The 54,150-nt window shown below is 66.0% G+C and carries 57 protein-coding genes and 2 tRNA genes (2 of these 59 running past the window's edge); 40 read left to right on the top strand and 19 right to left on the bottom strand.

The features are described 5' to 3' along the window. Window positions 1-1,600 carry the 5' portion of a diguanylate cyclase gene (locus ACFQ0E_RS18665; protein WP_386826445.1) on the bottom strand. 227 nt of this gene lie to the left of the window's left edge, so 1,600 of the gene's 1,827 nt are visible here — the first part of the coding sequence; the start codon lies at window positions 1,598-1,600; its stop codon lies off the left edge, out of view. Between the two features lie 176 nt (window positions 1,601-1,776). On the opposite strand from ACFQ0E_RS18665, the gene ACFQ0E_RS18660 reads away from it, so the two are divergent. Together ACFQ0E_RS18660 and ACFQ0E_RS18655 are read left to right on the top strand one after the other, a co-directional pair. Further along, complete coding sequence (locus ACFQ0E_RS18660; protein ID WP_386826443.1) at window positions 1,777-3,429, top strand: calcineurin-like phosphoesterase C-terminal domain-containing protein; 1,653 nt, start codon at window positions 1,777-1,779, stop codon at window positions 3,427-3,429. After that, window positions 3,426-4,010 carry a YdeI/OmpD-associated family protein gene (locus ACFQ0E_RS18655; RefSeq protein WP_386826441.1) on the top strand — a complete coding sequence of 195 codons (585 nt, stop codon included), beginning with the start codon at window positions 3,426-3,428 and terminating at the stop codon, window positions 4,008-4,010. Before ACFQ0E_RS18660 ends, ACFQ0E_RS18655 begins: the two co-directional genes overlap by 4 nt. Before the next feature lie 115 nt (window positions 4,011-4,125). Here the strand turns inward: ACFQ0E_RS18655 and ACFQ0E_RS18650 are convergent, their stop codons facing one another. The 6 genes from ACFQ0E_RS18650 to ACFQ0E_RS18625 form a co-directional block, all read right to left on the bottom strand. After that, entirely contained in the window at window positions 4,126-5,073 is a 948-nt protein-coding gene (locus ACFQ0E_RS18650) for a C13 family peptidase (RefSeq protein ID WP_386826439.1), read from the bottom strand. Between the two features lie 8 nt (window positions 5,074-5,081). Continuing rightward, entirely contained in the window at window positions 5,082-5,774 is a 693-nt protein-coding gene (mtnC, locus tag ACFQ0E_RS18645; RefSeq protein WP_386826438.1) for an acireductone synthase, read from the bottom strand. 24 nt (window positions 5,775-5,798) lie between these two features. Beyond that, complete coding sequence (locus ACFQ0E_RS18640; protein WP_386826436.1) at window positions 5,799-6,335, bottom strand: hypothetical protein; 537 nt, start codon at window positions 6,333-6,335, stop codon at window positions 5,799-5,801. Between the two features lie 134 nt (window positions 6,336-6,469). After that, window positions 6,470-7,027, bottom strand: a complete 558-nt coding sequence (locus ACFQ0E_RS18635) for a 1,2-dihydroxy-3-keto-5-methylthiopentene dioxygenase (RefSeq protein WP_386826434.1) — start codon at window positions 7,025-7,027, stop codon at window positions 6,470-6,472. A 187-nt stretch (window positions 7,028-7,214) separates the two neighbouring features. Continuing rightward, the gene (locus tag ACFQ0E_RS18630; protein ID WP_386826432.1) at window positions 7,215-7,862 is read right to left on the bottom strand and encodes a methylthioribulose 1-phosphate dehydratase; all 648 of its coding nucleotides are present in this window, start codon (window positions 7,860-7,862) and stop codon (window positions 7,215-7,217) included. A gap of 83 nt (window positions 7,863-7,945) precedes the next feature. After that, a complete protein-coding gene (locus ACFQ0E_RS18625) occupies window positions 7,946-8,605 on the bottom strand; it encodes a class II aldolase/adducin family protein (protein WP_386826430.1) in 660 nt (219 codons plus the stop codon). Between the two features lie 125 nt (window positions 8,606-8,730). On the opposite strand from ACFQ0E_RS18625, the gene ACFQ0E_RS18620 reads away from it, so the two are divergent. Continuing rightward, the gene (locus ACFQ0E_RS18620) at window positions 8,731-9,060 is read left to right on the top strand and encodes a high-potential iron-sulfur protein (protein ID WP_386826429.1); all 330 of its coding nucleotides are present in this window, start codon (window positions 8,731-8,733) and stop codon (window positions 9,058-9,060) included. A gap of 85 nt (window positions 9,061-9,145) precedes the next feature. On the opposite strand, the gene ACFQ0E_RS18615 is transcribed toward ACFQ0E_RS18620, so the two are convergent. Next, complete coding sequence (locus ACFQ0E_RS18615; protein ID WP_386826427.1) at window positions 9,146-10,621, bottom strand: amino acid permease; 1,476 nt, start codon at window positions 10,619-10,621, stop codon at window positions 9,146-9,148. Window positions 10,622-10,778: 157 nt separating this feature from the next. On the opposite strand from ACFQ0E_RS18615, the gene ACFQ0E_RS18610 reads away from it, so the two are divergent. Together ACFQ0E_RS18610 and ACFQ0E_RS18605 are read left to right on the top strand one after the other, a co-directional pair. After that, entirely contained in the window at window positions 10,779-11,339 is a 561-nt protein-coding gene (locus tag ACFQ0E_RS18610) for an NUDIX hydrolase (protein ID WP_386826426.1), read from the top strand. Between the two features lie 171 nt (window positions 11,340-11,510). Continuing rightward, window positions 11,511-11,834 carry a hypothetical protein gene (locus tag ACFQ0E_RS18605; protein WP_386826424.1) on the top strand — a complete coding sequence of 108 codons (324 nt, stop codon included), beginning with the start codon at window positions 11,511-11,513 and terminating at the stop codon, window positions 11,832-11,834. A 67-nt stretch (window positions 11,835-11,901) separates the two neighbouring features. On the opposite strand, the gene yeiP is transcribed toward ACFQ0E_RS18605, so the two are convergent. From yeiP to ACFQ0E_RS18590, 3 genes are read right to left on the bottom strand one after another with little or no spacing between them, the layout of a single operon-like run. After that, complete coding sequence (yeiP, locus tag ACFQ0E_RS18600) at window positions 11,902-12,468, bottom strand: elongation factor P-like protein YeiP (protein ID WP_386826422.1); 567 nt, start codon at window positions 12,466-12,468, stop codon at window positions 11,902-11,904. 57 nt (window positions 12,469-12,525) lie between these two features. Further along, a complete protein-coding gene (locus tag ACFQ0E_RS18595) occupies window positions 12,526-12,825 on the bottom strand; it encodes a hypothetical protein (RefSeq protein WP_386826420.1) in 300 nt (99 codons plus the stop codon). Then, entirely contained in the window at window positions 12,822-13,592 is a 771-nt protein-coding gene (locus ACFQ0E_RS18590; protein WP_386826418.1) for an SDR family NAD(P)-dependent oxidoreductase, read from the bottom strand. The genes ACFQ0E_RS18595 and ACFQ0E_RS18590 overlap by 4 nt, the downstream gene beginning before the upstream one ends. A 374-nt stretch (window positions 13,593-13,966) precedes the next feature. Here ACFQ0E_RS18590 and ACFQ0E_RS18585 point away from each other — a divergent pair, with 374 nt between their 5' ends. The 3 genes from ACFQ0E_RS18585 to ACFQ0E_RS18575 all read left to right on the top strand — a co-directional run bounded on the left by ACFQ0E_RS18585 (window position 13,967) and on the right by ACFQ0E_RS18575 (window position 18,501). After that, window positions 13,967-14,986 (top strand): XVIPCD domain-containing protein, encoded by a 1,020-nt coding sequence (locus tag ACFQ0E_RS18585; protein WP_386826416.1) that lies wholly within the window; start codon window positions 13,967-13,969, stop codon window positions 14,984-14,986. A gap of 51 nt (window positions 14,987-15,037) precedes the next feature. Further along, on the top strand, window positions 15,038-15,892 hold the full coding sequence (locus tag ACFQ0E_RS18580) for a hypothetical protein (RefSeq protein ID WP_386826414.1): 855 nt from the start codon (window positions 15,038-15,040) through the stop codon (window positions 15,890-15,892). A gap of 116 nt (window positions 15,893-16,008) precedes the next feature. Further along, window positions 16,009-18,501 carry a peptidoglycan-binding protein gene (locus tag ACFQ0E_RS18575; RefSeq protein ID WP_386826412.1) on the top strand — a complete coding sequence of 831 codons (2,493 nt, stop codon included), beginning with the start codon at window positions 16,009-16,011 and terminating at the stop codon, window positions 18,499-18,501. A gap of 77 nt (window positions 18,502-18,578) precedes the next feature. Here ACFQ0E_RS18575 and gmk read toward each other — a convergent pair whose 3' ends face one another. Continuing rightward, complete coding sequence (gene gmk / locus ACFQ0E_RS18570; protein ID WP_386826410.1) at window positions 18,579-19,190, bottom strand: guanylate kinase; 612 nt, start codon at window positions 19,188-19,190, stop codon at window positions 18,579-18,581. Between the two features lie 64 nt (window positions 19,191-19,254). Beyond that, the gene (locus ACFQ0E_RS18565; protein ID WP_386826409.1) at window positions 19,255-20,115 is read right to left on the bottom strand and encodes a YicC/YloC family endoribonuclease; all 861 of its coding nucleotides are present in this window, start codon (window positions 20,113-20,115) and stop codon (window positions 19,255-19,257) included. A 139-nt stretch (window positions 20,116-20,254) separates the two neighbouring features. Here ACFQ0E_RS18565 and rph point away from each other — a divergent pair, with 139 nt between their 5' ends. The 15 genes from rph (at window position 20,255) to ACFQ0E_RS18490 (ending at window position 33,261) form a co-directional block, all read left to right on the top strand. Further along, window positions 20,255-20,980 carry a ribonuclease PH gene (rph, locus tag ACFQ0E_RS18560; protein WP_386826407.1) on the top strand — a complete coding sequence of 242 codons (726 nt, stop codon included), beginning with the start codon at window positions 20,255-20,257 and terminating at the stop codon, window positions 20,978-20,980. Window positions 20,981-20,991: 11 nt separating this feature from the next. After that, a complete protein-coding gene (locus ACFQ0E_RS18555; RefSeq protein ID WP_386826405.1) occupies window positions 20,992-21,387 on the top strand; it encodes a VOC family protein in 396 nt (131 codons plus the stop codon). Next, window positions 21,384-21,980, top strand: a complete 597-nt coding sequence (rdgB, locus tag ACFQ0E_RS18550; protein WP_386826403.1) for an RdgB/HAM1 family non-canonical purine NTP pyrophosphatase — start codon at window positions 21,384-21,386, stop codon at window positions 21,978-21,980. The genes ACFQ0E_RS18555 and rdgB overlap by 4 nt, the downstream gene beginning before the upstream one ends. Before the next feature lie 240 nt (window positions 21,981-22,220). Further along, the gene (hemW, locus tag ACFQ0E_RS18545; protein WP_386826401.1) at window positions 22,221-23,420 is read left to right on the top strand and encodes a radical SAM family heme chaperone HemW; all 1,200 of its coding nucleotides are present in this window, start codon (window positions 22,221-22,223) and stop codon (window positions 23,418-23,420) included. Window positions 23,421-23,531: 111 nt separating this feature from the next. Next, window positions 23,532-26,252 (top strand): DUF1631 family protein, encoded by a 2,721-nt coding sequence (locus ACFQ0E_RS18540; protein WP_386826399.1) that lies wholly within the window; start codon window positions 23,532-23,534, stop codon window positions 26,250-26,252. Beyond that, the gene (locus ACFQ0E_RS18535) at window positions 26,249-26,596 is read left to right on the top strand and encodes a PilZ domain-containing protein (protein WP_386826397.1); all 348 of its coding nucleotides are present in this window, start codon (window positions 26,249-26,251) and stop codon (window positions 26,594-26,596) included. Before ACFQ0E_RS18540 ends, ACFQ0E_RS18535 begins: the two co-directional genes overlap by 4 nt. Before the next feature lie 80 nt (window positions 26,597-26,676). Then, window positions 26,677-28,008 carry a Xaa-Pro dipeptidase gene (pepQ, locus tag ACFQ0E_RS18530; RefSeq protein ID WP_386826396.1) on the top strand — a complete coding sequence of 444 codons (1,332 nt, stop codon included), beginning with the start codon at window positions 26,677-26,679 and terminating at the stop codon, window positions 28,006-28,008. A 144-nt stretch (window positions 28,009-28,152) separates the two neighbouring features. Further along, window positions 28,153-29,223 (top strand): hypothetical protein, encoded by a 1,071-nt coding sequence (locus ACFQ0E_RS18525; protein WP_386826394.1) that lies wholly within the window; start codon window positions 28,153-28,155, stop codon window positions 29,221-29,223. 589 nt (window positions 29,224-29,812) lie between these two features. Beyond that, window positions 29,813-30,004 (top strand): hypothetical protein, encoded by a 192-nt coding sequence (locus tag ACFQ0E_RS18520; protein ID WP_386826392.1) that lies wholly within the window; start codon window positions 29,813-29,815, stop codon window positions 30,002-30,004. 385 nt (window positions 30,005-30,389) lie between these two features. Further along, on the top strand, window positions 30,390-30,701 hold the full coding sequence (locus tag ACFQ0E_RS18515; RefSeq protein WP_386826390.1) for a hypothetical protein: 312 nt from the start codon (window positions 30,390-30,392) through the stop codon (window positions 30,699-30,701). A 92-nt stretch (window positions 30,702-30,793) separates the two neighbouring features. Continuing rightward, complete coding sequence (locus ACFQ0E_RS18510) at window positions 30,794-31,162, top strand: hypothetical protein (protein WP_386826389.1); 369 nt, start codon at window positions 30,794-30,796, stop codon at window positions 31,160-31,162. 238 nt (window positions 31,163-31,400) lie between these two features. Continuing rightward, entirely contained in the window at window positions 31,401-31,775 is a 375-nt protein-coding gene (locus ACFQ0E_RS18505; protein WP_386826387.1) for a GFA family protein, read from the top strand. 88 nt (window positions 31,776-31,863) lie between these two features. Further along, window positions 31,864-32,079: a hypothetical protein gene (locus tag ACFQ0E_RS18500; RefSeq protein WP_386826385.1), complete on the top strand. Its 216-nt coding sequence runs from the start codon at window positions 31,864-31,866 to the stop codon at window positions 32,077-32,079. Window positions 32,080-32,112: 33 nt separating this feature from the next. Beyond that, a complete protein-coding gene (locus ACFQ0E_RS18495) occupies window positions 32,113-32,535 on the top strand; it encodes a DUF7684 family protein (RefSeq protein ID WP_386826383.1) in 423 nt (140 codons plus the stop codon). Window positions 32,536-32,964: 429 nt separating this feature from the next. Beyond that, window positions 32,965-33,261, top strand: coding sequence for a hypothetical protein (locus tag ACFQ0E_RS18490; RefSeq protein WP_386826382.1), 297 nt, complete (start codon window positions 32,965-32,967; stop codon window positions 33,259-33,261). Between the two features lie 196 nt (window positions 33,262-33,457). Here ACFQ0E_RS18490 and ACFQ0E_RS18485 read toward each other — a convergent pair. Further along, window positions 33,458-33,534 (bottom strand) — tRNA-Asn (locus ACFQ0E_RS18485). A gap of 71 nt (window positions 33,535-33,605) precedes the next feature. Beyond that, window positions 33,606-34,172, bottom strand: coding sequence for a GspH/FimT family pseudopilin (locus ACFQ0E_RS18480; protein WP_386826380.1), 567 nt, complete (start codon window positions 34,170-34,172; stop codon window positions 33,606-33,608). A gap of 257 nt (window positions 34,173-34,429) precedes the next feature. Between ACFQ0E_RS18480 and uvrB the strand changes: the two genes are divergently transcribed. From uvrB to ACFQ0E_RS18465, 3 genes are all read left to right on the top strand, one after another. Next, entirely contained in the window at window positions 34,430-36,451 is a 2,022-nt protein-coding gene (gene uvrB / locus ACFQ0E_RS18475; protein ID WP_386826469.1) for an excinuclease ABC subunit UvrB, read from the top strand. Continuing rightward, entirely contained in the window at window positions 36,448-37,086 is a 639-nt protein-coding gene (locus tag ACFQ0E_RS18470) for a hypothetical protein (RefSeq protein ID WP_386826378.1), read from the top strand. Before uvrB ends, ACFQ0E_RS18470 begins: the two co-directional genes overlap by 4 nt. 41 nt (window positions 37,087-37,127) lie before the next feature. Beyond that, window positions 37,128-37,202 (top strand) — tRNA-Val (locus tag ACFQ0E_RS18465). A 257-nt stretch (window positions 37,203-37,459) separates the two neighbouring features. Here ACFQ0E_RS18465 and ACFQ0E_RS18460 read toward each other — a convergent pair. The 3 genes from ACFQ0E_RS18460 to ACFQ0E_RS18450 all read right to left on the bottom strand — a co-directional run bounded on the left by ACFQ0E_RS18460 (window position 37,460) and on the right by ACFQ0E_RS18450 (window position 39,605). Then, entirely contained in the window at window positions 37,460-37,981 is a 522-nt protein-coding gene (locus ACFQ0E_RS18460; RefSeq protein ID WP_386826376.1) for a hemerythrin domain-containing protein, read from the bottom strand. A 106-nt stretch (window positions 37,982-38,087) separates the two neighbouring features. Next, entirely contained in the window at window positions 38,088-38,573 is a 486-nt protein-coding gene (locus tag ACFQ0E_RS18455; protein ID WP_386826374.1) for a pyridoxamine 5'-phosphate oxidase family protein, read from the bottom strand. A gap of 837 nt (window positions 38,574-39,410) precedes the next feature. Beyond that, window positions 39,411-39,605 carry a hypothetical protein gene (locus ACFQ0E_RS18450; protein WP_386826372.1) on the bottom strand — a complete coding sequence of 65 codons (195 nt, stop codon included), beginning with the start codon at window positions 39,603-39,605 and terminating at the stop codon, window positions 39,411-39,413. Between ACFQ0E_RS18450 and ACFQ0E_RS18445 the strand changes: the two genes are divergently transcribed. From ACFQ0E_RS18445 to ACFQ0E_RS18390, 12 genes are all read left to right on the top strand, one after another. After that, window positions 39,604-40,380, top strand: a complete 777-nt coding sequence (locus ACFQ0E_RS18445) for a ferredoxin--NADP reductase (RefSeq protein ID WP_386826370.1) — start codon at window positions 39,604-39,606, stop codon at window positions 40,378-40,380. The two genes, ACFQ0E_RS18450 and ACFQ0E_RS18445, sit on opposite strands and share 2 nt — an antisense overlap. Before the next feature lie 258 nt (window positions 40,381-40,638). After that, window positions 40,639-41,901 carry a beta-ketoacyl-[acyl-carrier-protein] synthase family protein gene (locus tag ACFQ0E_RS18440; RefSeq protein WP_386826369.1) on the top strand — a complete coding sequence of 421 codons (1,263 nt, stop codon included), beginning with the start codon at window positions 40,639-40,641 and terminating at the stop codon, window positions 41,899-41,901. A 2-nt stretch (window positions 41,902-41,903) separates the two neighbouring features. Next, a complete protein-coding gene (locus tag ACFQ0E_RS18435; protein ID WP_386826368.1) occupies window positions 41,904-42,704 on the top strand; it encodes a MaoC/PaaZ C-terminal domain-containing protein in 801 nt (266 codons plus the stop codon). Then, window positions 42,701-42,967 carry a phosphopantetheine-binding protein gene (locus ACFQ0E_RS18430; protein WP_386826366.1) on the top strand — a complete coding sequence of 89 codons (267 nt, stop codon included), beginning with the start codon at window positions 42,701-42,703 and terminating at the stop codon, window positions 42,965-42,967. The genes ACFQ0E_RS18435 and ACFQ0E_RS18430 overlap by 4 nt, the downstream gene beginning before the upstream one ends. 52 nt (window positions 42,968-43,019) lie before the next feature. Further along, a complete protein-coding gene (locus tag ACFQ0E_RS18425; protein ID WP_386826365.1) occupies window positions 43,020-43,910 on the top strand; it encodes a diiron oxygenase in 891 nt (296 codons plus the stop codon). Beyond that, window positions 43,910-45,433 carry a phytoene desaturase family protein gene (locus tag ACFQ0E_RS18420; protein WP_386826363.1) on the top strand — a complete coding sequence of 508 codons (1,524 nt, stop codon included), beginning with the start codon at window positions 43,910-43,912 and terminating at the stop codon, window positions 45,431-45,433. Before ACFQ0E_RS18425 ends, ACFQ0E_RS18420 begins: the two co-directional genes overlap by 1 nt. Beyond that, window positions 45,430-46,275: an alpha/beta hydrolase gene (locus ACFQ0E_RS18415; protein WP_386826361.1), complete on the top strand. Its 846-nt coding sequence runs from the start codon at window positions 45,430-45,432 to the stop codon at window positions 46,273-46,275. Before ACFQ0E_RS18420 ends, ACFQ0E_RS18415 begins: the two co-directional genes overlap by 4 nt. Window positions 46,276-46,383: 108 nt before the next feature. Further along, on the top strand, window positions 46,384-47,121 hold the full coding sequence (gene fabG, locus ACFQ0E_RS18410; RefSeq protein ID WP_386826359.1) for a 3-oxoacyl-ACP reductase FabG: 738 nt from the start codon (window positions 46,384-46,386) through the stop codon (window positions 47,119-47,121). 38 nt (window positions 47,122-47,159) lie between these two features. Further along, window positions 47,160-48,665: a phytoene desaturase family protein gene (locus tag ACFQ0E_RS18405; protein ID WP_386826357.1), complete on the top strand. Its 1,506-nt coding sequence runs from the start codon at window positions 47,160-47,162 to the stop codon at window positions 48,663-48,665. Between the two features lie 57 nt (window positions 48,666-48,722). Beyond that, a complete protein-coding gene (gene fdxA / locus ACFQ0E_RS18400) occupies window positions 48,723-49,085 on the top strand; it encodes a ferredoxin FdxA (protein WP_386826355.1) in 363 nt (120 codons plus the stop codon). A 54-nt stretch (window positions 49,086-49,139) separates the two neighbouring features. Next, window positions 49,140-50,786, top strand: a complete 1,647-nt coding sequence (locus ACFQ0E_RS18395; RefSeq protein ID WP_386826353.1) for a phytoene desaturase family protein — start codon at window positions 49,140-49,142, stop codon at window positions 50,784-50,786. A gap of 8 nt (window positions 50,787-50,794) precedes the next feature. Beyond that, window positions 50,795-51,220: a hypothetical protein gene (locus ACFQ0E_RS18390; RefSeq protein ID WP_386826351.1), complete on the top strand. Its 426-nt coding sequence runs from the start codon at window positions 50,795-50,797 to the stop codon at window positions 51,218-51,220. A gap of 53 nt (window positions 51,221-51,273) precedes the next feature. On the opposite strand, the gene ACFQ0E_RS18385 is transcribed toward ACFQ0E_RS18390, so the two are convergent. After that, window positions 51,274-52,587 carry an MFS transporter gene (locus tag ACFQ0E_RS18385; RefSeq protein ID WP_137851969.1) on the bottom strand — a complete coding sequence of 438 codons (1,314 nt, stop codon included), beginning with the start codon at window positions 52,585-52,587 and terminating at the stop codon, window positions 51,274-51,276. 154 nt (window positions 52,588-52,741) lie between these two features. Here ACFQ0E_RS18385 and cyoA point away from each other — a divergent pair, with 154 nt between their 5' ends. After that, window positions 52,742-53,815 (top strand): ubiquinol oxidase subunit II, encoded by a 1,074-nt coding sequence (cyoA, locus tag ACFQ0E_RS18380; RefSeq protein ID WP_386826349.1) that lies wholly within the window; start codon window positions 52,742-52,744, stop codon window positions 53,813-53,815. A gap of 125 nt (window positions 53,816-53,940) precedes the next feature. Beyond that, window positions 53,941-54,150: the beginning of a cytochrome o ubiquinol oxidase subunit I gene (gene cyoB, locus ACFQ0E_RS18375; RefSeq protein WP_386826467.1), read on the top strand. Its footprint extends 1,770 nt past the window's final position; only the first 210 of its 1,980 coding nucleotides appear in the window; its start codon is at window positions 53,941-53,943; the stop codon falls past the right edge of the window.

The following is a 54,150-nucleotide window of genomic DNA, read 5'->3' as shown; positions in this document are numbered from 1 at the left end:
GGTCGTGGTCGGGCAGGACGACGACGAACTCCTCGCCGCCGAAGCGCGCCAGCAGCGAGGCTTCCTGTGCGCGCAGGCTCTGGCCGATGCGCTGCGCGGCCCAGCGCAGGCAGTCGTCGCCGACGAGGTGGCCGTACTTGTCGTTGATCGACTTGAAGTGGTCGAGATCGATCATCAGCAGCGACACCGGGCGGCGGTCGTTGCGGCCTTCCTCGAGCAGGCGCTCGAAGGTCTCGTGGAAATGCGTGCGGTTGTAGAGGCCGGTCAGGCCGTCGCGACGGCTGGAATCGCGCAGCCGGCGGTGCGCGTCCTCCAGCTGCAGCAGCGCGCTGCGCACTTCCTGCGTGCGCTGCGCGACCTTGCGTTCGAGCTGCATGTTGGCCTCGGCCGCGATCCGCTCGTTCTCGTTGCGCAGCGAGGCGTAGCGGTAGCTCAGCGCGATCGACAGCAGCAGCATTTCGAGCGCCGAACCGATCTGCACGCCGTATTCGGTGACCATGTTCTTCGGCACCAGGCCGAACGCGAGCGCGGCGATCGCGGCGGTGCCCGCCAGGAACAGCGACCAGGCCAGCAGGAACAGCCGCGCCGGGCCGTAGCCGGTGCGCAGCACGGCGATGCTGGAGATCGCCACCCACAGCACGCTCAGGATCACCGCGCTGGTCGCCCAGGGCGTGACGACACGATAGGGCAGCACCAGCGAGGCGATGCCAAGCGCGGAGAAGATCGCGATCAGCACCAGGCTGCCGCGATTGCCCAGCGGGAAGCGCCGGGGCAGTTCCAGGAAGATGCGCGTGAACTGCTGCATCGCGATCAGCGCCAGACAGATGGTCAGCGGCACCGCGACGTTCGCCATCCAGGTCCAGTTGGGCCAGAGGTATTCGAACGCGAAGCCGTTCATCGTGAACAGCACTAGGCCGAACGCGGTGATGTGCATCAGGTACCACGAATAGCTGGCGTCGCGCAGGCTCAGCCACAGCACGAGGTTGTAGACGAACAGCGCCAGCAGGATGCCGTAGTACACGCCCATCACGAACTGGTTGTCGCGCGACAGCGAGGTGAAGGCGGCCGGCGTGTACAGGTCCAGCGGCACCTGCATCGAACTCTGGCTCTGCACGCGGACCAGCAGGTCCACGGACTGGTCCACCGGCAGTTCCAGGCGGAAGTTCGGATGCCGGTAGGGAATGCTGCGCGAGGAGAAGGGCAGGTAGTCGCCGCTGGCCTGGTGCACGATGCGGCCGTCGGGATAGCGCGCGTAGACATCGATGCGATCGCTCAGCGCATAGCGCTGCACCAGCATCCAGCGCGGCTCCTCGCGGTTTTCGTTGAGCAGGCGGACATGGAACCAGTAGGCGCCGCGCTCGAAGCCGAAGTTCGACTTGCCGCCGGGCAAGGGCGCGAACTGGCCGTCCTGCACGCGGCGGAAGGCATCCTGCGGCGTGTCGCTGCCGGTGCTGTCGTTGCGATAGCGGGTATGCGCTGCGAGCGAGGTTTCGGACAGCCCCGGTGCGAGGAGCACCGTGTCCCGGGCCAGCGCGACGGGCGCGATCAGGGCGCCCAGCAGCCAGGCAACGGCGCACAGCCAGATGCATCGGAACTGCATGCGTCTCCCCTGACCCCGAATCTCGGCCGATGGTAGTCCCTGCCATGGGATTTAGCATCATCCGTGCCATGCCGGGCGTCGGATTCCGTGTCGTCGTCACCGTTCCGGCATGCGCATGGGCCCTGCGACGGCTCGGCATACTATGGTCCGGTCGTCGGACGGGTAGAGGAGATCGCATGAGGGGTGTCGCAGGCTGGAAGCGGTCGGTGCTGTCGGTGGGCATGCCCGCCTGCCTGTTCGCTGCGGCCCTGTTCGCTGCGGTCGCCGTGGCGGCCCCGCCGACAGGGCCGGAGGCAGGCGGTTTCGTGGCCGGCATGGTCTACGAGGACCGCGACGGCGACGGCCGCCGGGATCGCGGCGAACCCGGCCTCCCCGGCGTCGCGGTGTCGAACGGCCGGGCGCTGGTCCTCAGCAGGCCCGACGGCGGCTACCGGATCGCCGTCGAGCCCGGGCAGACGGTCTTCGCGATCAAGCCCGCCGGCTGGGGCCACGCGACGGGCGACCCGGCCGCGCCGGGCGCGTGGCGGCATGTACCGCAGGCCGCCGCACCGGCGTTGCGCTACGGCGGTATCCGTTCCGCGGCCGACGGCCCGTTCGACATCGGCCTGCGCCGCGAGCCGCGCGGCGATGGGCGGCTGGAAGTCCGGGTCTTCGCAGATCCGCAGGTCAAATCCCGCGCCGACGTGGGCTACTACGCGCGCGACATCGTCGACAGCGTGCTGGCCGAGCCGGCGCGGATGCCGCACCCTGAGCTGGGCCTGAGCCTAGGCGACATCGCCGACGACGCGCTCGACCTGTATCCCGCGCTCAACGCCGAGACCCGGCGCATCGGCATTCCCTGGCTACACGTCGCCGGCAACCACGACATGGACCTCGATGCCGCGCACGACGACGATGCGCTGCGCAGCTTCCGCGAGGTCTACGGCCCGGACACCTTCGCCTGGGAAGAGGACGAAGCCGTCTTCATCGGCCTCGACGACGTGATCCATCAACCCGGGAGCAAGTCGCCTTACATCGGCGGCTTCCGCGAGGACCAGTTCGCCTTCCTCGAAGCCTACCTGCCGCGCGTGCCGAAGGATCGCCTGCTGGTGATTGCGGTGCATATCCCGCTGTTCGAGCCCGAAGACAAGGACACCTTCCGCGATGCCGATCGCGCGCGCCTGTTCGCGCTGCTCCGCGATTTCCCGCACGTGCTGCTGCTCAGCGGCCACAACCACGGCCAGCGCCACTGGCGACACGAGGCGCGCACCGGCTGGCAGGGCGCGACGCCGCTGCACGAATACAACGTCGGCGCGGCCTGCGGCGCGTTCTGGACCGGCGCGCCCGACGCCGCCGGCATTCCCGACAGCACCATGGCCGACGGCACGCCCAACGGCTACGCCAGCCTGCGCATCGAACGCGGAGGCCGGTACGCGCTGGCCTGGCATGTCGCGCGCGCGCCCGACGACACCGGCATCGGCCTGTCCGCGCCGAAGGTGCTCCGGCGCGGCGCCTATCCGGCGTTCGGCGTGTTCGCGAACGTCTACATGGGCCAGGCCGACAGCCGCGTCGAGTTCCGCATCGACGACGGCGATTGGAAGCCGATGCGCCGGGTGAGCGCACCCGACCCGCGCCTGCTGCGCGAGAACGTGCTCGATGCCGAGGCCGAATCGCTGCGCGGCTACGATCGATCGCCGGAAGCGAAGCCCTCGCCACACCTGTGGCGCGCGGACTTGCCGACGGACCTCGCCGCCGGCACGCATCGCATCGAGGTACGCGCGTTCGATCCCTGGCGAGGCGAACTGCGCGCGCAGGGCGAATATCGCCTGCAGGAATGGACGGACGAATGAGTACGACCGATCTCCCCGACGATCTCCCGGTCATCGCCTTCGACGACGCCGAGGCCTGGGAAGGCTGGCTGGTCGCGCATGCCGACGCGAAGGGACTGTGGCTGAAGATCGCGAAGAAAGGCGCGGGCGTGACCACCGTGAACTACGCCGAGGCGCTGGATGTCGCGCTGTGCCACGGCTGGATCGACGGGCAGAAGCGCAGCTTCGACGACCGCTTCTTTCTCCAGCGCTTCACCCCGCGCCGCCCGAAAGGACTGTGGTCGAAGATCAACATCGGCCATGTCGAACGCCTGATCGCCGCCGGCCGCATGCGCGACGGCGGCCTGCGCGAGGTCGAAGCCGCGAAGGCCGATGGTCGCTGGGACGCCGCCTACGACGGCGCCCGCGCCATGGAAGTCCCGCCCGAACTCGCCGCCGCCCTTGCGAAGAACCGCAAGGCGAAGGCCTTCTTCGACACCTTGAATTCGACCAACCGCTACGCCGTGTGCTGGCGCGTGCAGACCGCGAAGAAACCAGAGACCAAGGCGAAGCGCGTCGAGACCCTGGTCGCGATGCTGGCACGGGGCGAAAAGTTGCATTGATGCAGGTGCGTGTTGCTTGCTGCATGTCATCCCGAGTGCAGCGAGGGACCTGTTTTTGCTCTTGCCGACAATCCCGACAGCAGGTCCCTCGCTGCGCTCGGGATGACAGGAAAGATCAGCGCTTCTCTTTCGGGTTCGCGATCGAGGCCGCTTCCGCCGGCACGCTGTTCGCGGCATCAACGGGCGCATTGAACGCATACGGTACCTTCGGCCCGGGCTGCAGCTGCGCCTGCCAGGCCTGCAGCACCGGCAGGATCTCCTCGCCGACCGCGATCTGCGGTTTCGACGGGCGATAGCCCTCGGCTTTCTCGCGTGCGGCGATGCTGCGCTTTGCCCTTTCGAAGGCTTCGACGAAATCGGTGGTCTCGTTCAGCGCGTCGATCATCCAGGCGCGGCCGAAGAAGGTCGCGTCGGAATCCGGGCCGCAGCCGAACGAGGGGCGGCTGCGGTGCGCGGCGGTGATGACCACGGTGCGCGGGCTTTCCAGCGCCGGGACGAAGCCACCGGAATAGCAGGCGGAGATCGCCAGCACGCGATTGCGAATGCCGGCGTCGTCCAGTGCCTCGCGCAGCTCGCGCGGATCGATCATGTCGAGAAAGGCGGGCGGCATCAGCGCGACCAGCCGGTGCTCCGGCGTGCCGTGCATGGTCATGAACAGCAGCAGCACGTCCTCGTCGCCCATCCTCGCCGCGACCCCGCGCAATGCCGCGCGCAGGCTTTCCAGGTTCGCCAGCGGGCGCGGCGTGCCGATCAGGCTGTCGCTGTGGTTGACCAGGGTCAGCACGCGGCCGCGCGCGCCGAAGCGCTGGGTCATCAGGCTGTCGAGATGCACGACTTCGTTGCGGAACACGTCCTCGGTGCTGTCGCCGCCGAAGCCGACCACGTACAGGTCCGGCACGCCCGGGCGGTGCGGCAGCAGCGCCTTCACCGCTTCGTCGAGCAGTCGCGCTTCGCGTGCGCGCAGCGCGGGATCGGTGATGACCTGGCGCTCCGTGCCCACGGCGCCGGCCGCGCCGCAGAGCAGCAGGCCGATCAGCAGCGAGAGGGCGTGGAGGGCGCGCATGGCTCGGTTCAGTCCAGTGCGACCTGATCGAAGCGCTCGACGCGCGCATGGCCGTGCGCGGCATCGCCGAGACGCGGCTGCGGATAGTCGTCCAGGCGATCGATCAGCACGGTGCGCAGCCCGGCCTCGCGCGCGGCGTCGAGTTCCTCGACCACGTCGGACAGGAACAGGATGTCGTCCGGCAGGCGGCCGAGGCGGCGCGCGATCTCGGTATAGCTGCCGGCCTCGCGCTTGTGCCCGACCTCGGTATCGAACCAGCCCTCGAACAGGCCGGTCAGGTCGCCGGCATCGGTGTGGCCGAAGAACAGCTTCTGCGCCGGCACCGAGCCCGAGGAATACACCGCCAGCGGCAGCCCCGCCGCGTGCCAGTCGCGCAGCTGCGCGGCGGCATCGGGATAGATGTGCGCGGTGAAGTCCGCGCCGCGATAGCCGTCGCTCCAGATCATGCCCTGCAGCGCCTTCAGTGCCGTGTGCTTGCGGTCCTCGTCGATCCAGCCCTGCAGGATCTCGACGATGGTGTCGTCGCTGCAGACGGCCCCGTGCTCGGTCGCGACGACATCCAGCCAGCGCCGCACCTCCGGCTCCTCTGCGTGCGCGCGCACGAACCCGGGCAGCGCGCGCCGCGCGTACGGGAACAGCACGTCCTTCACGAACGAGATGGAGGAGGTGGTGCCTTCGATGTCGGTGAGGATGAGGGGCATCTCTTTTTCCAGGTGAATAGAACTTTATGGACTTCCAGATTGGATTCCAATTCGCGCTTTCTCTGCTTCTACTGCTTTCTGAGCGGCAGAAAGTTGCTCTGGCGTGGCCCCGGCGATGCGTTCGGCGCCGATGAGTATCTGGTTTGCCAGAAAGTAGTCATAGTTCTCATAAGCCCTTAGGGCTCTCACTAAAGTTTTCTCAATGCCGTCGCGCTGTGCGCGAATATTGATGGATATTTGCTTTTCTTCAATGCGGAATTCAGAGGCGACGCTGATCGCTTCTTGTTCCGTTAGTCCGGCTGACATCCAAAACGTCTTGAGTCTTTCGCGTGCAGAATTTTCCATTCGCATAATTTCTGCTCGGGCTTGAGCTTGCATTACATTCGAAATTGCATTTTCTCGCTCAGCCGCTTGTCTTGCGCCTTCGTTGTATGCGTTACGTGCTCTCTCTTTTGATCCCGCGAGCGCCGCGCCCAGCTGATTCCAGCCGTCATTGTTGCTTTGCGCGAAACCGAATGCTGGGATCGTGAGTGCTGCGACAAACATCAGAAGGCGAATCATTTTGCTTTCCTTTGTTTGATGATTTTGTCTGAGGCTGTGAATGAAAATGCTTTTAGCCCGCAGGCTGGGTCATCGACCCAGCGTTTGCATGCATTCGGCTGGGTCGATGACCCAGCCTGCGAATTCGGCAAGCATCAAGCCGCCTGCCCGACCTCGTACCGCGGAAACCGCTGTGCGATGTCGGTGCCGGTGAAATGGCCGACCCAGCCGTCGGCCTGCTGGAAGAAGCGGATGGCGACGAAGCTCGGTTCCGGGCCCATGTCGAACCAGTGCGTGGTCTTGTCGGGCACCGAGATCAAGTCGCCGGCTTCGCACAGCACTTCGTAGACCTTGCCGTCGACGTGCAGGCTGAACAGGCCGGAGCCGGCGACGAAGAAGCGGACTTCGTCTTCGACGTGGTAGTGCTCGTCGAGGAACTTGGTGCGCATCGCCTCGCGGTTCGGGTTGTCCGGCGCGATGCTGACCACGTCGATCGTGGTGAAGCCGCGCGCGGCGCTGATGCGGTCGATGTCGGCCTGGTAGGCGGCGATGATGGTCTCCGGCGCGTCGCCGGGCTGGACCGGCTGCGCGGCCTGCCACTGCTCGAAGTCGACGCCGATGGTCTTCAGGCTGGCGGCGATGTCGGCATGGTCGTGGCTGACCGACAGCGGGGCGTCGGGGCGGTCGTCGGCGAAGATGCGCAGGCGGCTCATGGGCGGGCGTTCCGGAGTGACGTGGGCCTGCCGATCATGGGGCAGGGCAGGGGGTGGTTCAATGAATGAAACGCAGGGTTTCGCATTGTAGGAGGGCCTTCAGGCCCGAGCTCTTGATCTGGCTTTTTCCAACAATCAAAGAGCTCGGGCCTGAAGGCCCTTCTACGAAAAAGCCTGAAACGTGAGTTCAGCCCCGCAGCCGGCGCATTTCCAGCTCGCAGCCGAGCATGAATTCGAAGGCGTCGAGGTGACGGCGGGCTTCCGAGATGTCCTTGCCCCAGGCGTACAGGCCGTGGCCGGCGATCAGGTAGCCCCAGGTGTTCGGCTCGCTCAGCACGGCGTCGACGCTGGCGGTCAGCTCGTCCATGTCCTGCGAGTTCGGTACCACCGGCAGGTCGAAGGTCTTCTCGTGCGTGGTGTGGCCGCGCAGGGCCTTGAACAGCTCGTAGCCCTTCAGGCGCACCCGGCCCTCGGGCGCGTACAGCAGGCCGGCGATGGTCTGGGTGGGCGAGTGGGTGTGCAGGACGGCGCCGACGTCCGGGTAGCGGCGGTAAAGATGGGTGTGCAGGGCGGTTTCGGCCGAGGGCCGGTGGTGCGTGGCGACCGGTCGGTTGTCCATGTCGACGACCATGATGTCGGCTTCGCTGAGGCGACCCTTGTCCTTGCCGGAGATGGTGATCGCGGCCAGGTCGGCGCTCATCCGGATCGAGAAATTGCCGGCGGTGGCCGGCGTCCAGCCCTTGGCGGCGAGCTCGCGGGTGTGCGAGACGATCTGGGCGGCACAACCGGCGTACAGGTTGTGGTCGAAGGCGGGTGCGGAGGTGGGGGCGTTCATGGCGCGCAGTGTAGCGGACCCGTTCCCGGCGCAATATGGACCCTCGGGCGTGCCTTATTCCGCAATGGAATAAGGTGAATTGTTCAGTCGTCCGAGCGCTGCTGCCCGTAGGACCTGAACTTCTCGACCACCCTGGCCATTTCCTCGGCCGGCAGGTTGCGGGTCGGGCCGAGGCTGCGCGCGAGCATGTACTGGCGGGCGAGGTTCTCGACCTCCTGGGCCAGCGCGTAGGCATCGGCGAGGGTCTTGCCGATCGCGACCTGGCCGTGGTTCGCCATCAGGCAGGCCTTGAACTCGCCGTGGAGCACGCGCAGCACGTTGTCTGACAGCTCGGCGCTGCCGAAGGTGGCGTAGTCCGCGCAGGGGATTTCCGCGCCACCGGCCACCGCGACCATGTAGTGGAAGGCCGGGATGCCTTCGCCCAGGCAGGCGAGGGCGGTCGCGTAGGTCGAGTGGACATGGACGACCGCGTTCGCAGTCGGGTAGGCACGCAGGATGTCGCAGTGGAAGCGCCACTCGCTGGACGGGATCAGCTGGCCCGGGGCGCAGCCGCCATCGGCGTCGAGGAAGACGATGTCTTCGGGCTGCAGGCGGTCGTAGGCGCGGCCGGTGGGCGTGATCAGCAGGCCGTCGCCCCAGCGCAGGCTGGCGTTGCCGGACTTGCCGAGCGACAGGCCGCTGGCGTTCATCGCGCAGCAGTGGTCGATGAGGGATTGGCGGGCGGCCCGTTCGTGGTCCTGCATGCGGACTGCACCTGGTGTCGTTGCGAGGGGCGCAAGGATACCGCGCCCGGGTTTGATCAGGCTCAAGGTGGGGATGGGCGCCTCGGCTCAGACTGACCACAGTCTCCCCACAGGATCCCAGCCAGATGCGCCACGATGCCTCCCGCCGCCGTTTCCTGACCATCGCCCTGGTCACCGCCGCCACTGCCCCGATCGCGTTGCGCGCGGCCTCCGCCGAAGCCGCCGCCCCGGCCGCGCTGCCCAAGCTGCCGGCCACCGACGCGGCCGCCAAGGCGCTGGCCTACACCGAGAATGCCGCGGCCGTGAAGCACGCCGCGTTCAAGGCCGGCAGCAGCTGCACCAACTGCAACTTCTTCAAGGGCGCGAAGGGCCAGGCCTACGGTCCCTGCACCCTGTTCCCGAAGAACACCGTCGCCGCCAAGGGCTGGTGCAGTGCCTGGGCGAAGAAGCTCTGACCTCGCTTCGTCGCAGCGGATCGCACAAAGAAAAACGGCGCGGGTGACCGCGCCGTTTTCGTTGCTGCAGGCGTTGGTACGGCGATCAGGTGCCGTTCGCCAGATGGCTGCGGCGATAGCCGTAGGAGACGTACACGACCGCACCGATCGCAGCCCAGCCGAAGAACATGCCGATGGTGTACATCGACAGGTTCAGGAACAGCAGCAGGCAGCCAGCGATGGCGAGCGGGCAGACGACCCACACCATCGGTGTCTTGAACGGACGACGACGGTCCGGATCCTTCACGCGCAGGATCATCACCGCAGCGGCCACCGCGATGAAGGCGAACAGGGTGCCCGAGTTCGAGATATCGGCCAGGATGCCCACCGGGAACATCGCAGCGAACAGCGAGACGAACACGCCGGTGATCATGGTGATCACGTGCGGGGTGTGGAACTTCGGGTGCACCTTCGACAGCGATTCCGGCAGCAGGCCGTCACGCGACATGGTGAAGAAGATGCGGGTCTGGCCGTAGATCATCATCAGCACGACCGACGGCAGCGCCAGCGCAGCGGCCAGGCCGATCGCATTGCCCCAGCCGGCGAAGCCGAGCATCTTCAGCACGTGGGCCAGCGGTTCCTTGCTGCACACCAGGGCCTCGCTGCCGGCACAGGCCGCAGCCAGCTCAGGGGTACCCGGATGGAAGGCCACGCCATTGGCGTCGAACATCGGCTGCGCGCCGATCGAGCCGACCGCGCCGTAGCCGACCAGCATGTAGAAGATGGTGCAGACCGCGAGCGAGCCGATCAGGCCGATCGGGATGTTGCGGTTCGGGTTCTCGGTTTCCTCGGCGGCGGTGGAGACCGCGTCGAAGCCGACGTAGGCGAAGAAGATCGACGCCGCCGCACCCAGCACGCCGATGCCGCCGAGCGGGCTGCCCCAGCCGGTCGGGAAGAACGGTTCGAAGTTCACGTCCTTCGCTGCCGGCACCGCGATCACGATGAACGCGGCCAGCGCGACGACCTTGATCAGCACGAGGATGGCGTTGACCTTGGCCGACTTCGACGTGCCGATGACCAGCAGGGCGGTGACGGTCAGCGCGATGAGGAAAGCGAGCAGGTTGAAGGCGCCGCCATCCATCGGGCCTGTTCTCAGTGCAAGGGGCAATTCCATGCCCGCACTCGCGAGCAGGCCGTTCATGTACCCCGACCAGCCAACGGACACCGCGCCTGCGGCGACCGCGTACTCGAGCACGAGCGCCCAGCCGACGGTCCAGGCCATCGCCTCGCCCATCACGCCATAGGTATAGGTGTAGGCCGAGCCCGACACCGGCACCATCGATGCCAGTTCGGAGTAGGCCAGTGCGGCCAGCGCGCAGACGACGGCGGCGATCACGAATGCGATCATCATCGCGGGACCGGCCTTCTGCCCGGCTTCCGCGGTCAGCACGAAGATACCCGTGCCGATGATTGCACCGATGCCAAGCATGGTGAGCTGGAAAGCGCCGAGCTGGCGCTTGAGAGCTTTCTTTTCTGCCGTCTCGATAATCTTGTCGAGCGGTTTGACGCGCCAAAAGAGCATTGACCATCCCCTAGCAATGTTGAAGGCCGACGCACGTGGCGCCGGAACCCGGCGAACATACCCGGCCCGTGCACCGTGCACAAGAGCGCGGTTTTGGCGTGAAGCGGGTGCGCAAGGCGATAATGCAAGGCCGTTTTTGCTTATGGTGCACTGCAGCATGACCTCTCCGTTTATCGATCGCGCATCGCTTGTTGCAGATCTTGAACGCTACGCCGCCGTATGGCCGATGGAGGCCGATGTCGTCGCGCAGTTCCTCGCGCTGGCTGCCGATCCCGCGGATCCCTACGTTCGCGAACGTCTCGATGGACACTTCACCGGCTCCGCGTGGCTGGTGAACGCAGCGGGCACGCATCTGCTGATGACGCATCACCGCAAGCTGGATCGCTGGCTGCAGCTCGGCGGACATGCCGATGGCGATCGCGATCTCGCTGCGGTCGCGCTGAAGGAAGCGGAAGAAGAGTCAGGGTTGACCGACCTCGTCGTCGAGGGCGCGATCTTCGACCTGGATCGCCACTGGATTCCCGAGCGCAATGATGTGCCGGGTCACTGGCATTACGACGTGCGCTATGTGGTGCGCGCGACCGGCAGCGAGGATTTCGCGATCAGCGACGAATCGCACGCATTGGCCTGGCGCGAGATCGCGCCGATGCTGGACGATCCGCCGACCGATCCTTCGATCCTCCGCATGGCAGTGAAGTGGGTGAGCAAACACGCTTAGCCGATGCCCTATCGGCATCGACTGTGTCTGCGAATGCCAGAACCTGGTCGGCATGAACGCCTGCGGCTTTGCCGGATCTGGCCGCAGCGCGTGCGCGTCGCGTGTCCGCGACTTCGCCGGCTGCTAGGCTCGACCTGCGGCCAATCGGGCCGCCTCTTCAGGGAATGAAGCATGAAACTCCCCGCTGTCGCCGCACTCCTGCTCGCCGGCCTCGCCGCGTTCCCGGGCCAGGCCTATACGCCGGGCGTCTCGCTGGACTGTTCGGGCCAGAACTACTGCATGGTCTCGATCAGCGGTCTGTCGTACACCGGTATCTCATGGAGCATCGATTCCGGGTACACCGACGCGATCTACCCGATCAACTGCACCAACCTCGACTATTGCATCTTCCGCTGCCAGAACCAGCCCGGCTACGTCCAGGCCACCGTCTACGTGTGGAACGGCCAGACGCTGGTCGGATACGACAGCAAGCCCGCGCTCTGTTCGGAAATGTGAGGCGCCGAACATCCCGCGCCTTCCCGACACGCAGGGAAGGCGCGGGGGCTTGCGAGCTTTCGCGGGTTTATTCCGCACGGCCGGCGAACTCGCCGGTGACGGTGTTCACCCACACCTTCTCGCCGTTGCCGATGTATTCCGGCACCTGGATCTCGATGCCGGTGTTGAGCTTGGCCGGCTTCGGGCGCTTGGTCGCGGTGCCGCCCTTCAGTTCCGGCGGGGTCTCGATCACTTCGAGGATCACGCTCTGCGGCAGCTGCAGGCCGACCGGGGCGTCATCGATCACCTGCACGTAGCAGCCGGCCAGGCCGTCGGTGATGTAGCCGGCGGCATCGCCGATCGCGGCGGGGTCGAGCGTGTACGGCGTGAAATCCTCGTCGTCCATGAACACGAACGCGTCGCCGTCCTTGTACGAGAACGTCGCCTGGCGACGCGCCAGATCGACTTCCTTCAGGTCGTCGTCGCCGCCGACGCTGATGTCGAGCTTGGTGCCGCCGGGCACGCTGTACATGGTGAAGCGGTACTTCACGTTGCCGCCGCGACCCTGCGGCGAGCTGCGCTCGATGTCGCGGATCTGGTACGCGCCGCCGTTGTATTCGACGACGTTGCCTTTCTTGATGTCGTAAGCCTTCATGTCTTCAATCCGGGAGGACGGTGTGGGTATGTGTGTCGTTCGGTTATGCCGTTGAAATCAGGCGTCGCGCGAACCGTGCATGGTGCGGTAGAGGCGTTCGTTGATCCACCAGGTCGCCGCGCCCCAGAGCATGCCGCCGAAGGCGCAGAGCGCGGCGGCGATGCCGATCAGCATCGGCAGGCGCGGATGATCGGTGCCGAGCTTGTACGTGACCATGATCGTCATGGCCACGAACATCAGTCCGCCCCAGGTCGCGAGTCCGCGCAGCAGCAGGAAGCGGCTGAAGCCCTGTGCGCGGATCGCGGGCCAGCGCTGGAGGATCCAGCGCTGGGTGCGTTGCGAGTGTTCGAGGCTCACTTCGGCGCCAGGCGCGTCGCGCCGTCGAGGCGGATGGTTTCGCCGTTGAGGTAGGTGTTGCCGAGGATGTAGGCGACGAGGTCGGCGAACTCCTCCGGCTTGCCCAGGCGCGACGGGAACGGGATCGAGGCCGACAGCGACTGCTGCACGGATTCGGGCATGCCGTCGACCATCGGGGTCCAGAAGATGCCGGGGGCGATCGTCATCACGCGGATGCCGAAGCGGGCCAGTTCGCGCGCCATCGGCAGGGTCATGCCGACCACGCCGCCCTTCGAGGCAGAGTAGGCGGCCTGGCCGATCTGGCCTTCGTAGGCCGCGACCGAGGCGGTGTTGACGATCACGCCGCGCTCGCCGTCAACGCCGGCCTCGTTGGCCTGCATCAGCTGCGCGGCGGCCTTGGCGACGTTGAAGCTGCCGACCAGGTTGACCATGACCGTGGTCTGGAACTGCGACAGCGGCATCGGGCCGTCCTTGCCCAGCACGCGGCCGGCGCCGAGGATGCCTGCGCAGTTGATCGCGGCGTTGAGGCCGCCGAGGAAGTCCTTCGCGGCGGCGACATTGGCGGTGACGCCGGCTTCGTCGCTGACGTCGGTGCGGAAGTAGCGGGCGTTGGCCTCGCCCAGTTCGGCGACGGCGGCGGCGCCCTTGTCGTCGTTCACATCGAAGAGCGCGACCTTGCCGCCGTGGGCCACGAGGTGCCTGGCGACGGCGAAGCCGAGGCCGGAGACGCCGCCGGTGACGATGGCGCGAGCCGAAGAAAGTTGCATGGGGCTGTCCTGAGCGCGGAAAACGGCCATTTTAGCCCAGCCGGCGACGGGTCTCGGTCGGTGGGACGCCGCCCCGGCATGATGACCGTCCGTCCGGTGGCGCTCACGGCGGCCATGGACGCGTGGTATACAGCCCCATGCCGGTCGGCCTGCCGTCGGCATCACAATCCGAATACCCCAGTCGTATCCAATTCCAGGAACAGCGTTGTGGCTGATACGAGACTGACGGCAGTGGCCACTGCCGACATCGCCCACGGGCGGGCATGCCTTGCCCGCGCCGTGCGGCTCCTTCGACCTGCCGGGTTCTCCGGCAGGCGTTCCGCCCGTGATCTCGGGCGGATTCCCCATTCCATGCGTACTCCGGGCGCCTGACCATGGCCGACCCGCGCCAGCAGGCGGCCGCCGTCGCCCGTGCCTACGACCAGGGCGATATCGCCAGCCTCGACGACGCCACGACCCGCCGGCTGGTCGCTTCGACCGTGCTCACTGCGGGCGTGGGCGGCGATGCCGGGGCGATCGGCCGGTTCGGCCATGTCGGTCGTTACCAGGTCGGCGCGGTCTGGCTCGCCGAGGCGGGCTGCATCGATGGCGAACGCATGCGCGCGGCCATGACCGCCGACGGCGCGCCGGGCGAGAAGGCCTGGGCGCGGGCCGGCGGCATGCGTGCCTTCCTCCAGGAGTCCTCGAACTGGTCCGCCGGGCTCGACCTGCAGACGTTCCGCGACGCGCCTGCGCTGCAGGATCGCGCCTTCCGCGCGCAGAGCGAACGTTTCCACCAGCGCGCCGTCGACGAGCGCGTGCTGGGGAACGAAGACAGCCCGCTGCGCGTCGCCGGCTTCCTCAAGGCCTGCCATTTCTCAGGGTTCGGCCAGGCGCGTGCCGCCGCGACCGGCGGACGCGTGCATCGCGACGGCAACGGCCCGAGCAACTACGACCTGATGCACGACATCACCCGCAACCGTGATGGCCTGAACGCCGTGCTGGCGATCGCACCGGAGACACGGACGGTCGCGCCCTCGGCACGCGATGCCGCGCATCCCGACCATGCCTTGTTCCGCCAGGCCTTGGGTCATCTCGACAAGGCCGGTGCGTATCCCGATATGGCCGTGCGCGAACGCGCCGCCGTTGCGATGGCCGCGCATGCCCGCGCCTCCGGCCTGGACGAGATCGCCTATCTCGGCCGCAGCACTGCGCCGGATGGCCGCGTGTTCCTGGTCGCGGTGCAGGGCGATCCGGCCAATCCCGCATCGAAAAGCGCCTATCTGCCGGAAACGCATGCCGTCGATCCGGCGCGTGCGCCGGTCGCCGCGCCCACCGTGCCGGTGGCTGCCGACACGCAGGACCCGACCCAGACCCGCCAGGACCCGGCCCGTCCCCCATCGCCAGGCCGCTGATCCAGGCGTTTTCATTCCACCGGATTTCCATTCCACCAAGGACATCGCACCATGCGTCAACCGCTCCTCCCCTTGATGATCGCCGCCCTGCTCGCCACCGCGTGCAGTCCGCAGGATTCGGCCGCCGTCGCGCAGGCACCGGCCGCGCAGGCGCCGGGCGCCAGCGGGTCTGCGGCAACGCCCGCGCCCGAAGCGAAGCCGGCCATCGAAGCCGCGTTCCGCGAGGGCATGCCGTTCGCCGAACTGCGCAAGCAACTGCTCGCCGCCGGCTGGCTGCCGCTGCGCGATCCGATGTGCCGCGAGAACGTCGGCGGCACCGCCGAGGTCTGCTTCGCATTGCCCGAGGTCGAGAGCTGCAGCGGCGACGGCTACTGCAAGATGCATTACGCCAACGCTGCCGAAAACCGCCGCATTTCGGTGACGACCTATGGCCCGTACGGCAAGTGGAACGTCCCCGGCGAAGAGTCCGCGCTCGCGGTGCGCTCCTGGAAGGCGTCCGCGCTGCCCGCGCCCGAAGCCGCGGCGCCGGCCTGCCCATCGCCCGATTTCGACGCCTTCCTGAAAGCATTCGCATCGGACGAGAAGATCGAACGTGCGTTCACGGCGCCGCTGGTGAAGGTGGCGGACCTCGGTGGTGGCGTCGATGGCACGGACAGCGTGCTGCTCTATGCCGCCGGCAGCGACTACGCGGGCTTCAACGTCGCCTGGCGCGATGGTGCCTTCCACTTCGCCGGGCCGGACGGCCAGGTCGATCCGGCGCCGCTGCAGCTGCAGGTCGAGCCGCAGGGCGATGCCGCGCGGATCGTGCGTTACGGCTACGGGATGTCGGAAGGCAATTCGTATCGATTCGAACAGCGGAACGGCTGCTGGGCCCTCACCGAAGACCCGGAACCGCCGAGCCCGTGATGCAGGGCGCGGCCATGGGGCCGCGCCGATGATTCAACAGGGGGAGGCGTGCGGACGATGCAGGTCCGCCGCCTTCTGGAAACCGCAAGGAAATGCCAACAACGGAGCGTGTCGTCATGCCCAAGATCACCATCTACGAAAGCGTCGGCAGCAACAGCCAGCTCGTCACCAACTACCGCGACCTGGAAAACCACCATCCGAGCCAGCGCCTGCAGGAAAGCGGACGCGTCTATGCCCGCGTCGGCGGCGAAAGCGAGGAAATCCTCGGCAACTATCGCGGCACGGCCGTGCTCACGCCGGGCGGCAACTACATGGTCAGCAAGGACATGGTGCTCACTGCGCCGGGCCTGGCGAACAACCAGGTGACGATCCCGTCGCCGGCGGCGGGCGTGATCGGTCGCATCGATCGCGCCGACGGGGTGATCACGATCAACGACCCGACGACCGGCGACACGATGTTCCAGATCCGCCATGCCAACATCGACGCGAATCTCCAGCCCGGGCAGCGCGTCGAATACGGCCAGCCGCTCGGCCGCCAGGACGGCTACAACAACGGCAATCCGAACGCGTTCCCGGACCATGTGCACTTCGACGTCAACACGCGTTACATCGCGCAGGCCGACAAGTGGATACGCGACATGCACAGCGGCGCGCTGACCACCGATACCCGCCCGACGCAGGCGCAGAACACGGTCACCGACCGTCCGAGCTTCGTGCCGATCTCCGGCAACTTCCCGAGGCCGGCCGATCCGCCGCTGGCGGACGGCAAGCTCAGCTACGGCGAGAACGGGCCGGAGGTCGAACGCCTGCAGCGCGCGCTGAACGCCGCGAACGTCCGCGATGCGGCCGGGCAGCCGCTCAATCCCGATCAGGACTACGGGCGTCGCACCCGCGAAGCGGTCGAGAACTACCAGCGCCAGAACAACCTGCCGGTGACCGGTGAAGCCGACCGCCAGATGCTGACCGCGCTGGGTGTCATCCAGCCGACGCAGCAGCAGCCCGCGCCCCAGCAACCGGCGCAGCAGCAGCCCACGCCGCAGCAACCCGCTCCGCAGCAACCCACGCCGCAGCAGCCCGCACAGACCAATCCCTATGGCTTCGGGCCGAGCAACGAACTCGGCCGGCTGATCGGCAGCGGCGAGGGCGGTTACAACTCGTACAACCGTGGCGTGGCTGGCGATGCGCGCGGCGCGCAGATCGATTTCTCGCAGATGACCGTGGCCGAGATCATGCGTCGCCAGGATCTGCCTGCCGGCGATCCCAACCGCCTGTTCGCGGTCGGCAAGTACCAGTTCACGCCGGATACGCTGGAGGCCGCGATCAACCAGACCGGCGTCGACCGCAACGCGCGCTTCACCCCGCAGTTGCAGGAGAAACTGTTCGCCGATTACCTGATCGACGAGAAGCGGCCGTCGGTGCGCGCCTACATCACTGGCGAAGCCACCGGTCCGCAGGGCCTGGAGCGCGCGCAGCACGCGCTGGCGCTGGAGTTCGCCAGCGTCGGCACGCCGCGCAACGGTGGGCGTGGCGCCTACGACGGCGATTCCGCCGGCAACATGGCGTCGATCACCCCTGCGGAGACCGCGACCGCACTCAACAACATGCGTGAGCAGTACCAGCGCAACGTCCAGTCCGGCATGCCGGCGGAGCAGGCCTATCGCGCGCTCAGCGGCGACCCCAACAACTTCTCGCGCGATGCAGGCGCGGTCGCGCCGGGCCAGACCCAGGCGCAGAACGGGGGGCTCGACGATCGCCTGCTGATCCACGGCGAACGCGGCGAAGGCGTGCGTCGCCTGCAGGAAGCGCTGAACGCGGCCGGCATCCGCGACGCCGCGGGCCAGCCGCTGCCGACCACCGGCTATTTCGGCGACAAGACCGAAGCGGCGGTGCGGCAGTACCAGGAACGCCAGGGCCTGGAAGTCGATGGCAAGGCGGGTCGCGACACCCTGACGGCATTGGGCATCCATCCGGACCAGCGCCAGGCTCAGCAGGCTCCGACGCAACAGGCTCCGACGCAGCAGGCTCCGGCGCAGCAGGCTCCGACACAGCAGGCTCCGACGCAGCAAGCCCCCACGGAGCAAGCCCCGACACAGCAGGCCCCGACACAGCAGGCCCCGACGCAGCAGGCTCCGACGCAGCAGGCTCCGACGCAGCAAGCTCCGACGCAGCAAGCTCCGACGCAGCAGGCCCCCGCGCAGCCAAGTCAAACCGATCGGCCGCTGATCTCCAATCCGAACCATCCGGATCACCGGCTGTACCAGCAGGCGGTGTCGAACCTGGAGCAGCTCGGCCCGAGCGGCGGCTTCGCCTCCCGCGAAACGCTCGAAAAAGCCGCAGCGGCGTTGGCGGCCGATGCCAAGGCGTCCGGCCTCAGCGACATCACCCATGTCAGCCGCACGCAGGGACCGAACGGCCAGGGCTTCCTCGTGGCGGTGCAGGGCGATCCGACCAACCCGGCGTCGAAGAATTCGTACATCGACTACAACCAGGCGGTGAACCAGACCGTCGAGCAGAGCAGTCGCATGGCCGAAACCAACCGCCCGGTGCAGGAACAGCCGTCGCCAGCGCAGCAGCAGGAACAGAACCGCGTGGCGATGGGCGGTCGCTGACCGCTGCCGTCATCGAAGGAAACAGAAAAGGGCCGTCGCAAGACGGCCCTTTTTCGTGGTGTCGCGGCGCGAACCGATTACTTGAGCAACTGCTGGATCATCTCGTGGTGGCGCTGGATCTGCTGGTTCCGGCGCAGGCGGCTGGCGGTGAAGATCGCGCACATTTCGTCGACGGCGGTGTCGAACACTTCGTTGACGATGACGTAGTCGAATTCGCCGAAGTGCGACATCTCCTCGCGCGCTGCGGCGAGGCGACGCGCGATCACGTCCTCGCTGTCCTGGCCGCGCTTGCGCATGCGCTCCTCCAGCGCTTCGCGCGAGGGCGGCAGGATGAAGATGCCGACCGCGTCGGGCACCTTCGACCGCACCTGCTGCGCGCCCTGCCAGTCGATCTCCAGCAGCACGTCGCGCCCGGCGGCGAGCTGCGGCTCCACCGACTGCCGTGCGGTGCCCTTGAGGTCGCCGTGGACGTTCGCCCATTCGAAGAAGTCGCCGGCGTCGATCATCCGCTGGAATTCGTCTGCACCGACGAAGTGGTAGTGCTGCGCATGGCGCTCGCCCGGGCGCGGCGCGCGCGAGGTGAACGAGATCGACAGGGCGATGTTCGGGTCGCGCGCCAGGCAGGCGTTGACGATGCTGGATTTGCCTGCGCCGGAGGGCGCCGCGACGATGAAGAGGGTTCCGCGCATGGGCTGGGGTTCGGTTCGTGTGGCGTGAAGTGGCGGTTCGACGTCGATCGTGTTCGCGTCGGCCTTACTCGATGTTCTGCGCCTGTTCGCGGATCTGGTCGATCAGTACCTTCAGTTCTACGGCCAGTGCGGAGGTGCGCGCATCGACCGACTTCGAGCCGAAGGTATTGGCTTCGCGGTTGAACTCCTGCAGCAGGAAGTCCAAGCGACGGCCCACGGCGTCCTTCTGCTTGAGCACGCGGCGCAGCTCGGCGATGTGGCTGTCGAGGCGGTCCAGTTCCTCGTCCACGTCGAGCTTCTGCAGCGCGATCACCAGTTCCTGCTCGAACCGGCCCGGATCCAGCGGCTGCGGCAGGTCGGCAAGACGGTTCTCCAGCTTCTGCTTCTGCCCGGCGCGGATCGCCGGCATCAGCGCGCGCGCGTCTGCAGCGTGGCGGGCGATGGCGTCGACGCGTTCGAGGATGACCGCTGCGAGCTTGCCGCCTTCGCGCTCGCGGGCTTCGACGAATTGCGTCAGCACCTCGTCCAGCAGCGACAGCGCTTCGGCGTGAAGTGCGGCAGGATCGCCGGCCTGGCTCTGCAGCACGCCGGGGAACTGCAGCAGGTCGGTCATTTCCACGCGCATCGCCGGGAAGTGCTCCTGCAGGTTGCGGCCGATCGCCGCGAGCTGGGCGACGCGGGCCGGGTTGAGCTGCAGGCCGTTCTCGTCGCCGCCATGGCGCAGGCGCAGGTTCAGTTCGAGCTTGCCGCGCGAGATGCGGTTGGCGACCTTCTCGCGCAGCGCGGGCTCCACCGCGCGCAGGTCGTCGGCCAGGCGCACGCCCAGCTCCAGGAACCGGTGATTCACCGCGCGCAGTTCGCAGCCGAGGGTGCCCCAGGGGGTGTTGCGCTCGCCTGCGGCGAAAGCGGTCATGCTGCGGATCATGGGTGGTCCTCGAAGGCGCCGCCGGGAAGGCGGGGGGGCGGCCATTCTCCGGCATCCGGCCGGGTACGGCCAGCCAGCGCGGCGCGGCCGGCTCTGTGACAGGGTAAACTGCCGCGCTTTCCGACAGGCAGGCACCCGCATGAGCATCGTCCGACCCAGTGGCCGCGTGGCCGACCAGATGCGGCCGGTCCGCATCGAGCGCGGTTACACCCGCCATGCCGAGGGTTCGGTCCTCGTCAGCTTCGGCGAGACCCGGGTGCTGTGCACCGCCAGCGTCGACAACAAGGTGCCGGCCTTCCTGCGCGGCAAGGGCGAGGGCTGGGTCACCGCCGAATACGGCATGCTGCCGCGCGCCACCCATTCCCGCAGCGACCGCGAAGCCGCGCGCGGCAAGCAGGGCGGTCGCACCCTGGAGATCCAGCGCCTGATCGGCCGCGCCCTGCGCGCCTGTGTCGACCGCAACGCGCTGGGCGAACGCACCATCACCCTCGACTGCGACGTCCTGCAGGCCGACGGCGGCACGCGCACCGCCGCGATCACCGGCGCCTACGTCGCCCTGGTCGACGCCGTGCGCTGGCTGCAGGCGCGCAAGGAACTCACCCGCGATCCGATCCACGGTGCTGTCGCGGCGGTCTCGGTCGGCGTGTATCGCGGGGTGCCGGTGCTCGACCTCGACTACCCGGAAGACAGCGACTGCGACACCGACATGAACGTCGTCATGAACGACGGCGGCGGCTTCATCGAGCTGCAGGGCACCGCCGAAGGCCATGCGTTCCGTCGCGACGAGCTGGATGCACTGCTCGGCCTGGCAGAGAAGGGCATCCGCGAACTGTTCGACGCGCAGCGCGCGGCGCTGGGCGGTTGATCGCCCCTGTCATGCGTGCCCGTCGCATCGCCTTGTTCACCCTGGTGGTCGACGACTACGACGCCGCGATCGCGTTCTACGTCGGCACCCTCGGTTTCGAACTGCGCGAGGACGCCCCCCGTGGCGCAGGCAAACGTTGGGTGGTGGTCGCGCCGCCGGGCGCCGAAACCGGCATCCTGCTCGCGCGTGCCGATGGCGAGTCGCAGTGCGCCCGGATCGGCGACCAGGCCGGCGGGCGCGTCGGTTTCTTCCTGCAGACCGACGATTTCCATCGCGATCATGTCGCGATGACCGCCGCCGGCGTGCATTTCCTCGAATCTCCGCGCACGGAGGCCTACGGCATCGTCGCCGTGTTCGAGGACCCGTACGGCAACAAGTGGGACCTGCTGGAGCCAGCCGCGCCATGAAACTCGTCCTCGCCAGCAGCAACGCCGGCAAGCTCGCCGAACTGCGCGACCTGCTCGGCGACGCCGGCATCGACCTGCATGCGCAGTCGGAATTCGGTGTCGAGGATGTCGAGGAGACGGGTCTGACCTTCGTCGAGAACGCCATCCTCAAGGCCCGTCATGCGGCGCGCGCGACCGGGCTGCCGGCGCTCGCCGACGACTCCGGCCTGTGCGTCGACGCGCTCGGCGGTGCGCCGGGCCTGTACAGCGCGCGCTATGCCGGCGTGCACGGCGACAACGCGGCGAACATCGCCAAGCTGCTCGGCGCCATCCATGACGTGCCCGACGAACGCCGCACCGCGCGCTTCGTCAGCGTGCTCGCGCTGTTGCGCCACGCCGATGATCCGCAGCCGCTGGTCGCCGAAGGCACGTGGGAAGGCCGCATCCTGCACGCCCCGCGCGGCACCGGCGGTTTCGGCTACGACCCGGTGTTCTTCGATCCGTCGCGCAACATGGGCGCCGCCGAACTCGAGCCCGCGCTGAAGAACCGCCTCAGCCATCGTGGTGTCGCCCTCGCGCAGCTGCGCGCGCGGCTGCATGAAGTGCTGCGCTGACGTCATGGTGGATCGTGGCGTTCAAATCCCCCCCAGCCCCCCTTTTGCAAAGGGGGGGGCGTGTCGTCTTGGCATCGAGCTTCGTCGCCTTCTGACACGACATGAACGTGTGGTCGTTATCGCGATGCCGGATGGGCCCCGGCAGGCTGCTGCCGAAGTCGTCCAGCCCCCTTTGCAAAAGGGGGCGGCATGCGCGAAGCGGATGCGGGGGATTTTCGCGACCAGATCCGAGTGCGGGCCATGCTGAGCCTCCCGCCTTTGTCGCTGTACGTCCACATGCCCTGGTGCGTGCGCAAATGCCCGTACTGCGACTTCAACTCGCACGAGCATCGCGGCGGTCCGCCGCCGTTCGCGGCCTATGTCGACGCGCTGCTCGCGGATCTCGACCACGACCTGCCGCTGGTCTGGGGACGCACCGTGCACAGCGTGTTCTTCGGCGGCGGCACGCCCAGCCTGTTCCCGGCCGAGGCCATCGATCGCTTCCTGCAGGGCGCGGCTGCACGACTGCGCTTCGCGCCGGGCTGCGAGATCACCCTGGAAACCAACCCGGGTACCGCCGAGCACGGCCGTTTCGAGGACTACCGAAAGGCCGGGGTGAACCGCATCTCGTTCGGCATCCAGACCTTCGACGACGAGGTGCTCAAGCGCCTCGGCCGCATCCATGACAGCGGCCAGGCAGACGCGGCGGTGAAGCTGGCGCAGGACGCCGGCCTCGACAACCTCAACCTCGACCTGATGTACGCCCTGCCCGGGCAGACGCTGGCCATGGCCGAGCACGACCTGCAGCGCGCGTTCGCGCTGTCGCCCGCGCACATCAGCCATTACCAGCTCACGCTGGAGCCCAACACCGTGTTCGCCGCCCGCCCGCCGCAGGGCCTGCCCGACGAGGACGCGGCCTGGGACATCCAGGAGCGCGGCCAGGCCCTGCTGGCCGATGCCGGCTACGCGCAGTACGAGATCAGCGCCTATGCGCGACCGGGCCGGCAGTGCGCGCACAACCTCAACTACTGGCGCTTCGGCGACTACCTCGGCATCGGCGCGGGCGCGCACGGCAAGATCAGCCTGCCGCGCAGCGATGAGGCCGAGCTCGGCAGCCCGCATGCGTCCGATCGCATCCTGCGCCGCTGGAAGCTGAAACATCCGGCGGCGTATCTGGCCCAGGCCGGCACCCCGGCCGCGATCGGCGGCGACGAGGTGATCCCCGCAGCGCAGCTGCCGTTCGAGTTCATGCTGAACCAGCTGCGCCTGCGTGAAGCCTTCCCGCTGGACCGCTTCGAGGCGCGCACCGGCTTGTCCCGCGCGGCCATCGTGGCGCCGCTGGCCGAGGCCGAAGCGCGTGGCTGGCTGCGGATCGACGGCGCGCGGGTGTCCCCGACCGATGCCGGCCAACGTTTCGCCAATGACGCGATCTCGTTGTTCCTTCCCACCGACGATGCCTGATTTCCCGCATGCCGGATCCGTTGCCCGATCCACCGTTCCGCTGCGAACGGTTGGCGCGCGCGGCCCGGCATGTTAAGAAATGCGGATAACGTCGCACTTCGACAGGCCCCGATGGCTTCGCCCAACGATCCCCAGGATTTCGTCGTGCCAAGGACTCTGGCCTCCGCCGGGTTGCCGCGCCGCGTGCGCCGCATCCTCGAGCGCACGCTCGCGCTGTACAGCGAAGAGCTGGAGCGCAACCTCGTCGCGACGGTGACCGAATTCGAGGAAGAACTCTTTCGCCTCGCCGAACGCTCCGGCACCACCCGTGGCGGTTCGATGTTCGACCACATGCAGACGCTGCGCGTGGTCCGCCTGAACCGCCACGACCTGGTGCCGCGTTTCATGCTGGCGCTGGAAAGCGGCCTGGCGTCGATCCGCACGCCGCAGCACCTGATGCCGGTGCGCACGGTGGTGCCGACCGCCACGCCGCTGAATTTCCGCAACCTCAGCCTCGTCGACGAGTCGGTGATGGACGAGGGCGCGGTGCTGCACGCCATCGCCTCGCGCCAGGAATCGCGCACCAACCTCACCCTGCACCTGCTCGGCCAGCGCTTCGGCGTGCTCGGCGCGATGCCGGCGTTCGACAGCGAACGCAACCCGGTCGGACCGCAGGCGCTGTGTCGCGCCATCCGTCACGCCGCCGAGGTCTTGCAACTCGAACACGACGCGCGCCTGTTGTTCTACCGGACCTTCGACCGCCGGGTGATGGGCCATTGCCAGACCCTGTTCGAGAAGCTCGAAGCCCTGCTGATCGGCGAAGGCGTGTTGCCGGGCCTCAGTTACGTGCCGATGCGCACGCGCGCGACCAGCGGCACCGACGCCGAACCATCGGGGGCCACGAGCGAAGCGAGGCCTGCGGATGCGATGCGCGCGCCCCGTGCGGAAGCCCTCGCGGGTGCGGGCGCACCGGTCGGGCGCGATGCCCCGGCCCTCAGCGCCGCCGGCGGGCAGGGCGGCGATGGCCAGGGTGCGACCTGGAGTACGCCGGGCGGCATGTCGGGAGGCATGGGGGCGATCGATGCCGGTCGCGCGAGCGGTTCCGGCAGCGGTCCAGGCCGTGCCGGACAGGGAGTCGGCGGGCAGTCCCACGGTCGCCGTGACCCGGGCCGTCCCGATCACGGTGCTGCGGCAGGCGGGCTCATCGGCGCCTGGGGCGATGAAGCCGCCGATCCGGCGACGGCCTTTGGCGAGGACGCCAGCCACGAACATGCCGCGCACGATCCCCACCGGCCGCACACCGCCTGGATCGGCCAGCCGATGGGCGCCGTCCCGGTCGACGAGCAGAAGTCCTTCAACGAACTTCAGAAGCTGCTGACCCAGCGCCGTGCCGAGCAGCAGCGTCTCGATCCCGTGCCGCCGGGTCAGCGCAGCGAACAGCCGATGCCCACGGCCGACCTGCTGCAGGGGCTGGGCAGGCTGGACGCCGAAACCGCCGCCGGCGGTGCGTCGATGTCGGTCGCCGATCTGAAGAATTCCCTGCTGGCCCAGGCGCGGCAGCGCTACGGCAAGGCGGTTTCGCTCAGCCCCGCCGACAACGACACCTTCGACCTGCTCGGCCTGCTCTACAACCACCTGCAGCAGGAAATGCGCGCCGACGCGCCGGCTGCGGCGCTGATCAAACGCATGCAGGTCACCCTGCTGCGCGTCGCCCTGCAGGACCGCGCGTTCTTCGTCCGCCCGAACCACCCGGCCCGGCAACTGCTGAGCAACGTCTCAGACACCGCCGCGAAGTGGCTGGCCGACGACGACTTCGATCCCGCGCTGCTCAAGCCGCTGCAGGAGGCGGTGACCCACGCGGTCAAGCAGTACGACGGCGCGAAGCTCGATGCCTTCGAGCAGAGCAACAAGCAGTTGCAGGCGCACATCGACGCGCAGGTACGCCGCGCCGAAACCCTCGAACGCCGCCACGTCGAAGCCGCGCGCGGCAAGGAAAAGCTCGAAGCCGCCAAGCTCCGCGTCGAACAGACGCTGGCCGCGCAGATCGGCGAACGCCCCCTGCCCAAGTTCAGTCGCGCCCTGCTCAACCAGGCCTGGGCCGACGTGCTCACGCTCACCTGCCTGCGTCATGGCGAAGGCTCGGAGGAGTGGAACCGCCAGCTCGATGCCACGCGGCAGATCGTCGAAGCCTGCACCGGGCAGACTGCCGCCGGCGAGAACGCCGCGCTCAAGACCCATGTCGAAGCCGCGCTCAAGCAGGTCGGTTACCACGACGAGGAAGCCGACGCCATCGCGCAGCGGCTGTCGAGCAGCGTGCGCGAGGACGAAGACGGCGAGTCGCGCACCGAACTGACGATGAAGCTGCGCGCGCGCGTGCGCCTGGGCGAGGATGCACAGAAGACCCGCAAGCCCGACCTGCCGCCGCGCACGCCGCACGAGGAAGCCTGCCACGAGCAGCTGCGCCTGCTGCCGTTCGGCACCTGGATCGAATTCGTCACCAACCAGCAGGGCGATGTGGTCCGCCGCCGCATGTCCTGGCACAGCTCGGTCACCGGCAATGCGCTGTTCGTCAACCAGCGCGGCCAGCGCGTCGGCGAACACTCGCTCGACAGCCTGGCGCGGATGATGGCGCGCGACCAGATCCGCGTGGTCACCGCGCAGCGCGCGCGCCTGCTCGATCGCGCCTGGAACGCCGCGCTCAGCGCGCTGCGCAGCCTGGCCGGGCGCCGCGACGACAGCGAAGACCATGACGACATCGCGGTGCGCTCCGCGCCCGCCGCGCCGCTCGACGACGCCGGCCACGACGATACCGCCATCCGTTCCACGCCTGCTTCCAGGGATCCCGCTGCATGAGCACGCGCGAACACCGGCGCTCTCCCCGCCGCAAGGTCACCGACACCATCCTGGTCAGCGACACCATGACCGAGGACGTGGTCGGCCGCATCGGTAACCTCTCCGACGGCGGCATGCTGCTCATGGCGAACATGTCGCTCAACGACGACGCGCTGTACCAGTTCCGCTTCCGTCTGCCCGGCATCGAGGGCGCCGAACTGGAAGTCGGCGCGCACCTGCTGTGGTGCGATCGCGCCAGCACGCCCGGCCAGTTCTGGGCCGGTTTCCGCTTCATTTCGATGACCGATGAGCATCGCGACCGTCTGCACGACTGGGTCGACGCCCCCGGCGCCGCCTACGACTGACGACGCGTCGACGGTCTTTCCCATGGTCCGCCGCGAGGCGGCCATCTCCTCGACACACACGACACAAGCACGCCACCCCTATGTCCGCCGACCATTCCAGCCGCCTGTACGCCGCCCATCTCGACACCGTGCGCGCGCGCGCCGACGCCGCGCTCGCACGCGGCGGTTTCGACCACCTCGTCGTGCCCAGCGGCACCCTGCATTACCAGGTCTTCGACGACCGCGATTACCCCTACGCAGTCAACCCGCACTTCAAGGCCTGGCTGCCGCTGACCAACACGCCGGGCAGCTGGCTGGTCTACACGCCGGGCGAGCGCCCGAAGCTCATCTTCCTGCAGCCGCACGACTACTGGCACGTGGTGCCGGAAGCGCCGAACGGCGACTGGGTCGAACACTTCGACATCCAGATCATCCGCAACGCCGACGACGCCAAGCAGCACCTGCCGCGCAACGCCGCGCGCTGCGCCATCCTCGGCGAAGCGCAGAGCGCACTGGGCCAGTACGGCGCGTTCGCACCGAACAACCCGCAGGCGGTGCTCGATTACCTGCACTACCACCGCGCCTTCAAGACGCCGTACGAACTCGCGATGATGCGCGAAGCCACGCGCGTCGCCGTGCGCGGCCATCGCGCCGCCGAGCGCGCCTTCCGCGCCGGCGCCAGCGAATTCGGCATCCACCTGGCCTACTGCCAGGCCGCGCGCCAGGACGCCAACGACCTGCCGTACAACAACATCGTCTGCCTCAATGAACACGGCGCGGTGCTGCACTACACCGACCGTGACCGTCGCCCGCCCGCGCAGTCGCGCAGCTTCCTCATCGATGCCGGCGGCAGCCATCGCGGCTACGCCGCCGACATCACCCGCACCTACGCCGCCGCCGGCCACGACGAATTCCAGTCGATGATCGACGCCGTCGACGCCGCGCAGCTGCGCATGTGCGACCAGGTCCGCGACGGCACCGACTACAAGCAGATCCACCTCGACGCGCATCTCGCGCTCGCCGGCATCCTCCGCGATTTCGGCGTCATCACCGTCTCGCCCGAAGCCGCCGTCGCCACCGGCGTCAGCAGCGCCTTCTTCCCGCACGGCATCGGCCACGGCATCGGCCTGCAGGTCCACGACGTCGCCGGCTTCGCTGCCTCCGACGCAGGCGGCACCATCGCCAAGCCCGACGGCCACCCCTACCTCCGCCTCACCCGCGTCCTCGCCCCCGGCATGGTCGTCACCATCGAGCCGGGCATCTACTTCATCGACATGCTGCTCGACGAACTCAATGCGAAGGGGCAGGGCGACAGCGTCAACTGGGACGCCGTCGCACGCTTCAAGCCCTATGGCGGGATTCGCATCGAGGATGATGTGGTGTGCACGGAGCGTGCGCCGGAGAATCTGACGCGGGATGGGTTTGCGGGGTGAGTTGTAGGGTGGGGTGAGCGGAGTGAACCCCGCTTGTGGGGCTGTCTTGGCTCTGATCGTGTTGACGAGTGATTGGGGCAACCCCATGCCTGGGCTGCGCACCGATGTAGGCGTGGCGATCTAACCCATACAAGGAGGCCGAGCGTGAGCGAACGGTTCGACGATGTTGTACGGAATGCGTTCGATTTCCTTGGGCGTTCCATCGATGAGCTGGAACAGCATCCCAAGTATTCAGTGATCCATTTCTACAGCGCAATCGAATTGTTCGTTAAAGCGCGGCTGTTGAAGGAACACTGGGCCTTGACCGTCGCTAAGCCCGAACAGGCTGACAGGACGAAGTTCCAACGCGGTGACTTTCAGTCAGTCGGATTGAGAGAGGCCAACGAGCGGCTTGCAAAGATTGCGGCGGATGGTCTGTTAGAAGAGGAGTTGAAGTGCTTCGACGGGTTGCGCCAAGAGCGCAACCAGATGGTGCACTTTGCCCATGCTTCCCAAGGCGATGGCGCAGTAGCAGCCAAAGAACTTGATCGGATCGTCTCGGATCATGCTAAGGGGTGGCTTTACTTGCGCCGACTGTTGTCTGGGCGATGGAAGGATCACTTCGACGCTCACGCCGAAAAAATCAGCGAGTTGGATCTTCGGATGCGCGAGCAGACGAAATCCCTCGAGCGAAAATTTATGCTGCTCACCGATGACATCTCAGCTGCACGGGGGGCTGGGCGTCACTTCATGGGCTGTCCATCGTGCGGGTTTGAATCATTCGAGGTGAGTGAGCTCGTTTGGATTGGTCTAGCTAAGTGCTTGACTTGTGGCTATGCGTCGGTAGTTGTCACGCTTAATTGCGTGAATGAAGAGTGCGGAAAATCTATCCTTATCGACGATGCCTACGAGTGCTGCCGACTTTGCGATCATGTATATTCGCCGGCCGTAGTTGAAGCGCTAATTGAAAATGAGAGCCTGATCGAGTTCCAGCGCCCGCATGATGTCGATCGGTCTGCCTGGGCTAATTGCGGCGAATGTGAAGGTTACGAATCTGCCGCACATTTAAAAACCGGAGAGTGGTTCTGCACCGAGTGCTTCTCGTTGTTCGATGAGGACGAAATTGATGCTTGTGAATGGTGCGGCTCGCTTACCAGCGCATTGCCAGAAGAGTCAATGATAAGCGGTTGTTATCAGTGTGGCGGCTATATGGGCCATGTGGGCGATAAGGATTGATTACCCCCATTCTGAACTCGTAAGGCGGGCTTGAGTATGAGGTATCCCCACATTTTCTCACGATGAATCATCGAGTTGGCTCAGAAATCCTTCCCTGTCATCCCGAGCTGAAGGCGAGGGGCCTGCATGTCGCTTCGCTAAGCAAGGCGTAAATATATTAATCCCGGCCTGTGTTTCGCTCGCTGCCGCGAGCGAGTCACTTTTCTTTGCTTGTGCAAAGAAAAGGTAACCAAAAGAAAGCACACCCCGTCGGTTACGCCCGGCGCTGCGCGCCGGGTCCACGGGCTTGGCGGGGTTTTTCGACAGCACATCCATGTGCTGGTCGAAAAACGCGCGGCGTCCTGCCGCGCGCCCTGCGGGCCAGATCCGCGAAGCCCGTCGTAACCAGGGGCCCCAATAGATCAAGATCAAAGGCGTGGGCGCGGAAGGTTTATCGATATGTGCTCCGTTGTCGTCCCACGGTCGCACCGTGCTCGGCGCGTCAAGGTCGAGGTGAATTGCTGCGCAAACCTTGACGCGCCTGCGCGCGATGCGGATTGGACTCGCCAACGGCGCCCACTCCGGGCGTCGGGCGAAACGGAGTGCCGTCATGTCCAAGCCCAAGCAGCAGTTGATGACTTCCAACGTTCTTCTGGTCGAAGTCCCGCCCCAGTTCATCGCGCTCTGTGAAGCCAGCGGAGCCAGCCCGCAGGCCGCGCTGCGCGGCATGGCCGCGATGGTCTGCGGCCTGCAATACGACAGCGACAACAGGCTGGTGCCGCTGGAAGACGCCGCTGCGTGATGCTTCCCCGGGCGCGGGCCATCCCCGCGCCCGGATTGCGCCACAGGGTGTGCCTCGGCGCACCGCTTTGATCGATACGGTACGAAAAGCCGGTGCGGTGAACCGCACTCTATTCGAGGGTCGATGCATCTTCGCGTGATGCACGACAAATTCGCCTCGCCCGCGCGCTTTCATCGTCGTCCCGGCGCAGGCCGGGACCCAGCCTTGAAGGCTTTGAAAGCGGGATCCCGGCCTGCGCCGGGATGACGAGGATTGCATCGCCATACCCGCGTCCTCGGATCGCGCAGTCCAGCCTGCATCGACGCGGCGGTATGCAGTGGCGCGCGCTGCAGGCCATCTGGCATGCTGCCGTGGTCCAATGCCTGCATCGACTGGGAGCTCATGAATGACAGATCTTTCATCCCCTCCTGACGATCTGACGCCGGGCCAGAGGAAGTTCTGGAAGGCCCTCTATGCCATCAGCGCCAGCGTGCTCGTTTGTTGCGTGATCGTGATCGTCGCGGGATACACATTCGGATCCGTCCCGTCGTGGACCTATTGGCTTGCGCTCGGGTCGGGCTTCCTGGCCATGGTGTCCGCGTTCCAGCTGAAAAGTGACGAGCGCGACGAAGCGGCGGAAGAAGGCACTCACCTGTCGAGGACGGGGGTTCGCAGTTCGAGCAGCCGTTGGGACGATCGGGTGGATTTCGATGACTAGCGCGTTGTGCCGGCATTCCGTTCAATCGCGTTCGTCTTCGCAATTCGACATGGCGTTGAGGCGCGACACAATTCGGGTATTGGATCATGGGCGTGAGCGCTGACGTCGACCCGATCGTCATTGATGCTTGGCGGAAGACTTGTCAGCCGCATCAAAGGCTGCGCTGCGTCCTCCGGATGACCCATCGGGTGGCCGGTCTCTGCTTCATTGCCATCTGCTTCGCGGCTATCGGGTCTGACACCATCAAGAATAGCGGCTGGTTGGTGCATGCCATTGGTGTCAGCCTGGTTCTGATCGTGTTGGCCATGATCTGGAACAACATCCTTGTCGGGCGACCTCGCTGTCCCAAGTGCAACGAAGTGGTCACAGGCTGGCTTGGGCCGCATGGCTTCACGATTGCGCATCCGGAAGCGGAGCAATCATGCGGATCCTGCCACGCGTGGCTCATGCAGCCGAAGTAGCAAGCAATTCGCAAGGCGGGCTTGATTTCGCCCTGCAAAAGCAAAAGCCGGTGCGGTCAACCGCACCCTATTGCACGGCTTTTCCGTTTGGGCGCGACGTGCGAACAATGCATCGCCATCCGTACTCAGTCACCGTCATCCTGGCGCAGATTCGTGGCGACGCGCATGTGGCTGCGCTAAGCTTGCACGATGGCATCGCCATTCCCGGTGAAGCCGGTTCGCGTATCGGGTCGAGAGCATGTCCATGCAGACGGTCAAAGGGTCCTGCCATTGCGGTGCGGTAGAGTTTGAAGTGGACCTGATCGATGTTCACGAGAACATCCGCCGTTGCAATTGCTCCATCTGCAGTCGCAAGGGCGCGATCATGGCCGGAGTGACGCTGGACCGCCTTCGCGTCGTCCGGGGCGCGGACAAGCTGAGCCTGTACCAGTGGAACACCCGGATCGCCAAGCACTATTTCTGCAGCATCTGCGGCATCTACACGCACCATCAGCGCCGCAGCGTTCCGACCGAGTACGGCTACAACCTCGCCTGCATCGAAGGCATCGACCTGACGGCCATCGGCCCGATCGGCGCCAGCAACGGGGCCTCGCAGTCGCTGGTCGAGCCCTGATCCGTCGTTCGACGTGCCTTCGCTTTCAGCTTTTTGAAATGCCACGCTCTGTGGCGCCGCTTCCATCAGACGACACGTGTCATATCGTATGATCGATCAGTTTTTGAACGCTTGGCAATTCAATGTCTGGCTCGGCCTGGCCAGCCTCGGCGCAGGCCTGGTGGTCGTGGCGCCGTGTCTGCTGGTTCCGTCCTGGCGTCGCAGGATTCTTCGGTCGGACGTGGACATCGAGGGCGTCGACCTCATCGCCTTGACGGTCCTCATCGTCGCCATCGGGTGCTACAACTACTTCAGTGGCCGCTGATCGCGGTGGACATATCGGCCGAGCATTGCGCGCATGACCGAAACACCCCACTACCTCCACCTCCCACCCGGCAGCCCGCTGCCCGACATCGGCCACCTGTCGCCGTTCCGCGCGTTGGTCATCATCGAGGCGCAGGTCGAGAGCGGCTGGCAAGGGAAGGTCAGCGACTGGCTGGTGCAGTCGGGCTGTCTCTACATGATGGCCTGGGGGCACGACTGCACGACCTGGGACGATTCGGTGGACATCGCGAATCTCGAAGCGTTCGACTATGGTGACATTCCGGATGAATGCGATGTGTTCACCACATGGCACGCGGATGAGTCGCTGGGCGAAGTCTTCGATTTCTGCAAGCGGCATGCGAGGCATCCGGTGGTGGACTTGCCTCGCGTCGTGCTCGTGCACGTCGCACTGCACAGTGACGCGACGTGCATGATCGAGGCGTACGCTGCTGCCTGAGATTGAATGGTGGGCTTTCGGTTTGCGCTAGTCGCGGGCTTGGTGTTGTGCGATTCCGGTCATGACCCTGGACTGGCTTCTCACTTGGTCACAAATACGTAATGCGGGGCTGAGCCCGCCCTGCAAAGGCAAAAACCGGTGCGTGAACCGCCCCTGTTCGAGGATTGATGCGTCTGCGCGCGATGCTCGACAGATTCGCCTCGCCGGTAATCATTGATCGTCATCCCGGCGCAGGCCGTAATCCGTTCTGATCGGCATTGCCTGCATGAGTCCTCACGCGATGCGCCCCGCTTTGCAGGATCGATCGTGACGGGAGTAGCATCCGTGATGGCGGACTCGGGTGGATGCGAGTCCATGTCAGCATTCAAGCCGAAGTCGTCTTGCGGAGCGGCCTGACACTGTGGGAGTTTCATGCCGAACGCATCTGACTTGAACCTGCCCGCGCGCGTGTCGATCGCGGCGCTTTTCTTTCTTGGTCTTCTCGGTGGCACCTTGATCGTTGCCTATTCGGGCTATGAGACTTCGCCCCGCCGCGGCGGGACGTCGGTTTTCGTCCCGGCACCGGAGGCCTATTTCATCGCGGCCATCATGTACGCCATGTCCTGCCTGGCGATGCTCGCGCTGCTGCGCAACCGAAGCAAGTCGCTGGCGTGGTCGGCGGCGGCCGTCTTTGCCTATCCCGTGCTTGCCTGGATCTTCGTGCAGGCTGTCGGCGCGCTCCGGTGACGCTCGCTTGTCGCTCATCCGCCGGAATCGAATCTGTTCTGCGCCCGGCAGCGGACTTGCACGCTTTGATGCCATGCATGATCCCTGATCGGTGACATCCTTCTCGAATCCGGGGCACTTCTGCCGCATCGGTCCGGAAAGCCTGAGGATCGCCCAAAAGAAAACCCGCGACTCTCGTCGCGGGTTTTCCGGAAGATGGCGCCCGAAGTTGGACTCGAACCAACGACCCCCTGATTAACAGTCAAGTGCTCTAACCGGCTGAGCTATTCGGGCGGGGAGGCGTATCTTAATGGGCTGCGTCGGCGCGATCAAGCGTCCGGAGACACGGAAATGATCCGGTGTCGTCACAGCCCCGCGACGCAGGCGACGGCGGGGGCGGCTTCGGCGCGATCCCGGCGCAGGCGGCCGCCATTGGCGAGGATCAGGCGCTCGGCGTCCTGCGGGCCGCGCCGGTCGCAGAGGGTGAACGTGGTGTTCGACCCGGTATTGCTGCCGTTGGCCAGGTAGATCACGCGGCTGCGGCCGAGGGTGCCGTGCAGGCCGACGCCCCGGGGCAGCGCGGGTTCCTGGCGGACCAGGCGCTCGCCCGGCCCCCGCTGGCGGTCGCGGTTCTCGTCGATGAACACGATCCAGCCGTCGCTCCAGTCGATGCCGCCGCTGCAGCCGCCGGCATCCCCTGCGCAGACGACCACCTGGCGGCCCAGTACGGTGGCGTTGCGCTGGGCATCGAACAAGGCGGCGGTCAGGGCCGAGCGTGCGGACACCGACTGGACCCGGGCAACGGCGTGGGTCACGCCCGGGATGGCGATGCCGAGGACCAGGGCGAGGATGGTCACGGCGATGAGCAGGTCGAGCAGGGTGAAGCCGCGCTGGGTGCGGCGGGGCAGGTCGAGGCGGGGCAGGGCGGACATCGGGCGGCTCCGTGTGGGTGTGGAATGCCGGCAGTCTCGCGTCGCCGGGCCGCCACGGGGATCGGTCCGCAGCCTGCCTGAGCGTAGGAAAACCCCGCATCCGCTGCTGACAGGTCCTGCCATGGCGGGCTGTTATCCTCTCGGATTGCCTTGTCGCCTGCTGCCGAATCCCCCCGATGACCGACGCGAAATCCGCCCCGAAGCCCGATGCGACGACCGACGGCGCGACCGAGGCAGTGATGGGCCGCCCCCGCACGATGTCCGACGCCCCGTTCCAGCTCGTCGCGCCGTACGAACCGGCCGGCGACCAGCCGCAGGCGATCGCGGCCCTGATTGACGGCTTCGAGGGCGGCCTGGCGCGGCAGACGCTGCTGGGCGTGACCGGCTCGGGCAAGACCTACACCATCGCCAACGTGATCCAGGCCGTGCAGAAGCCGACCCTGGTGATGGCCCACAACAAGACCCTGGCGGCGCAGCTGTACGGCGAGTTCAAGGCGTTCTTCCCGCACAACGCGGTCGAATACTTCGTCAGCTACTACGACTACTACCAGCCGGAGGCGTACATCCCCTCCAGCGACACCTTCATCGAGAAGGACAGCTCGATCAACGAGCACATCGAGCAGATGCGCCTGTCCGCGACCAAGGCGCTGCTGGAGCGCCGCGACGCGATCATCGTCTGCACGGTCTCGGCGATCTACGGCCTGGGCGATCCGAACGAATACTTCCGCATGGTCCTGCACATGGTGCGCGGCGAGCGCATCGACCAGCGCGAGTTGATCCGCCGGCTCACCGAGATGCAGTACAGCCGCAACGACACCGAGCTGCGACGTGGTACATACCGCGTGCGCGGCGAGGTGATCGACGTGCACCCTGCCGAATCCGACAGCGAGGCGCTGCGCATCGAACTGTTCGATGGCGAGATCGAGCAGTTGACCCAGTTCGACCCGCTGACCGGCGAGAGCGTGCGCAAGCTGCAGCGCTACACGATCTACCCGAAGTCGCATTACGTGACCACGCGGCGCACCGTGCTGGAGGCGATCGAGGCGATCAAGGTCGAGTTCCGCGAGCGCAGCGAACAGCTCTACGCCGCCAACAAGCTGGTCGAGGCGCAGCGGCTTGGCCAGCGCACGCAGTTCGACCTGGAGATGATGGCCGAGGTCGGCTTCTGCACCGGTATCGAGAACTACTCGCGGCACCTCACCGGGCGCATGCCGGGCGAGGCGCCGCCCTGTCTGTTCGACTACCTGCCGCCCGATGCGTTGCTGGTGGTCGACGAATCGCATGTCACCGTTCCGCAGATCGGCGCGATGTTCAAGGGCGACCGCTCGCGCAAGGAAACCCTGGTGGAGTTCGGTTTCCGACTGCCGTCCGCGCTCGACAACCGCCCGCTGCGCTTTGAGGAGTGGGAAGGCCGTGCGCCGCGCACGATCTTCGTCTCGGCGACGCCCGGCAAGTACGAGCTGGAGAAGTCGGAAGGGCAGGTGGTCGAGCTGGTCGTGCGTCCGACGGGCCTGGTCGATCCCGAGGTCGAGATCCGTCCGGTGGGCACGCAGGTCGACGATCTGCTCGGCGAGATCCACGAGCGCGTGGCGATGGGCGATCGCGTGCTGGTGACCACGCTGACCAAGCGCATGTCCGAGAACCTGACCGAATACCTCGGCGACCACGGCGTGAAGGTGCGCTACCTGCACTCCGACATCGAGACCGTGGAGCGCGTGGAGATCATCCGCGACCTGCGCCTGGGCGTGTTCGACGTGCTGGTGGGCATCAACCTGCTGCGCGAAGGCCTGGACATGCCCGAAGTGTCGCTGGTCGCGATCCTCGATGCGGACAAGGAAGGCTTCCTGCGTTCCGCCGGTTCGCTGATCCAGACCATCGGCCGTGCCGCGCGCAACGTGCGAGGCAAGGCGATCCTGTACGCGGACAGCATCACCCGCTCGATGCAGGCCGCGCTGGACGAAACCGGGCGCCGTCGCGAGAAGCAGCTCGAATACAACGCGGAGCACGGCATCGTGCCGACTTCGATCCGGCGCCAGATCATGGACGTGATGGAGGGCGCGCGCGCCGAGCCCGCGCCGGGCGAGAAGAAGGGGCGCGGCAGGACGCAGCGCGTGGCCGAGCCGGTCGAGGATTACGCCGCGATGTCGCCGTCGCAGGTGGCGGCGAAGATCGCGGCGCTGGAGCAGACCATGTACCAGCACGCGCGCGACCTGGAGTTCGAGGACGCCGCGCGCGTGCGCGACCAGATCCGCCAGCTGAAGGAAGCGAGCCTGGGATGAGCCCGGCTGCGCGCCCGGGCGAGATGCCGCGCTGGGGCTGGCTCGGCGCGCTGTGGCTGCTGGTCTACCTGCCGATCTACCAGTCCGCCTACGGCGTGCTGAACTTCCTGTTCCTGTGCAACATCGGCGTGATCCTGACCGCGCTGGCGCTGATCGTGCGCAGCCGCCTGCTGGTCTCCAGCCAGGCCGTCGCCGCGCCTGTGATCGCCCTGGCCTGGCTGGTCGACGTCGCCTGGAAGCTGCTGACCGGCGAATTCCTCTACGGCGGCACCAGCTACATGTGGGACCCGCAGTACCCGCTGCCCGCGCGGCTGCTGTCGCTGTATCACGTCGCCTGGCCGCTGCTGCTGTGGGCGGTCCTCCGCCGCAGCGGCTACGACCCGCGCGGCTGGCCGCTGCAGGCGGTGATCGCCGCGCTGGCGATGCTGGCCGGCCGCTGGCTGGCCCCCGCCGCCGACAACGTCAACTTCGCCTGGACCGATCCCTTCTTCGGCCAACAGCTCGGCCCGCCCGCCCTGCACCTGCTGGTCTGCTGGGCGGTGCTGGCCGGCGTGGCCTACGGCGCCACCCACTGGGCCCTCGTCAGGCGGTTCTCTGCCGGGGGTGGTTCCGTTACGCAAAGACCGGTGCTATGATTGCCGCCCTTCCGGGACGCGGCACTGACGCACCCCAGAATGGGCGGTTAGCTCAGCGGTAGAGCACTACCTTGACATGGTAGGGGTCACAGGTTCGAACCCTGTACCGCCCACCAATTGAATCGATGGTTCGAGCATTGTTTCAGGCCATCGTTTGATTGCAGTCTTCCGGACCTCCGGAAGTACACGAAAAAAGCCATCCTCCTGCGAGGGTGGCTTTTTTGTTTCCGGTGATCGCTCGCGCCCTGCATCATCACGAACCTCGGTGACCGATATCCGCTTCGGCAGGCTCGAAAGCCAAGGGGGAGCGGGTCCCCGTCCCTTGCGAAGCGGTGATGCAGGGCGACCTCCGCGCGATCCGTACTGCAATCGATCAACTCGTGAGCGACTTGATCGCCGACTTCACCTGCGTCTTGCCTTTCTCGCCGGCGATGACCAGCGAGGCCGCGCTGGAGTTTTTCCATTCCTCGTACTGCTCGTCGAACGCAGCGAGTTCTTCGGAGGTGAACAGCTTCCGCGCCATCTTGAAGAGGGTGGATTCCTCCTCCTTCGCATGATGGTCGATCAATTCGCCGAAGACCTTGACCCGGCCGGCGAATTCCGGGGTGTTCGTCGCTGCGGCATGCACTTCGGGCATCACCACGTCCTCGACCGCATGATGCTCGAGCACCGCCTCGGCATGGGCCTTCAGGCCGTCGCGGTTCGCGCGTTCGGCGAATGCCGGATAGAACACGGCTTCCTCCCACTTCGCGTGCGGCAGCAGGTTGGCTTCGATCGATTCCAGCAACTGCGCGCGTCCCTTGGCGGCGCGGTCGGTGGTGTCGTTGATCTCGGCGAACAGCTCGCGCAGCGCGTCGTGTTCGTTCTGCAGGGTCTTCAGGATGTTGCGTGGCATGGTGGATCTCCGGAGTGGGGGGGGCGTGCGCGATGCGCGCATGGAAGGGATGTCGGGCGGGGTGTCGAGGATGGAATGGCTGCGGGGGCGTGTGGTCGCGCGGGCTTCAGCGCAGGTCGAGGTGCGCGACCTTGTCCTCGTAGCTGCGCTTGGGGTCGATGCCGAGCAGCAGTTTCACGCCGGCAAGGAAACTCGAATCGTTTTCCCAGACCTGTGCGTGAGCGGGCTCGAAGCGCAGCAGTCGCAGCGTGGGGTCGTCCTTGCCGTGCTCGTACCATGCGGCGACGAAGGGATTCCAGAGCCTGTCGACGATGGCGGGGTCGGTGTCGACCCGCAGTCGTCCATGCAGGGTGGCGAAGATGCCGTGATCCTTGGCCGTGAACGTGGCGACGCCTTCCGCGCCGGAGTCAGGCAGAAGTTCGACCAGATGGTTGTCGGCGGAGGTGAAGAACCAGATGTCGGATCCCGGTGCTTCGAACTGAGCGGTCATCGGGCGCATGTGGCCGTCGTCCGCCCCGTGGATGCCGAGCATGACGGTGCGATCGGACTTGATGCTTTTCCACAGTGCCTGTTCCAGAGCTGCTTGCGACATGGTGTTCTCCATTGCGGGGGATGTCGAAGCGGAGCGTGTCTCCGTCTTCGACATGGTCGACGCAAGATGCATGCCTGTGCGGAGCGCAGGCGGATCCGTGCCCGGAGCGTCGATCTGTCATGCGCCTTGCAAGATGCGCACCGTGATCTGCAATGCGGAGGCCATGGCGACATGTCCAGGGGGAGAAAGCACACCATGGCTGGCAAGCACGAGCGCCGGTGGCGCACATCGAACGCGCGCGCGGGATGAGTGCGGCAGCACGGATGGCGAGTGCAAGGTCGGAAGTGCAACCGATCAGGGTGCGTTGGCAGCGGATAAGCCCCGGAGCCGTCGGCGCGTTCCGTACGTAGATGGATGGACTCCAATGGCCATCCCGTTCATGCCATGTCGGTCTTCCGCCGTGAGGCGCATCTGAAAGACCGGCATGCCTGCGTTCGCAGACGCTGAGATCACAGTCGCTGAACCTCATGAATCGAGTCGCGCTGCATCAAGTACAAGGAGCCGTTTGCATGCCATTGGTCGCATGTCATCGATTTCATGGCCGAAGATCGATGCCTGATGCGTTTCGGGGTGGTGGTGCATGCAGGATGTGTGATCGTGCGAGATGAAATGTGAGACGAGCACACATGTCATATGTGCGTTGGATGATGGCGAGGGCATTCGATCCTGTTGCATCGAATGGATACGCGTAGGTATGTAACAGTTTGTGTCGTCGAACATCACAACATGTGTGTGCGCGCTTGCGCATACACAGATGTAGTGAGGTCGAACCGGCTGTCGGGCGCATGCCGTTCGATGTGGTATTTGAAATATTGCTCTGATAGAGTGCGCCGCTCATCAAATTTGCTTGGAAGCAATTGGATGCAATGGAAATGCGTGAAGGGCGCTGCGAAGCCAGCGTTCCCCGATGAAATCAAGAGTGCAGAGCTGTTGCGTGCGGACGTTTTCGTCGTTCGTGCGGATGCGCAGCACATGCCCTGGCGTGGCCTGCATCGATGTGATGCGGATCTCATGATCGAGCGTCGTTGACATGGCGGCGATCAGGGAAGAAGAAGTCCGCAGCGTCCATCACTGGAACGAGAGTCTGTTCAGCTTCACCACGACGCGATCCCCGACGTTCCGTTTCGAGAACGGACACTTCGTGATGATCGGGCTCGAAACGGAAGGTCGTCCGTTGTTGCGGGCCTACAGTCTGGTGAGTCCGAATCATGAGGAACACCTCGAATTCTTCAGCATCAAGGTGCCCGGTGGCCCACTGACATCGCGCCTGCAGCACCTGCAGCCGGGCGATCGCATCCTCGTCAGCAACAAGCCCACAGGTACGCTGGTGTTGTCCGATCTGCGGCCGGGGCGCGTGCTTTACCTGCTGTCTACCGGGACGGGGCTGGCGCCTTTCATGAGCCTCATCCGCGAGCCGGAGACGTATGCGGCCTTCGAGAAGGTGGTGCTGGTGCACGGCGTGCGCAGGATCAGTGATCTGGCCTACCGGGATTACATCGAGAACGAGTTGCCGCAGCACGAATTCTTCGGCGAAGACGTGCGCAACAAGCTGTTGTACTACCCCGCCGTCACGCGCGAGCCGTTCGTCCACCAGGGACGGATCACGCAGCTGATCGAAAGCGGAAAGTTGTTCGAAGACCTCGGCTTGCCGCCGCTTTCCCCGGACACCGATCGCGCCATGATCTGTGGTGGTCCCGAAATGCTTTCGGACCTGCGGGCTCTGCTCGATGCCCGCGGGTTCTCGATCTCGCCGGGACTCGGCCAGCTCGGCGACTATGTCGTCGAGCGCGCATTCGCGGAGAAGTGACCGATTCCGGAACAACGATTGCCGGAACGGTTGCCCGATGATTCATCGGGCCGGTGTCCAGACGCATTGCCTGTGTCGCATTGAACGCAGCGGATGATCTTGCTCCGCGCCGTCATCGCGGCCGCCCCGGACTCGCTGCCGGGTTGTTCTATCGCTGAGCCGAGAGGTCGGCAAGGCCATTCATTCATGTCGCCCGGATCGTTCCGGCGTGACGCAACGCTGGATCGCAGGACAGGAAGATCAAGGAAGACCATGGACATGCCCGTTTCCAACTCGCCCCGCCGCGTCGTCGTGACGGGCTACGGTGCGATCAGCTCGCTCGGACAGAACGCCGACGCCATCTGGGATGGCATCATGAATTACCGCGTCGGCTACCGGAAATACGATTTCGACGACGCCAGCATCCATGCGCGGTATTTCGGATTCATCGACGACTTCGGTCGTGATGCGATGCGCCCGTTCTCGAAGAAGATCTCGAAGATGCTGCCGCTGTTCGCCAAGTACAGCCTGGTGGCGGCGGACGAAGCGATCCGGATGGCATTCGGCGACACGCGACTCGACGATGTCGTTTCCCCGTTCGATCGCGGGGTGATCCTCGGTACCGGCTGGGGCGGCCTCGACACCGCGAACAGCAACAACAACGAGTACCGCGAGCACGGCATCACCACTTCGTTCGCGACCGTCATGTCGATGTGCAACGCGGCCACGGCCGGCATCACCATGAACTGGAATTTCCGTGGCGTGCAGAACAGTCCGGTGGCTGCCTGCGCCACCGGGACGATCGCGATCGGCGAGGCGTACGAGGCGATCCGCAGCGGCCGCGCGAAGATCATGCTCGCAGGCGGCAGCGAGTCGCTCAAGGAGCAGTTCAACGTCTGGTCGGTGGATGTGATGCAGGCGCTGAGCAAGGAGCAGGACGAGGTGCGCCGGGCCTGCTGTCCCTTCAGCAAGGGGCGCAGCGGATTCGTGCTGTCGGAAGGCGCAGCCGTCCTCTGCCTGGAGGACTATGAAGTGGCCCGCGCGCGAGGCGCGCGGATCCTCGGCGAGATCACCGGCTACGCCAACTATTCCGACGCCTACGACATGACGGCTCCGGCGGACGACATGCAGGCGCGCGTGCGCGTGATCCGCGAGGTCTGCAGCCAGGCCGACGTGGCGGCGGAGAACATCGACTACATCAACCTGCACGGCACCTCGACGCCGCTCAACGACGTCAACGAGACCAATGCCGTGAAGGAAGCCCTGGGCGATGCCGCCTACGGCATCCCGATGTCCAGCACGAAGTCCTACACCGGGCACCTCATCGGCGCCGCCGGTTCGCTTGAGGCGGTGTTCTGCCTGAAGGCGATCGAGCATGGCGTGGTGCCGGCCACCATCCACATGGACGAGGCCGACCCCGATTGCGACCTGAACTACGTGCCGAACGTGCATCTCCAGGACCAGCGCCTCGACAATGTGCTGAACCTGAGCTTCGGCTTCGGCGGCGCGAATGCGGGCGTGATGATCCGCCGGGCGAACTGACCATGCAGATGCAGTTCGACGCCGACGACATCGAGGCCTGGGCTGTCCTGTCCGGAGACCGCAACCCGATCCATTTCGACCGCGACGCTGCGCGCCGGATGGATGCGGCCGATGTCGTCGTGCACGGCATGCTGGCCCTGCTGCCGATCAAGCAGCGCCTCGGCCGCAGCGCCTCGGGCGAGGGCTGGGTGCAGTTCAAGGCGCTGCTGAAGGCGCCGGTGCTGCGCGACGCTCCGGTGGCGCTGTCGGTCAGCGATCGCAATGGGCGCGTGACCTTCAAGCTGGTGCCGGAAACCGGCGCCGCGGACCACGTCATCGGCAATGTGCGCCGCGTCGATCCTCCGGACTGGTCGTCGGATGCGGAACGTCATGCGCTTCCGGCCGAAGAGGTCGATGCCTGGCTGCAGGGTTTCCGCAGCGGGCTGGGCGAAGGCTACGACGACTGGGTCGCTCTCGATGCGATGGTGTTCGGCGACTTCATCCGCAACCGGATCGGCGAAGTCTTCGATCGGCTGGGACCCGAGCTTCGTCTGGAGCAGCGACTGGAGCGCATCGAGTCGCTGACTTCGCACCTGCTGGTCCAGACCAGCCACCAGATCGCCTTCTGCGGCTCGCTGCACGCCCTGGGCGACCTGCCGCCATCGATCCATTACCAGGTCGACAACATCGACCTGATCGAAAGTCCCGGCGAAGCCGTCGGCACGCTGGACCTCGGCGTCCACGTGCAGGATCGCCATGTCATGACCATCACCCTCGGGCTGATGGTGAAGAAACTCCAAACCATTGAGGACGACAAGCCATGAGTAATGTTGAGAATGTGTTCCAGGTGGTCAGCGACCTGATCCTCGAACTGAAGGACGTCGACGAGGATGGCGTGACCCTGGACACCACGATCGAGTCGCTGGCGCTGGACAGCCTGGACTTCGTCGAGCTGCAGCTGGTGGTCAAGAAGAAGGTCGGCGTCGCGCTGGATCCGCAGGCCTTCGCGAACCGCGCGATCGCGACCCTGCGCCAGCTCTGCGAATACGTCGTCGAAATCAAGGAAGCGGACGCGGTGCCGGCCTGATCGCGCCGCGTCGACTGCCATCCCACGAACCGCAACGCAAGGAAGAAATGTCATGCAGGCCACGAGCGTGCTCACCATTGCTGAATCGAGGGTCGAGAAGGTCAGGAACCTGAGCCAGACTTCGCATCAGCGCACGATGGACCATGCCACGGTGCTGCCGTGGGATCAGGACATCGACCGCAGCCTTTTCCCCAAGGATCCCGAGCACATCTGGATCAAGGGCACCCCGTACTTCGACGCGCTCACCGCAGACCAGCAGCGGGAACTGGCGTGGATCGAGACCGCGCGCGACATCTCGATGTTCATCTGGCTGGAACAGACGATCCCGCCGCTGTACATGGGCTACGTCACGAAGTTTCACGACCGGATTTCGCCGGAACTGCAGGAATACCTGATGGTCTTCTCGAAGGAGGAGATCGTGCACACGCTCACGTTCAAGCGCTTCATGGACAAGGCCGGCCTGAAGATGTTCGCGCCGCCCGTCGGGCTGTACGAACTGTTGACCGAGACCCTCCCGAAGATGCCGCCGGCCGTGGGCGTGCTGTTCACGCTGCTGATCGAGTGGGTGGCGGAGATGAGCGCGATGCATACCTCGCAGGGCGAGGGCGTCGAGCCGATGACCCGCACCATGTTCCGCGAGCATCACTACGACGAGGCGCGTCATATCGCCTTCGGTCGATGGATCAGCGAATCCTTCTTCGAGAACGCCAGCGAGGAGGAGGCCGAGCAGGTGCGCGCGATGTCGCGCCGTATCTTCCCGCGCCTGATCGACATGTTCACCTACAACCCTGAAGTCGCGCTGCACACCTCGTTCGCCTTCCCGATCCAGCCGAACGAGATGGACAAGATCGAGCAGGTGTGGCGTTCCGAGCACAATGCCCGGCTCAACGAAAAGCGCTTCGCCGAAATCTACGCCTGGGTCGACAAGCTGAAGCTGCGCTGATGAGCGAGGAGCGCTGGGACGCCATTTTCGTCGGCGCCGGGATCACCAGCCTGGCCTGTGCGGCCATGCTGGTGCAACGGCATCCGGGCCTGCGGCTGTTGCTGATCGACAAGCACATCGTCGCGGGCGGATACGCCACGACGTTCGCCCGTGCGCGCGTCGATGCGACGTTCGACTGTAGCCTGCACAAGCTCAGCGGCATGAACGAAGGTGGCAATCTCATCCGCATCCTCCGCGACCTCGGGCTGGGGGAATCCCTGGGCCTGGTCTATCCGGACGACTACTTCTGCGCGTACCACGCTGGCGAAGCGATGGCCCTGCCGAACGATGCCGACGAAGCCGAAGCTCTGTTGCTGTCGCGCTTCCCGCACCAGGCCGAGGGGATCGCGACCTTCTTCGAACAGGTGCGCACCCATGGGCGCAACGGCTACTACCAGTTCCAGATGCTCGACGGCAGTTTCGAGCCGGACATGGCGCAGCTGCGCTACGCGCATCGAAACTTCAAGCACAAGACCGTGCGCGAGGCCCTGCGCGAACTCTTCGACGATCCGTACCTGATCGAGATCCTGGCGGCGCCCGGGATCTATGTCGGCGGCTATCCGGAAGACCTCGGCTACCTCTACTACCTGCACGTGGTCTACGCCACGCTCAACCGGGGCAATGCCTATGTGACCGGTGCGTCGCAGCGGCTGTCCAACCTGCTGGCGCAGCGGGTGGTGGATGCCGGCGGCAGGCTGATGCTCGGCACGCGCGTCGAGGCGGTGCTCACCGGCGAGGATGGTCGCACGCGCGGCGTGCGCACCAATCGCGGCACGTTCCATGCCGATCAGGTCTACATCAATGCGTCGCCGCATTATGCGGTGCGCAACCTCTTCGCCGAGGATGTCGACCTCGGCCAGACCGTCGAGAAGCTCGCCGCGCTCAAGCCGGCGCGTTCGACGACGACCGTGTATCTGGTCACCGACCGCGCACCGGGCGAACTGGGCTTGCCGCATACCGAGTCCATGCTGTTCGCGGACATGCCCGGCGATTCAAGCGACCTGCGCATCGCCGCCGAGCGCGCGGGTTTCCCGGATGCCGAGTCCGAACAGGCCTTCTGGCGCTGCTCGCCGATGGAAGTGACCAACTACCATGCGCTGGATCCGGACGGCGGACATGTGGTCTGCCTGAACGTGCTGGACAGCATCGCGCATTGGCCGCAGCGCCGGACGCCGGCGTACCGGGCGAAGAAGGTGCGCGCCTGCGATGCGCTCGTCGAGCGCCTGCTGTCGCACGTGCCGGACCTGCGTGGTCACGTGGTGCACACCGAAGTGGCGACGCCGCATACGTACGTTCGATTCACCAACAACACCGATGGATCGGGGTACGGCGCCATGGTGGGCACCGATCTCAGGGGCCACGTCTTCCACCACGGATTTCCGGTGGCTGGCGTGCACTTTCTCAGCGCATGGGTCGCTGGACCCAGCTACGAAGCGGCCTTCGGCTATGCCGAGATGAAGGCCAGGCAATGGAAACGGGCATGAGCACTCCAGACCACTCGACTTCGGCGCTCGGCGTCGCCATCTCCAAGCTCTTCATCCGGGTGATGTTCCGCCATGTCCAGGGCTGGAAGCAGGACCTGCCGCCGCATGCGGACGCCTTCGTCGAGCAGGGGACGGACGGGAGCCGGCTTGAGGGCGCGATCCTGCGGACCTCGGCGCAGAAGCCGCGCGGTGTCGTGATGCTGTGCCATCCGTTCCTGAAGTACGGGATGCACTATTTCTTCGAGAACCGGATCGACAGCGAGCTGCTCGCCCACGGCTACCACGTGGTGGTCTTCAACTTCAAGGGATTCGGGCGAAGCACCATCGATGGCCATGCCTTCGCCGACGACGTGCTGTCGATCGCGCGACGCGTGAGTCGTGATTTCCAGGGACTTCCGATCCATCTTCTCGGCTGCTCCTTCGGTGGTTATCACTTGTCGCATGCGCTTGCGCGCGACGCCAGTCCGTTCGCATCGGCCGTACTCGACAGCGTGCCGGTGACGGTGCGCAGCTATTTCACCCGGGGCATGCTGCGTCACGCCATGCACTGGATCAGCGGCAGCCGACTGGCGGTGCCGACCGGCACGTGCGCGATCGATGCGTCGCTGCGCCATGTGCGCGGCCTGCCGATCGCCTACCTCCACGGTCTCGACGACCGCTATATCCCGGTCGACAGCGTGCAGTCGCTCGCGCGGCAGTGCCAGAACATGCAGACGTTCGCGTTCGAGGGATGCAGGCACCTGGAAGGCCACAAGAAGCATCGCGGCCGCTATTTCGAGACGATCCTCGATTTCTACGCGCGGGTCGAGCAGGACAGGCGCAGCGCGACGGCAGTGGCGTAACGGCAATGGCGTAATGGCAGTGGCTTAACGGCGCGCCAGAAGGCCCATCAGGACAGAACGATCAGGACATCGGCAATGGAAGCATCGGCAATGGAAGCAGGCAACGCAATGGCGAACAAATGGGTGCTGGTGACGGGCGGCAGCCGTGGCATCGGCAAGGGGCTGGTGACGGCGCTGGCCGAGGAAGGCTACACGGTTGCCTTCACCTACCAGTCTTCGGCGGAAGCGGCGGGTCGGCTGGAAGCGGAGATCGCTGCAGCTGGCGGCAAGGCGCAGGGTTTCGCCTGCGACGGCCGCGACCACGCCTCCGTGGAGCGCGCATGCGCACAGATGGTCGACACGTTCGGCGAGCCACACGCGCTGGTCAACAACATGGGCATCACGGGCGACCAGCTCATGTTCAACTTCGACGTCGACCGCTATCGCGACGTGATCTCGACCAATCTCGATTCGGCGATCTACTTCAGCACCTGCCTGACGCCGGTGATGGCTTCTACGCGCGCGGGCAGGATCCTGCACATGTCGTCGGTGACCGGCCTCAAGGGCAACAAGGGGCAGGTCAGCTACGCCGCGACCAAGGCGGCGATGATCGGCATCACGCGGACCATGGCGGTCGAGCTCGCGCGGTTCAAGATCACAGTGAATGCCATCGCGCCCGGATTCATCGCGACCGAGATGGTCGACCAGATCGATCCGGCGATCCGCAAGTCGATCACCGACGGCATTCCGCTGAAGCGTCTCGGCCAGGTGCGCGAAGTCGCGGCCCTCGCCAGCTTCCTGCTGTCGCCGAATGCCGGTTACATCACCGGTCAGACCTTCGTCATCGACGGCGGCCTGACGGCCTGAGCTGTGCGATCGGCGACCACGCGCGCAGGAGCGATGCGATGAGCGAACAATACGATGCGGTCTTCATCGGCGCCGGTCTGGGTGCGCTGTCGGCCGCGAGCATCCTGGCCCAACGCGGGCGCAGGGTACTGGTGGTGGACAAGCACAATGTCCCCGGCGGATACGCCACGAATTTCAAGCGCAAGGATTTCACCTTCGACGTGTCGCTTCACTCGTTCGACGGTGTCGTGCGCGGCGCGGAGTCCTTCAAGGTCATCGAACAGTGCGGTGTCGCGGACAAGGTGGAATTCCTCCATCACCCCACGCTCTACCGCTATCGGTCGCAGGATGTCGACATCACCGTCGGTCACCGCGACCTGGAGGGCTACAAGCGCGAGCTGTATCGCTGTTTCCCGGACGAGGTGGAGAACATCGATCGCCTGTTCGCCGAGTCCCAGCGCAACTACCGCGACCTCTGCGGCTTCCTCTACCACGAGCGCCCGTTCTGGCTGCGGTTCCTGTCGACGCCGTTCATCTATCCGCGCGTGCTCAAGTACGGGCACGAGACCGTGGACCACTACTTCTCGCGGTTCACGAGCAACGAGCGGCTCAAGGAAGTGCTCTCGGCGCAGTGGAGCTATTACGGCCTGCCGGCGAAGGATCTCGCGTTCGGTTACTTCTCCTATCCCTTCATTGATTACCTGCAGAACGGCGGCTATTCGATCAAGGGCGGCTCGCAGGCCCTGTCCGATGCGCTGGTCGAGGTGATCGAACAGAACGGCGGGCGCGTGGAGCTGGCGTCGGACGTGAAGCAGATCCTGGTCGAGCGCGGCCGTGTCGGAGGCGTGGTCACGCGCAGGTCCGGGATGGTCCGCGCGAAGAACGTGATCGCCAACATCAGCCCGCACGCGGTGGTCGCGCTCGCCGGCGAAGGACATTTCCGACAGAAGTACCTGGCCAAGCTGCGAGAACTCAAGCTCTCGATCTCTGGCTTCCAGGTCTACCTGGGCCTGAACTGCCCGCTGTCCGAGCTGGGTGTCGGCCCGGAGGAATACATCCATTTCTTCGCGCCGCCCAAGAGCCAGCGCGAACAGTTCGCCCACATCCAGGCGGGCGAACTGCATGCCGACAACACCAGCTGGTCGATCAACTACTTCTCCAACGTCGATCCCACTCTGGTGCCGCAGGGGAAATCGAGCCTGGGCCTGTTCACCCTCACCGGTGCGAGCGACTGGCATGCGTTGCAGAAGCTGGACTATCGCAGGAAGAAGCGGGCGCTGACCGACCTGCTCATCGACAACGCGTCCAGCGTGCTGCCCGGTCTGCGCGACCGCATCGAGATCTGCGAAGCGGGTTCGCCGCGCACCCTGACCAAGTTCACGCACAACCCGGCGGGCGCGATCTACGGCTTCGAGCAGAACACGAAGCAGTCCGGCCTGTTCAACCGCTTCCCGCAGAAGTATCCGGTCAAGGGCCTGTACCAGGTCGGCGCATGGACGTTCCCCGGTGCCGGCTTCATCGGGACGATGCTCTCCGCGCGCCTGCTCGCGGACCGGTATTTCTGAGCGACACCCTCCAGTCAACGCCTTCCAGCCAACATCGAATCCAGCAAGAGAATCGCCATGACCTACGTCGTGACAGAACACTGCATCCAGTGCCGCCACACCAACTGCGTCGACATCTGCCCTGCCGACGCCTTCCACCTGGGCCCGAACTTCATCGCGATCAACCCGCAGGAATGCGTCGATTGCGGGCTGTGCGTGCCGGAATGCCCGGAGGAGGCGATCCTGCCGGAGAACGAACTGGATGACGGCAACCGTCATTTCCTCGCGCTCAATGCCGAACTGGCCGAGCAGTGGCCGGTGATCCTGCAGCGCATCCCGGCCTTGCCCGATCACGAAGCCTGGCGCGGGCGCAGCGGAAAGCTGGCCTTCCTGCAGCGGGACGCCAACGCGCCGGCCGGCGAAGACGCCGTCCACGCCTGAGCACCGCACGCGGCACGCCATCCACCGCATCCTCATTCACGGAATCGAAGACCCATGCAGACCCCTGATCGTTTCAAGACCCTCGACCGCGACCGGTTCGACGTCATCGTCGTCGGCGCCGGCATCGGCGGTCTCACCGCTGCCGCCACGCTCGCCAATCGCGGCAAGCAGGTGCTGGTGCTGGACATGCACTACGAGATGGGCGGCTGCGCGACGGTCTTCCATCGCAAGGGCAAGGACTACGAGTTCGACGTGGGCCTGCACTACATCGGCGACTGCGGCCGCGAAGGCCTCATTCCGCGCATCCTCAAGGGGGCGGGGATCGACTACGACGAGATCGATTTCCTGGAGCAGGATCCGGAAGGCTTCGACACGCTCTGCTTCCCGGACTTCCAGTTCGGCATCCCGCGCGGCTATGCGAGGTTCCGCGAGAAGCTGCTCGCGGAATTCCCGCAGGAGCGCAAGGGCATCGACCGCTACTTCCGCATGCTCCAGCAGGTGTGGGATTTCATGGGCATCCATTCGCGGCCGATCTCCGCCCTGTGGGTGCTGCCGCGTTCGTGGATGCTGATGCGCCACGCCAAGTCCACCGTCGAGCAGTTCCTCGACACCTGCACCCGCAACGAGAAGCTGCGCGCGATCCTGACCGGCCAGCTCGGCGTGTACCACCAGCCGCCGAGCCGCGCGACGATGGCCGGCCATGCGGCGGTCGTGAACCACTTCCTGCAGGGCTCGTATTACCCGTCCGGCGGCGGCCAGCTGTTCTCGGACAAGCTCGGTGCCGTGGTCGAGCGCAACGGCGGCAAGATCCTGCTGCGCACGAAGGCCGAGCGCATCGTGGTCGAGAACGGCCGTGCCGTGGGCGTGGAGTTCACCAACAAGCACCTGGGCCGACGCGTGGTGAAGGCCCCGGCGATCATCTGCAACGCCGACCTCAAGCACACCCTGCTGGGCCTGATCGGGCGCGAGCACCTGAAGCCGGAAACCGTGCGCCGTGCCGAGACGTTCGAGATGTCGCCGGCCATGGGTGTGGTCTACCTCGGCGTGGACATGGACCTGAAGGCCATGGGCCTGAAGAACACCAATTACCGCATCTATCCGGGCTACGACTACGAGAAGGGCTACAGCGACATCTTCGCCGGCCGCTTCCCGGAGCATCCGCACCTGTTCATCGGCAACGCGACGATGAAGGATCCGCACAATCCGGCGATCGCGCCGCCCGGCATCTACAACCTGCAGTTGATGTCGGCGGTGCCTTCTGACCCGGCGAGCTGGGGCCTGACCGCAGCCGAGGTGAAGGACGGCAGCTATCGCGACAATCCGGTCTACCTCGCGAAGAAGGACTGGTACGCGAAGCAGTTGATCGAGATGGCGGAGCGGGTGATTCCCGGGATGTCGAAGCACATCGTCTACCAGGAAGTATCGACGCCGTTCTCGGTGACCCGCTTCATCGGTTCCGAAGGCGGCACGTCCTATGGCCTCGCGTTCACGCCGGAGTATTTCCTGCACAACCGTCCGGGCACGAAGACCGATGTGAAGGGGCTGTATCTGTGCGGTGCGTCGACGCGCACCGGACACGGCATCTTCGGCGCGATGACCGGCGGCGTGGAGGCTGCGGCTGCGGTCGCCGGCAGCAAGCTCCGCTACGAAGTGATGGACGGGGTGAAGCGCGCCGAAGCGGCGCAGCCGGTCGCGGCATGAACGGCGCGATGAATCCCGCCTTGATGATCGGAGCGGGATTGACCGCCGCAGCGGCGCTGATGCACCTGGTCATCATTCTGGTCGGACCGCGCGCCTACCACTTGTTCGGCGCGGGCAACCGCGTCGTGCGTGCCGCCGAGGCCGGCAGCCTGTACCCGGCTGTCGTCACTGCGTGCATCGGCATGGTGCTGCTGGGCTGGGCGGCCTACGCGCTCTCGGGTGCGGGTGCCATCGCGCCACTGCCGTTCCTGCGCCCGGTGCTGACGGCGATCACCGCCGTCTACCTGCTGCGCGCCGTGCTCGGCCCGTTCACGCTCATCAACAACGGCCGCACCGCGCGCTTCGTCTGGATCAGTTCTGCGGTGTGCCTGGTCTACGGGCTGGCGCACCTGCTCGGGCTCGTCCAGCGCTGGGATGCGCTGGGCGTGCCGTAATCGATGCTGTTTCGAGATTGGATGCCTGATGTCCGAGACCGCCAGCCGGCGCTTCAGCTCTTGAAGTTGCGCGCGCGGTTGATGCCCAGCGCAGCGAGCGTGCCGATGGCGCCGGAGAGCAGGTAGGCGCCGAGCCAGGCGAGGCCGAAGTAGGCGCACAGGCCGAGCGCGACCAGCGGTGCGAAGGCGGCGCCGATCAGCCAGGCGAGGTCGGAGGTCAGCGCGGCACCGGTGTAGCGGTAGCGGCGGCCGAAGTTCGCGGTGACCGCGCCGGCGGCCTGGCCATAGGACAGGCCGAGCAGGGCGAAGCCGATCAGGATGAAGGCGTCCTGGCCGATCTTGCCGCCTTCCATCAGCGTCGGCGCGAAGCCGCTGAACATCGCGATGACGATCGCCAGCCCGCCGAGCGTGCGCGCGCGGCCGACGCGGTCGGCGATCAGGCCGGACGCGACGATGCCGCCCGCGGCGACGAAGCCGCCCAGGATCTGCACCAGCAGGAAGTCGACGATCGACTGCTCGGAGAACAGCAGGATCCACGACAGCGGGAAGATCGTGACGATGTGGAACAGCGCGTAGCTGGCCAGCGCCGCGAACGCACCGATCACCACGTGCTGGCCCTTGGCGCGGAACAATTCACCGACCGGCGTCGGTTCCAGCTCCAGTTCGCCCATGCGGCCCTGGTATTCCTCGGCGACGACGATGCGCAGGCGCGCGAACAGCGCGACCACGTTGATCGCGAACGCCACGTAGAACGGATAGCGCCAGCCCCAGGCGAGGAAGTCGCGCTCTTCAAGGCTGGCGTAGAGGAAGGCGAACACGCTGGCCGCGACGATGAAGCCGACCGGCGCGCCGAGCTGGCCGAGCATCGCGTACCAGCCGCGGCGTTCCTTCGGTGCATGCAGCGCGAGCAGGGACGGCAGTCCATCCCACGAACCGCCCAGCGCGATGCCCTGCAGCACGCGGAACAGCGCGAGCAGCACGATGGCAGTGGTGCCGAGCGTGGCGTAGCCGGGCAGGAAGGCCATGCCGGCGGTGGCGGTGCCGAGCAGGAACAGCGCCGATGTCAGCTTCGCGCCGCGTCCCCAGCGCGCATGCACCGACATGAACAGGATCGTGCCCAGCGGGCGCGCGACGAAGGCCAGCGCGAAGATCGCGAACGAATAGAGCGTGCCTTCGAGCCTGTCCATGAACGGAAAGAAAACGGCAGGGAACACCAGCGCCGACGCGATGCCGTACACGAAGAAGTCGAAGTATTCCGAGGCGCGTCCAACGACGACGCCGACGGCGATTTCGCCCGGTGCGACGTCGGGATGGGCGCGCGTGCCGTGGTCGTGCGTGGAGGCGGTGGGGCCGGTGACGGTGGACATCGGAGGCGGCTCTCGGGTGTGGGTCGGGGTCTTTCCGGATGAAAGCCTGACAGAACCGGGGCGCGCAGGGGATAGGACAAAACGTCCAATACTCGGGCCAACGGTGCGGGACTACATTGACGTCGATCAAAAACGACTGCGATCCATGTCCGCCATGACTTCCCTGCCCAAAATCCTGCGCGCCTTGCGCATGCCGACCGTCCTGCTGGCGGCGACCATGCTGCTGTCGGGCTGCGACCTGGTGGTGCTGAACCCGGCCGGCGACATCGCCAGCCGCCAGGGCGACCTGATCGTGGTCGCCACGCTGCTGATGCTGATCGTGATCGTGCCGGTGATCGCGCTGACGCTGTGGTTCGCCTGGCGCTACCGCGCATCCAACCGCAGCGCGACCTACGCGCCGGACTGGGATCACTCCACGCAGCTCGAACTGGTGATCTGGGGCGTGCCGCTGCTGATCATCATCGCCTTGGGCGCGGTGACCTGGATCAGCACGCATCTGCTCGATCCGTATCGTCCGCTGGATCGCATCGCCGAAGGCCGGCCGGTGCCGGCGCACGTCGAACCCCTGGAAATCCAGGTCGTCGCACTCGACTGGAAGTGGCTGTTCATCTATCCGGAGCAGGGCGTCGCGGCGGTGAACGAGGTCGCCGTGCCTGTCGACCGCCCGGTGCTGTTCAAGATCACCTCGTCCTCGGTGATGAACACCTTCTACGTGCCTGCGCTGGCCGGGATGATCTACGGCATGCCTGGCATGGAGACGAAGCTCAACGCGGTGATCAATGCACCTGGTGAGTACGAGGGTTTCTCCGCGAACTACAGCGGTGCGGGCTTCTCGCACATGCGCTTCCGATTCCATGGCTTGCAGGAGACCGATTTCCAGCGCTGGGTTGCGGATGCGAAATCCGGCGAGGGCGCGCTGACCCGCGCGGCCTACCTGGAGCTTGAAAAGCCGAGCAAGCGCGAGCCCGTGCGCCGCTTCGCGCGCGTCGACGACGGCCTGTACAAGGCGATCCTCAATCGCTGCGTCGACACCGACCGCCTGTGCATGGACCAGATGATGGCGATCGATGCCGGTGGTGGCCTGGGCATGGACGGCCTCGGCACGTTGGGGACGCCGCGTCGCGGCGATCCGCGCCTCGGCGCCTACGTCTCCGCCGAGGTCTGCACGCCCGAGACCGCGCGCCGCGCCGCGATGTCGCCCGTGCTCGGTGGCCTGATGGCGCCCTGACGCGCCTGTCTTCGCACGATCCGCTCCAGATTCTTCCGTCACCGATCCGCTTCCGGAACATCACGATGTTCACCCAGATGTCCACCCCGATGTCCATCGACAGCGCCGCCGTCCAACACTCGCCGATCTTCGGACGCATGTCGTTCGATGCGATCCCCATGCTGCACGATCCCATCGTCATGGCGACCTTCATCGGCTCCATGCTGGTCGGCATCGCCCTGCTCGCCGTGATCACGAAACAGCGGCTGTGGGGCTACCTGTGGAAGGAGTGGTTCACCAGCATCGACCACAAGAAGATCGGCATCATGTACATGGTGCTCGGCCTGGTGATGCTG

It is taken from the genome of Lysobacter brunescens, from assembly GCF_042677005.1.
In the GTDB taxonomy this organism is placed as follows: domain Bacteria; phylum Pseudomonadota; class Gammaproteobacteria; order Xanthomonadales; family Xanthomonadaceae; genus Lysobacter_I; species Lysobacter_I brunescens.
Note: the sequence above shows the minus strand (reverse complement) of the source record. Positions and strands in the feature narration are given on the sequence as shown.

What these genes read in the sequence shown, in the direction of transcription:
- ACFQ0E_RS18605 (WP_386826424.1), top strand. Translation starts at nt 11,511, where the DNA reads ATGAAACTCCCCGCTGTCGCCGCACTCCTGCTCGCCGGCCTCGCCGCG.
- ACFQ0E_RS18580 (WP_386826414.1), top strand. Translation starts at nt 15,038, where the DNA reads ATGCGTCAACCGCTCCTCCCCTTGATGATCGCCGCCCTGCTCGCCACC.
- ACFQ0E_RS18615 (WP_386826427.1), bottom strand. Translation starts at nt 10,621, where the DNA reads ATGCTCTTTTGGCGCGTCAAACCGCTCGACAAGATTATCGAGACGGCA.
- ACFQ0E_RS18630 (WP_386826432.1), bottom strand. Translation starts at nt 7,862, where the DNA reads ATGAACGCCCCCACCTCCGCACCCGCCTTCGACCACAACCTGTACGCC.
- ACFQ0E_RS18620 (WP_386826429.1), top strand. Translation starts at nt 8,731, where the DNA reads ATGCGCCACGATGCCTCCCGCCGCCGTTTCCTGACCATCGCCCTGGTC.
- ACFQ0E_RS18660 (WP_386826443.1), top strand. Translation starts at nt 1,777, where the DNA reads ATGAGGGGTGTCGCAGGCTGGAAGCGGTCGGTGCTGTCGGTGGGCATG.
- ACFQ0E_RS18625 (WP_386826430.1), bottom strand. Translation starts at nt 8,605, where the DNA reads ATGCAGGACCACGAACGGGCCGCCCGCCAATCCCTCATCGACCACTGC.
- uvrB (WP_386826469.1), top strand. Translation starts at nt 34,430, where the DNA reads ATGTCCGACGCCCCGTTCCAGCTCGTCGCGCCGTACGAACCGGCCGGC.
- fdxA (WP_386826355.1), top strand. Translation starts at nt 48,723, where the DNA reads ATGACCTACGTCGTGACAGAACACTGCATCCAGTGCCGCCACACCAAC.
- mtnC (WP_386826438.1), bottom strand. Translation starts at nt 5,774, where the DNA reads ATGCCCCTCATCCTCACCGACATCGAAGGCACCACCTCCTCCATCTCG.
- fabG (WP_386826359.1), top strand. Translation starts at nt 46,384, where the DNA reads ATGGCGAACAAATGGGTGCTGGTGACGGGCGGCAGCCGTGGCATCGGC.
- ACFQ0E_RS18385 (WP_137851969.1), bottom strand. Translation starts at nt 52,587, where the DNA reads ATGTCCACCGTCACCGGCCCCACCGCCTCCACGCACGACCACGGCACG.
- ACFQ0E_RS18565 (WP_386826409.1), bottom strand. Translation starts at nt 20,115, where the DNA reads ATGATCCGCAGCATGACCGCTTTCGCCGCAGGCGAGCGCAACACCCCC.
- ACFQ0E_RS18535 (WP_386826397.1), top strand. Translation starts at nt 26,249, where the DNA reads ATGAGCACGCGCGAACACCGGCGCTCTCCCCGCCGCAAGGTCACCGAC.
- ACFQ0E_RS18555 (WP_386826405.1), top strand. Translation starts at nt 20,992, where the DNA reads ATGCGTGCCCGTCGCATCGCCTTGTTCACCCTGGTGGTCGACGACTAC.
- ACFQ0E_RS18500 (WP_386826385.1), top strand. Translation starts at nt 31,864, where the DNA reads ATGATCGATCAGTTTTTGAACGCTTGGCAATTCAATGTCTGGCTCGGC.
- ACFQ0E_RS18440 (WP_386826369.1), top strand. Translation starts at nt 40,639, where the DNA reads ATGCCCGTTTCCAACTCGCCCCGCCGCGTCGTCGTGACGGGCTACGGT.
- ACFQ0E_RS18395 (WP_386826353.1), top strand. Translation starts at nt 49,140, where the DNA reads ATGCAGACCCCTGATCGTTTCAAGACCCTCGACCGCGACCGGTTCGAC.
- ACFQ0E_RS18650 (WP_386826439.1), bottom strand. Translation starts at nt 5,073, where the DNA reads ATGCGCGCCCTCCACGCCCTCTCGCTGCTGATCGGCCTGCTGCTCTGC.
- ACFQ0E_RS18445 (WP_386826370.1), top strand. Translation starts at nt 39,604, where the DNA reads ATGGCGGCGATCAGGGAAGAAGAAGTCCGCAGCGTCCATCACTGGAAC.
- ACFQ0E_RS18575 (WP_386826412.1), top strand. Translation starts at nt 16,009, where the DNA reads ATGCCCAAGATCACCATCTACGAAAGCGTCGGCAGCAACAGCCAGCTC.
- rdgB (WP_386826403.1), top strand. Translation starts at nt 21,384, where the DNA reads ATGAAACTCGTCCTCGCCAGCAGCAACGCCGGCAAGCTCGCCGAACTG.
- ACFQ0E_RS18415 (WP_386826361.1), top strand. Translation starts at nt 45,430, where the DNA reads ATGAGCACTCCAGACCACTCGACTTCGGCGCTCGGCGTCGCCATCTCC.
- ACFQ0E_RS18540 (WP_386826399.1), top strand. Translation starts at nt 23,532, where the DNA reads ATGGCTTCGCCCAACGATCCCCAGGATTTCGTCGTGCCAAGGACTCTG.
- ACFQ0E_RS18390 (WP_386826351.1), top strand. Translation starts at nt 50,795, where the DNA reads ATGAATCCCGCCTTGATGATCGGAGCGGGATTGACCGCCGCAGCGGCG.
- ACFQ0E_RS18585 (WP_386826416.1), top strand. Translation starts at nt 13,967, where the DNA reads ATGGCCGACCCGCGCCAGCAGGCGGCCGCCGTCGCCCGTGCCTACGAC.
- ACFQ0E_RS18405 (WP_386826357.1), top strand. Translation starts at nt 47,160, where the DNA reads ATGAGCGAACAATACGATGCGGTCTTCATCGGCGCCGGTCTGGGTGCG.
- ACFQ0E_RS18425 (WP_386826365.1), top strand. Translation starts at nt 43,020, where the DNA reads ATGCAGGCCACGAGCGTGCTCACCATTGCTGAATCGAGGGTCGAGAAG.
- ACFQ0E_RS18470 (WP_386826378.1), top strand. Translation starts at nt 36,448, where the DNA reads ATGAGCCCGGCTGCGCGCCCGGGCGAGATGCCGCGCTGGGGCTGGCTC.
- cyoA (WP_386826349.1), top strand. Translation starts at nt 52,742, where the DNA reads ATGACTTCCCTGCCCAAAATCCTGCGCGCCTTGCGCATGCCGACCGTC.
- ACFQ0E_RS18515 (WP_386826390.1), top strand. Translation starts at nt 30,390, where the DNA reads ATGACAGATCTTTCATCCCCTCCTGACGATCTGACGCCGGGCCAGAGG.
- ACFQ0E_RS18635 (WP_386826434.1), bottom strand. Translation starts at nt 7,027, where the DNA reads ATGAGCCGCCTGCGCATCTTCGCCGACGACCGCCCCGACGCCCCGCTG.
- ACFQ0E_RS18495 (WP_386826383.1), top strand. Translation starts at nt 32,113, where the DNA reads ATGACCGAAACACCCCACTACCTCCACCTCCCACCCGGCAGCCCGCTG.
- ACFQ0E_RS18420 (WP_386826363.1), top strand. Translation starts at nt 43,910, where the DNA reads ATGAGCGAGGAGCGCTGGGACGCCATTTTCGTCGGCGCCGGGATCACC.
- ACFQ0E_RS18610 (WP_386826426.1), top strand. Translation starts at nt 10,779, where the DNA reads ATGACCTCTCCGTTTATCGATCGCGCATCGCTTGTTGCAGATCTTGAA.
- ACFQ0E_RS18520 (WP_386826392.1), top strand. Translation starts at nt 29,813, where the DNA reads ATGTCCAAGCCCAAGCAGCAGTTGATGACTTCCAACGTTCTTCTGGTC.
- ACFQ0E_RS18480 (WP_386826380.1), bottom strand. Translation starts at nt 34,172, where the DNA reads ATGTCCGCCCTGCCCCGCCTCGACCTGCCCCGCCGCACCCAGCGCGGC.
- hemW (WP_386826401.1), top strand. Translation starts at nt 22,221, where the DNA reads ATGCTGAGCCTCCCGCCTTTGTCGCTGTACGTCCACATGCCCTGGTGC.
- ACFQ0E_RS18430 (WP_386826366.1), top strand. Translation starts at nt 42,701, where the DNA reads ATGAGTAATGTTGAGAATGTGTTCCAGGTGGTCAGCGACCTGATCCTC.
- ACFQ0E_RS18640 (WP_386826436.1), bottom strand. Translation starts at nt 6,335, where the DNA reads ATGATTCGCCTTCTGATGTTTGTCGCAGCACTCACGATCCCAGCATTC.
- rph (WP_386826407.1), top strand. Translation starts at nt 20,255, where the DNA reads ATGAGCATCGTCCGACCCAGTGGCCGCGTGGCCGACCAGATGCGGCCG.
- ACFQ0E_RS18590 (WP_386826418.1), bottom strand. Translation starts at nt 13,592, where the DNA reads ATGCAACTTTCTTCGGCTCGCGCCATCGTCACCGGCGGCGTCTCCGGC.
- ACFQ0E_RS18455 (WP_386826374.1), bottom strand. Translation starts at nt 38,573, where the DNA reads ATGTCGCAAGCAGCTCTGGAACAGGCACTGTGGAAAAGCATCAAGTCC.
- ACFQ0E_RS18460 (WP_386826376.1), bottom strand. Translation starts at nt 37,981, where the DNA reads ATGCCACGCAACATCCTGAAGACCCTGCAGAACGAACACGACGCGCTG.
- pepQ (WP_386826396.1), top strand. Translation starts at nt 26,677, where the DNA reads ATGTCCGCCGACCATTCCAGCCGCCTGTACGCCGCCCATCTCGACACC.
- ACFQ0E_RS18505 (WP_386826387.1), top strand. Translation starts at nt 31,401, where the DNA reads ATGTCCATGCAGACGGTCAAAGGGTCCTGCCATTGCGGTGCGGTAGAG.
- ACFQ0E_RS18655 (WP_386826441.1), top strand. Translation starts at nt 3,426, where the DNA reads ATGAGTACGACCGATCTCCCCGACGATCTCCCGGTCATCGCCTTCGAC.
- ACFQ0E_RS18450 (WP_386826372.1), bottom strand. Translation starts at nt 39,605, where the DNA reads ATGTCAACGACGCTCGATCATGAGATCCGCATCACATCGATGCAGGCC.
- yeiP (WP_386826422.1), bottom strand. Translation starts at nt 12,468, where the DNA reads ATGAAGGCTTACGACATCAAGAAAGGCAACGTCGTCGAATACAACGGC.
- gmk (WP_386826410.1), bottom strand. Translation starts at nt 19,190, where the DNA reads ATGCGCGGAACCCTCTTCATCGTCGCGGCGCCCTCCGGCGCAGGCAAA.
- ACFQ0E_RS18435 (WP_386826368.1), top strand. Translation starts at nt 41,904, where the DNA reads ATGCAGATGCAGTTCGACGCCGACGACATCGAGGCCTGGGCTGTCCTG.